Origin of the sequence: Pseudomonas sp. UME65 (assembly GCF_014170225.1) — a bacterium.
Taxonomy (GTDB): Bacteria; Pseudomonadota; Gammaproteobacteria; order Pseudomonadales; family Pseudomonadaceae; genus Aquipseudomonas; species Aquipseudomonas protegens.
On sequence record NZ_LZZQ01000005.1, the window covers coordinates 1 to 57,671 of the forward strand.

At 67.6% G+C, this 57,671-nt stretch carries 41 protein-coding genes and 1 pseudogene (1 of these 42 running past the window's edge); 15 read left to right on the top strand and 27 right to left on the bottom strand.

Going from position 1 to position 57,671, the window contains the following annotated elements; all coding sequences use genetic code 11:
• Positions 1-201 precede the first annotated feature (201 nt).
• Positions 202-1,260, top strand: a complete 1,059-nt coding sequence (locus A9971_RS03720; protein ID WP_183001425.1) for an aromatic ring-hydroxylating dioxygenase subunit alpha — start codon at positions 202-204, stop codon at positions 1,258-1,260.
• Between the two features lie 55 nt (positions 1,261-1,315).
• The gene (locus tag A9971_RS03725; RefSeq protein ID WP_183001426.1) at positions 1,316-2,266 is read left to right on the top strand and encodes a PDR/VanB family oxidoreductase; all 951 of its coding nucleotides are present in this window, start codon (positions 1,316-1,318) and stop codon (positions 2,264-2,266) included.
• A 4-nt stretch (positions 2,267-2,270) separates the two neighbouring features.
• Here the strand turns inward: A9971_RS03725 and A9971_RS03730 are convergent, their stop codons facing one another.
• From A9971_RS03730 to mdlC, 6 genes are all read right to left on the bottom strand, one after another.
• Positions 2,271-2,984 carry a GntR family transcriptional regulator gene (locus A9971_RS03730; protein WP_123430605.1) on the bottom strand — a complete coding sequence of 238 codons (714 nt, stop codon included), beginning with the start codon at positions 2,982-2,984 and terminating at the stop codon, positions 2,271-2,273.
• A gap of 267 nt (positions 2,985-3,251) precedes the next feature.
• Positions 3,252-4,490: an OprD family porin gene (locus A9971_RS03735; RefSeq protein WP_370059509.1), complete on the bottom strand. Its 1,239-nt coding sequence runs from the start codon at positions 4,488-4,490 to the stop codon at positions 3,252-3,254.
• A 138-nt stretch (positions 4,491-4,628) separates the two neighbouring features.
• A complete protein-coding gene (locus tag A9971_RS03740; RefSeq protein ID WP_183001427.1) occupies positions 4,629-6,104 on the bottom strand; it encodes an aldehyde dehydrogenase family protein in 1,476 nt (491 codons plus the stop codon).
• Positions 6,105-6,242: 138 nt separating this feature from the next.
• Positions 6,243-7,166, bottom strand: a complete 924-nt coding sequence (locus tag A9971_RS03745; RefSeq protein ID WP_053152266.1) for a ketopantoate reductase family protein — start codon at positions 7,164-7,166, stop codon at positions 6,243-6,245.
• Positions 7,167-7,209: 43 nt separating this feature from the next.
• Positions 7,210-8,601, bottom strand: coding sequence for an MFS transporter (locus tag A9971_RS03750; protein WP_183001428.1), 1,392 nt, complete (start codon positions 8,599-8,601; stop codon positions 7,210-7,212).
• 81 nt (positions 8,602-8,682) lie between these two features.
• Positions 8,683-10,269, bottom strand: coding sequence for a benzoylformate decarboxylase (gene mdlC / locus A9971_RS03755; RefSeq protein ID WP_015635942.1), 1,587 nt, complete (start codon positions 10,267-10,269; stop codon positions 8,683-8,685).
• Positions 10,270-10,384: 115 nt separating this feature from the next.
• On the opposite strand from mdlC, the gene A9971_RS03760 reads away from it, so the two are divergent.
• Positions 10,385-11,281: a LysR family transcriptional regulator gene (locus A9971_RS03760; RefSeq protein ID WP_011061759.1), complete on the top strand. Its 897-nt coding sequence runs from the start codon at positions 10,385-10,387 to the stop codon at positions 11,279-11,281.
• A 53-nt stretch (positions 11,282-11,334) separates the two neighbouring features.
• Here the strand turns inward: A9971_RS03760 and A9971_RS03765 are convergent.
• From A9971_RS03765 to A9971_RS03795, 7 genes and pseudogenes are all read right to left on the bottom strand, one after another.
• Positions 11,335-12,640 (bottom strand): annotated as a pseudogene (locus tag A9971_RS03765) (MFS transporter); the annotation flags it as partial.
• Positions 12,637-12,915 (bottom strand): hypothetical protein, encoded by a 279-nt coding sequence (locus A9971_RS03770; protein ID WP_134532605.1) that lies wholly within the window; start codon positions 12,913-12,915, stop codon positions 12,637-12,639. The pseudogene A9971_RS03765 and the gene A9971_RS03770, both read right to left, overlap by 4 nt.
• Positions 12,916-13,074: 159 nt before the next feature.
• Positions 13,075-14,829 (bottom strand): acyl-CoA dehydrogenase, encoded by a 1,755-nt coding sequence (locus tag A9971_RS03775; RefSeq protein ID WP_183001430.1) that lies wholly within the window; start codon positions 14,827-14,829, stop codon positions 13,075-13,077.
• A gap of 59 nt (positions 14,830-14,888) precedes the next feature.
• Positions 14,889-16,130, bottom strand: a complete 1,242-nt coding sequence (locus A9971_RS03780) for a thiolase family protein (RefSeq protein ID WP_015635945.1) — start codon at positions 16,128-16,130, stop codon at positions 14,889-14,891.
• Positions 16,127-18,010, bottom strand: coding sequence for a feruloyl-CoA synthase (locus tag A9971_RS03785; RefSeq protein WP_183001431.1), 1,884 nt, complete (start codon positions 18,008-18,010; stop codon positions 16,127-16,129). Before A9971_RS03785 ends, A9971_RS03780 begins: the two co-directional genes overlap by 4 nt.
• A gap of 147 nt (positions 18,011-18,157) precedes the next feature.
• Positions 18,158-19,606 (bottom strand): aldehyde dehydrogenase, encoded by a 1,449-nt coding sequence (locus tag A9971_RS03790; RefSeq protein ID WP_077934345.1) that lies wholly within the window; start codon positions 19,604-19,606, stop codon positions 18,158-18,160.
• Between the two features lie 105 nt (positions 19,607-19,711).
• Positions 19,712-20,542, bottom strand: a complete 831-nt coding sequence (locus A9971_RS03795; protein ID WP_015635948.1) for a p-hydroxycinnamoyl CoA hydratase/lyase — start codon at positions 20,540-20,542, stop codon at positions 19,712-19,714.
• 207 nt (positions 20,543-20,749) lie between these two features.
• Between A9971_RS03795 and A9971_RS03800 the strand changes: the two genes are divergently transcribed.
• Complete coding sequence (locus A9971_RS03800; protein ID WP_015635949.1) at positions 20,750-21,238, top strand: MarR family winged helix-turn-helix transcriptional regulator; 489 nt, start codon at positions 20,750-20,752, stop codon at positions 21,236-21,238.
• Positions 21,239-21,292: 54 nt separating this feature from the next.
• Here the strand turns inward: A9971_RS03800 and A9971_RS03805 are convergent, their stop codons facing one another.
• Entirely contained in the window at positions 21,293-22,615 is a 1,323-nt protein-coding gene (locus A9971_RS03805) for an OprD family porin (protein ID WP_183001432.1), read from the bottom strand.
• 332 nt (positions 22,616-22,947) lie between these two features.
• Between A9971_RS03805 and mhpT the strand changes: the two genes are divergently transcribed.
• Positions 22,948-24,159: a 3-(3-hydroxy-phenyl)propionate transporter MhpT gene (gene mhpT, locus A9971_RS03810; RefSeq protein WP_053159126.1), complete on the top strand. Its 1,212-nt coding sequence runs from the start codon at positions 22,948-22,950 to the stop codon at positions 24,157-24,159.
• A gap of 82 nt (positions 24,160-24,241) precedes the next feature.
• Here mhpT and A9971_RS03815 read toward each other — a convergent pair whose 3' ends face one another.
• Positions 24,242-25,249: an NAD(P)-dependent alcohol dehydrogenase gene (locus A9971_RS03815; protein WP_077934347.1), complete on the bottom strand. Its 1,008-nt coding sequence runs from the start codon at positions 25,247-25,249 to the stop codon at positions 24,242-24,244.
• Between the two features lie 216 nt (positions 25,250-25,465).
• Positions 25,466-26,437 carry a bifunctional helix-turn-helix transcriptional regulator/GNAT family N-acetyltransferase gene (locus A9971_RS03820; RefSeq protein WP_183001433.1) on the bottom strand — a complete coding sequence of 324 codons (972 nt, stop codon included), beginning with the start codon at positions 26,435-26,437 and terminating at the stop codon, positions 25,466-25,468.
• Positions 26,438-26,618: 181 nt separating this feature from the next.
• Between A9971_RS03820 and A9971_RS03825 the strand changes: the two genes are divergently transcribed.
• The 4 genes from A9971_RS03825 (at position 26,619) to A9971_RS03840 (ending at position 31,753) form a co-directional block, all read left to right on the top strand.
• Positions 26,619-27,128 carry a sigma-70 family RNA polymerase sigma factor gene (locus A9971_RS03825; protein ID WP_011061763.1) on the top strand — a complete coding sequence of 170 codons (510 nt, stop codon included), beginning with the start codon at positions 26,619-26,621 and terminating at the stop codon, positions 27,126-27,128.
• Positions 27,125-28,108, top strand: a complete 984-nt coding sequence (locus A9971_RS03830; protein ID WP_183001434.1) for a DUF4880 domain-containing protein — start codon at positions 27,125-27,127, stop codon at positions 28,106-28,108. The genes A9971_RS03825 and A9971_RS03830 overlap by 4 nt, the downstream gene beginning before the upstream one ends.
• A 116-nt stretch (positions 28,109-28,224) precedes the next feature.
• A complete protein-coding gene (locus tag A9971_RS03835) occupies positions 28,225-30,645 on the top strand; it encodes a TonB-dependent siderophore receptor (protein WP_183001435.1) in 2,421 nt (806 codons plus the stop codon).
• Positions 30,646-30,811: 166 nt separating this feature from the next.
• Complete coding sequence (locus A9971_RS03840) at positions 30,812-31,753, top strand: alpha/beta hydrolase (RefSeq protein ID WP_072441482.1); 942 nt, start codon at positions 30,812-30,814, stop codon at positions 31,751-31,753.
• Between the two features lie 76 nt (positions 31,754-31,829).
• Here the strand turns inward: A9971_RS03840 and A9971_RS03845 are convergent, their stop codons facing one another.
• The 11 genes from A9971_RS03845 to A9971_RS03895 all read right to left on the bottom strand — a co-directional run bounded on the left by A9971_RS03845 (position 31,830) and on the right by A9971_RS03895 (position 50,720).
• A complete protein-coding gene (locus A9971_RS03845) occupies positions 31,830-32,300 on the bottom strand; it encodes an Imm30 family immunity protein (protein WP_183001436.1) in 471 nt (156 codons plus the stop codon).
• Positions 32,301-32,656: 356 nt separating this feature from the next.
• On the bottom strand, positions 32,657-34,081 hold the full coding sequence (locus A9971_RS03850) for an isochorismate synthase (protein ID WP_072441479.1): 1,425 nt from the start codon (positions 34,079-34,081) through the stop codon (positions 32,657-32,659).
• A complete protein-coding gene (locus tag A9971_RS03855; protein ID WP_026020138.1) occupies positions 34,074-34,397 on the bottom strand; it encodes an isochorismate lyase in 324 nt (107 codons plus the stop codon). The genes A9971_RS03850 and A9971_RS03855 overlap by 8 nt, the downstream gene beginning before the upstream one ends.
• A gap of 23 nt (positions 34,398-34,420) precedes the next feature.
• Complete coding sequence (locus tag A9971_RS03860; protein WP_183001437.1) at positions 34,421-35,200, bottom strand: thioesterase II family protein; 780 nt, start codon at positions 35,198-35,200, stop codon at positions 34,421-34,423.
• Complete coding sequence (locus A9971_RS03865; RefSeq protein ID WP_259652362.1) at positions 35,197-36,312, bottom strand: saccharopine dehydrogenase NADP-binding domain-containing protein; 1,116 nt, start codon at positions 36,310-36,312, stop codon at positions 35,197-35,199. The genes A9971_RS03860 and A9971_RS03865 overlap by 4 nt, the downstream gene beginning before the upstream one ends.
• Positions 36,309-41,732, bottom strand: coding sequence for a non-ribosomal peptide synthetase (locus A9971_RS03870; protein ID WP_183001438.1), 5,424 nt, complete (start codon positions 41,730-41,732; stop codon positions 36,309-36,311). Before A9971_RS03870 ends, A9971_RS03865 begins: the two co-directional genes overlap by 4 nt.
• Positions 41,729-45,199 carry a non-ribosomal peptide synthetase gene (locus tag A9971_RS03875; protein WP_123430597.1) on the bottom strand — a complete coding sequence of 1,157 codons (3,471 nt, stop codon included), beginning with the start codon at positions 45,197-45,199 and terminating at the stop codon, positions 41,729-41,731. Before A9971_RS03875 ends, A9971_RS03870 begins: the two co-directional genes overlap by 4 nt.
• A complete protein-coding gene (locus A9971_RS03880) occupies positions 45,189-46,955 on the bottom strand; it encodes an ABC transporter ATP-binding protein (protein ID WP_183001439.1) in 1,767 nt (588 codons plus the stop codon). The genes A9971_RS03875 and A9971_RS03880 overlap by 11 nt, the downstream gene beginning before the upstream one ends.
• Positions 46,952-48,697, bottom strand: a complete 1,746-nt coding sequence (locus A9971_RS03885; protein ID WP_183001440.1) for an ABC transporter ATP-binding protein — start codon at positions 48,695-48,697, stop codon at positions 46,952-46,954. The genes A9971_RS03880 and A9971_RS03885 overlap by 4 nt, the downstream gene beginning before the upstream one ends.
• Positions 48,690-50,357, bottom strand: a complete 1,668-nt coding sequence (locus A9971_RS03890) for a (2,3-dihydroxybenzoyl)adenylate synthase (RefSeq protein WP_183001441.1) — start codon at positions 50,355-50,357, stop codon at positions 48,690-48,692. The genes A9971_RS03885 and A9971_RS03890 overlap by 8 nt, the downstream gene beginning before the upstream one ends.
• An 81-nt stretch (positions 50,358-50,438) precedes the next feature.
• The gene (locus A9971_RS03895; protein ID WP_183001442.1) at positions 50,439-50,720 is read right to left on the bottom strand and encodes a hypothetical protein; all 282 of its coding nucleotides are present in this window, start codon (positions 50,718-50,720) and stop codon (positions 50,439-50,441) included.
• A 12-nt stretch (positions 50,721-50,732) separates the two neighbouring features.
• On the opposite strand from A9971_RS03895, the gene A9971_RS03900 reads away from it, so the two are divergent.
• From A9971_RS03900 to A9971_RS03925, 6 genes are all read left to right on the top strand, one after another.
• Positions 50,733-51,635 carry an AraC family transcriptional regulator gene (locus A9971_RS03900; protein WP_011061777.1) on the top strand — a complete coding sequence of 301 codons (903 nt, stop codon included), beginning with the start codon at positions 50,733-50,735 and terminating at the stop codon, positions 51,633-51,635.
• A 177-nt stretch (positions 51,636-51,812) separates the two neighbouring features.
• Entirely contained in the window at positions 51,813-54,044 is a 2,232-nt protein-coding gene (locus tag A9971_RS03905) for a TonB-dependent siderophore receptor (protein ID WP_183001443.1), read from the top strand.
• 16 nt (positions 54,045-54,060) lie between these two features.
• Entirely contained in the window at positions 54,061-54,933 is an 873-nt protein-coding gene (locus A9971_RS03910) for a PepSY-associated TM helix domain-containing protein (protein WP_233447068.1), read from the top strand.
• Positions 54,920-56,053, top strand: a complete 1,134-nt coding sequence (locus tag A9971_RS03915) for an ABC transporter substrate-binding protein (RefSeq protein WP_183001444.1) — start codon at positions 54,920-54,922, stop codon at positions 56,051-56,053. The genes A9971_RS03910 and A9971_RS03915 overlap by 14 nt, the downstream gene beginning before the upstream one ends.
• Positions 56,050-57,117 carry an iron ABC transporter permease gene (locus A9971_RS03920; RefSeq protein WP_011061781.1) on the top strand — a complete coding sequence of 356 codons (1,068 nt, stop codon included), beginning with the start codon at positions 56,050-56,052 and terminating at the stop codon, positions 57,115-57,117. The genes A9971_RS03915 and A9971_RS03920 overlap by 4 nt, the downstream gene beginning before the upstream one ends.
• A gap of 8 nt (positions 57,118-57,125) precedes the next feature.
• On the top strand, positions 57,126-57,671 hold the 5' portion of the coding sequence (locus tag A9971_RS03925) for an ABC transporter ATP-binding protein (protein ID WP_227454026.1). It continues 273 nt past the right edge of the window; the window shows 546 of its 819 coding nt (coding positions 1-546); the start codon lies at positions 57,126-57,128; the stop codon falls past the right edge of the window.

A 57,671-nucleotide genomic window follows, 5' to 3' on the forward strand; every position in this document is an offset into this window, starting at 1 on the left:
CCCCGCAACTGCCCACCGGCCCTTCGGCGCGCCGCGCCTTGACGCGCGAACAATGGATCCATAACCCCCCTTCACTGGATCCAAAATCCCTATGACAACCGATTATCGAACACTAAATCAGCATATTTGTTTGACACCCCCAGAGCGCCAACCATTTAATGGATCCATTAAATAAAAACAACAAACGCCTGGAGAGACGTCATGTACCCCAAGAATGCCTGGTACGTTGCCTGCACCCCCGATGAATTGCAGGGCAAGCCCCTGGGCCGGCAGATCTGCGGCGAACACATGGTGTTCTACCGCGCCCATGAAGGTCGGGTAGCCGCCGTCGAGGATTTCTGCCCCCATCGCGGCGCGCCGCTGTCCCTGGGCTATGTCGAGAACGGCAACCTGGTATGCGGTTATCACGGCCTGGTGATGGGCTGCGACGGCAAGACCGTGGAAATGCCCGGCCAGCGGGTGCGCGGCTTCCCCTGCAACAAGACCTTCGCCGCGGTGGAGCGCTACGGTTTCATCTGGGTCTGGCCCGGCGACCAGGCCCTGGCCGACCCGGCGCTGATCCATCACCTGGAATGGGCCGACAACGATCAATGGGCCTATGGCGGCGGGTTGTTCCACATCCAGTGCGACTACCGGCTGATGATCGACAACCTGATGGACCTGACCCACGAAACCTACGTGCATGCCTCCAGCATCGGCCAGAAGGAAATCGACGAGGCGCCACCGCAGACCACAGTAGACGGCGATCAGGTGGTCACCGCCCGGCACATGCACAACGTCATGCCGCCGCCCTTCTGGCGCATGGCCCTGCGCGGCAACCAGCTGGCCGACGACGTGCCGGTGGACCGCTGGCAGATCTGCCGCTTCAGCCCGCCCAGCCATGTGCTGATCGAAGTCGGCGTGGCCCATGCCGGCCACGGTGGCTACGACGCCCCTGCGCAGTACAAGGCGTCGAGCATCGTGGTGGATTTCATCACCCCCGAAAGCGACACCTCGATCTGGTACTTCTGGGGCATGGCGCGCAACTTCAACCCCCAGGACCAGGCGCTCACCGAGAGCATCCGCGAAGGCCAGGGCAAGATCTTCAGCGAGGACCTGGAGATGCTTGAGCGCCAGCAGCAGAACCTTCTCGCCCAGCCCCAGCGCAACCTGCTCAAGCTCAATATCGACGCCGGCGGCGTGCAGTCGCGCCGGATCCTGGAGCGGCTGATCGCCCAGGAGCGCGAGCCCCGGGAACCCTTGATCGCCACAAGCCGTTAACCCCCCGAACCCGACAGGCTGGCGGCCCGGATGCGGCCACTGGCGAGGACCGATGATGATCGACGTACTGGTGGCCGCGCGCCACGACGAAGCCCTGGACATCTGCAGCTTCGAACTGGCCGCGGCCGACGCAAGCCCCCTGCCCGCCTTCAGCGCCGGCGCCCATATCGACGTGCATCTGGCCAACGGCCTGGTGCGCCAATACTCCCTGTGCAACCACCCCGCAGAGCGCCACCGCTACCTGATCGGCGTGCTCAAGGACCCTGCCTCCCGCGGTGGCTCCAGCAGCCTGCACCAGCAACTGGAGGTGGGCACGCGCCTGCGCATCAGCGAGCCACGCAACCTCTTTGCCCTGGAGCACGCAGCACGGCGCAGCCTGCTGTTCGCCGGCGGCATCGGCATTACCCCGCTCCTCAGCATGGCCGAACAGCTGGCCCACAGCGGCGCGGATTTCCAGCTGCACTACTGCGCTCGTTCGGCCCAGCGCGCGGCCTTCGTCCAGCGCTTGCAGGCCTCGCCCTTTGCCGAGCGGGTGAGCCTGCATTTCGACGAACAACCGGACACCGCCCTGGATATCGCCCAGGCCCTGGCCGGGCCCCGGGACAACGTGCACCTGTATGTCTGCGGCCCCGGTGGCTTCATGCAACACGTGCTGGACAACGCCCGGGCCCAGGGCTGGAAGGAGCAATGCCTGCACCGCGAATATTTCAGCGCTGCGCCCATCGACCACAGCGCCGACGCCAGCTTCGCGGTGAAGCTGGCCAGCAGCGGCCAGGTCTTCCAGGTACCGGCCGATCGCAGCGTGGTCCAGGTGCTGCAGGACCAGGGCATCGAAGTGCCGATTTCCTGCGAGCAAGGGATCTGCGGCACCTGCCTGACCCGGGTGCTGGAAGGGGTACCGGAGCACCGCGACCTGTTCCTCACCGAGGACGAGCAGGCGCGCAACGATCAGTTCACGCCCTGCTGTTCCCGGGCCAGGAGCCCGCTGCTGGTGCTGGATCTGTAGAGCCTCACTGCGGGCGCAGGATCAGCCTCATGCGCTCGTCGGCCACGGCCGAGCCGAAGATCTCGGCATAGCGCAAGGTGGCGTTGGCATGCTCGCGCATCAGGGCCTCGGCCCGCGCACCCTGGCCATTGACCAGGGCATCGAATATCGAGTGATGCTGCATGTGGGCATAGTTGAAGCGCCGGTATTCCCGGGCCATGTCCTGGCGGTCTACTGCCAGGGCGGTGACCGAGGCGAACGGCAGGTGGTCGTTGCGCGCCAGGGCATCGGCGATCGCCGGGTTGCCGCTGCCCGCCACGATCACCTGGTGAAAACGCATGTTGAGGTCGTGATAGAGCTCCAGGTCCTCTTCGTTGACATAGCCCTTGTCGAACAGCGCATCGCCCTCGACCAGGCAGCGTTCGAGAATCGCCCGGCCCTCGGTCGACAGCCCGCGCTCGGCGGTCTGGCGCGCCGCCAGGCCTTCCAGCACCCCGCGCACCTCCACCGCCCCGGCGATGTCTTCGGCGCTCACCGAACGCACCTGAAACCCGCGACCGCCGAACCGCACCAGCAGGCCTTCCTGCTCCAGGGTGCGAAAGGCCATGCGCACCGGCATGCGTGACACCCCGAACAGCTCGGCGGTGGGCACCTCCATCAAGCGCTCGCCTGCCGCCAACTCGCCCGAGGCGATCATCTTGCGCAGCGCGACCAGCACCGTTTGACCGGGTTTGCTCATCCGGGCAGCTTCCTGAAAACGTGGGCGGCCATAGTAACGCAAGCCCCCCCGCAACACGCACCCCGAGATTGCCGTAGCCATACGAAGCAGCACGAAACAGCGGCTACCTTGTAGCCGCTGCCGAGCCTCGGCGAGGCTGCGCAAAGGTCCGCAGGACCTTGCCTGGCGATCTGCCGCCGGACCTCCAGCGCCCGTGGAATCGCTGCGTCTGCTGCGTCGGAATGCCGCCCAAGCCGTTCGCAGCCTGCGGCAGCGGCTACAGGGTTTTCAGAGCGACAGCGGGTAGCTGACAATCAGCCGGGTCTGGTCGAAGTCGCTGTTGAAACTGCGTCGGTTGGTGGCGTTGTTCAGCCGCAGGCTGAGGTTCTTCAAGGTGCCGCTCTGCAGGGTGTAGCCGATCTCGGTATCGCGCTCCCACTCATGGCCGTCATTGCCCACCTTGGTGGTGGCGCTGTCGCCACGACCGTAGCGCACCATGGCCAGCAGCCCGGGAATCCCCGAGGCGGCGAAGTCATAGTCATAACGCACCTGCCACGAACGCTCGCCGGCGTTGCTGAAGTTGCCGTTGAACATGTCGTTGCCCAGGGTCCGGCCGCTGCTGCCGTAGACCGACATCCAGGGGCTGTCGCCGCTGACTTTCTGCAACCCCAGGTACAGCGTGTGCCCGGCCCGGGAGGCGGAGAACAGGCCATAGGCGGTGTGGCTGTCGACCCGGCCGATACGCGCGCTGCCATCGTCGCGGTCGATGAAGTAGCCCAGGTTCGCCCCCAGGGTCCAGTCCCCTAGCGGTTGCTTGTGCAGCAGGTTGAAGTAGCTCTGGCGGTAGATGTCCTCCAGCTGCGAATGCCAGACCCCGAGCAAGGTGCGCTGCTGGTTGAAGCGGTATTCGGCACCGGCGTAGTTGAAGCCGTCGGACTTGACCCCGGGCGCGGCCCAGGCCGAAAGGTCCTGCATGTCCGAGGAGTTGCGCAGGCTGACGGCACGGTACTGCCCGGCCTGCAGCCCCAGGCCGCTGATCTCTCGGGAGACCAGCATGGCCCCGCGGAAGGTTTGCGGCAGCAAGCGGCCGTCGTCATAACGCAGCAGTGGAATGTCCGGCAGCAGCTCGCCGACCTTGAACTCGGTGGCGGAAATCCGCGCCTTGAGGGCCGCTCCGGCGCGACCGAAATTGTCCGCGGCGCGCCCGTCGTCGTGCACCGGCAGCAACTCCGAACCGCTAGTCTCGCGACTGCTGTCGAGCTTGAGGCCGAACAGGCCGATGGCGTCCAGGCCAAAGCCCACGGTGCCCGGGGTGTAGCCGGAGCTGAACTTGAGGATAAAGCCCTGGGCCCACTCCTCGACCTGGCCCTTGGGCGCGTCATGGTCACGAAAATCCCGGTTGAAGTAGTAGTTGCGCAGCAGCAGGTCGGTCTTGCTCCCCTCGAAAAAACCGCTGTCGTCGGCGGCCCAGGCGGGCACGCACAGGCCCACGGACAAGCAAGCCCCCACCAGGGAACGGCACTGCATCGGATGACGGGTGTTCATTATTATTGTTCTCCGCTTTTCATAGGCGCAGCCGTGCCCGACAGGCCGACAAGGGCCCACGCGCTCACGGATGCTCAAAAGCCCGGCCAGGGCGGCCGGGCGTTATTCAAAGGTGCCGGGTCAGAAGGGATACTGACGCGGCCGGTGCTGCAGGCTGATCCAGTGGTCCCGAGTGAATTCATCGATCGCCCAGTCGCCGTTGAAGCGCCCCAGGCCTGAGTTCTTCTCGCCACCGAAGGGCGCGTTGGCCTCGTCGTTCACCGGCACATCGTTGATGTGGGTCATGCCGGCGCGCACCTGCCGGGCGAAGTTCACCCCGCGCTCCAGGTTGCCGGTGAACACCGCACTGGCCAGGCCGAATTCGCTGTCGTTGGCCAGCTCCAGGGCATGGGCTTCGTCCCGGGCGCGCAGCAGCCCCACCAGCGGGCCGAAGATTTCATTGCGCGCCAGGTCCATGTCGGCACGCACTTCGCCGTACACATGGGGCGCCAGCAGGTTGCCGTTCTGCCTGCCCTCGTACAGTGGCTCGGCGCCCTGCTCGCGGGCCAGGGCGATCTTGTCCTGCAGGCCCTGCAACTGGCGGGCGTTGATCACCGGGCCAATCACTGTGTCCAGCGATTGCGGATCACCCACCTTGAGCTGCTTGACCCGGGCCACGAAGCGCTGGGCGAAGGCGTCATAGAGGCGCTCGTCGACGATGATGCGGTTGATCGCCATGCAGATCTGCCCCTGGTGCAGGAACTTGCCGAACACCGCGGCGTTCACCGCCTGTTCCAGGTCGGCATCGTCCAGTACCACGAACGGGCTGTTGCCCCCCAATTCAAGCGCCACGTGCTTGAGGTGCTCGCCGCCACTGGCGATGCGGCCGATGCCGCGCCCCACCGGGGTCGAGCCGGTGAAGGTGATCAGCGCCGGCACCGGGTGCTCGACAAAGGCATCGCCGATCTCGCTACCGGCCCCCACCACCACGCTGAACACCCCGGCGGGCAGGCCCGCTTCCTCGAAGATCCTGGCCAGCAGCAGGCCGCCGCACACCGGCGTATCGCTGGCCGGCTTGACCACCACCGCGTTGCCCAGGGCCAGGGCCGGGGCGATGGAGCGCTGGGTCAGGTGCAGCGGGAAGTTCCACGGGCTGATCACTCCGACCACCCCCAGGGCGCTGCGGTACACCCGGCTTTCCTTGCCCGGCACATCGGATTCGACAATCCGCCCGTGGACCCGCGCCGGGAAGGACGCCGCCTCCAGGGTGATGGCCCGCGCCGCGCCCCACTCGGCCAGGGCCTTGATCCGCGTGCTGCCGGATTCGCGAATGATCCAGTCGACAATTTCCTCCTGGCGCCGGTCAAAGATCGCCACCGCCTGGTGCAGCACCGCCGCGCGCTGGGACGGGCCCAGGGCCGCCCATTGCGGCTGCACCTGGGCGGCCTTGGCGTAGGCCGCGTCCAGGTCGCTGCGGTTGGCCTGGGCCAGTTCCAGCAGCTGTGCACCGTCGAATGGATTGCTCACCACCAGGGTCTTGCCGGAGGCGCCGGCGCGCCACTGTCCGGCGATGGGTTGCAGGTGCAGATCGCGATAGACCGCGTTGGAATCACTCATGGAAAATCTCCTCATGGAACAGCATTCATAAACCGATGTGTCACACAAAAGCCGGCGTATGCAGGAGCTGGCTTGCCAGCGAAGGCGCCCGCCAGCGCCACACAAGCCCCAAGGCCCTCTTCGCCGGCAAGCCGGCTCCTACGAGGCGGCGCGTTTTTCGATCAGGCGCAGCAGGCCCAGCAGGGTTTCGGTGTGGGGCACAGGCACCCCCGCCTGCCGCGCCCGTTCCAGCACCTGGCCATTGATGGAGCCGATCTCCGTGGGCCGCCCTGCCAGCACGTCCTGCAACATCGAAGGCTTGTGGGTGCGGTGATGGGCAATGGCGAACGCCACACTGTCCAGGCAGCCCTGGGCATCCAGCTCTATTCCCTGGGACCTGGCCACCGCCACCACCTCCAGCACAATGGACCGGGCCAGGGCCACGCCTTCCGGCGCTGCGTCCAGCTGGCCCACGGTGCAGCCGGTGGCGGCGCACAGGCTGTTCAAGGCGGCGTTGAAGGCCACCTTCTCCCAGATAGAGGTCCAGACCTGCGGGTCCACCGCACAGTTCAGCCCGGCAGCGTCCAGCACCGCCGCCACCTCCTGGCTGGCGTTGCGCTCGCGGCTATCGAGGGCCAGCACCCGCACCATGCCCTGGCCGTGGGAATGCACCTGCCCCGGCCCGACCATGTCGGCGGGCCAGTTGGTCATGCCGATCAGCACCTGCTGCGGGGCCACATGCCGGGACAGCGCCTCGGCATTGCCCAGGCCGTTCTGCAGGGTCAGTACGAGGGTGTGGCCGGCGATATGCCCGGCGACACTGCGCAAGGCACTGTCGGTGTGCAGGGTCTTGGTGAAGACCAGCAACAGGTCGGGGTGCCCCGTGGCCTGCTCCGGACGGCAGGCGTGCAGGCCGGTAATGCGCCGCTCGCCGCTGTCGGTGGCCAGCAGCAGGCCGTCGCTGCGGATCGCCGCAAGGTGCCCGTCGTTGATGTCCAGCAGGGTTACCTGCTGGCCGCTTTGCGCCAGCAGGCCGCCAAACAGCGAACCCATGGCGCCCGCGCCAAGAATGGTGATATTCATCGAACCTCCTGTTTGAGTGGCCGGTTCACGCACCGGGCCGCGTTCATGACTGGCCCGGCAGACGCCGGGGAATGTGCCGGCCCACGATCAGCAGCGCCAGCAGCGCCATGACCATCACCGAACCCAGCAGCGTGAGGTAGCCGTTGGCGCCGCCCTGGGTAATCACCAGGGCTCCGGCGAAGGCACTGAGAATCGCCCCCAGGCGCCCGAAGGCCAGGGCCGATGCGGTGCCGGTGGCGCGCACACTGGTGGGGTAGATAAAGGCGCACAGGGCAAACATGGTGGACTGCACGGCGTTGACGAACAGGCCGTGCACGCCGAAGCCGAAGATCAGCAGCCCGGTGTCCTGGTGGATGTCCACCACCTGCAACAAGAAGGCGCTGGCCGCGCCGCCGGCGCAGCAGATCAGCAGCGGCCAGAACGAACCCCAGCGAGTGATGGCCACCGCGCACACCAGTGCCCCGATCACCCCGCCCAGGTTGTAGGCGGTCAGCCCGGAACCGGCCACCGACAGCTCCAGGCCTTCGGACAGCAGCATGGTGGGCAGCCAGCTGAAGGCGCTGTAGACCGCGGTCAGGCACATGAAGAACGCGACCCAGAGGGCCAGGGTGTCACGCCCGTAGCCCAGGGCGAACAAGGCGCGGAAACCACCCTGCTTCTCGCTCTTCTGTTCCAGGGCATCGGTGTAGACCACCCCCGCCGCCATCGGCCGGCCCATGCGCCCGAGCAAGGTGCCCAGCTCGTTCCAGCGCTGGGGCCGGCGCGCCAGAAAGCGCGGCGACTCCGGCAGCGTCACCAGCAAGGCAAAGCCCAGGACGATGGGCAGGCTGCCGCCGATGAAAAACAGGGTGCGCCAGCCGTACAGCGGCAACACATGGGAGGCGAACAACCCCGCCAGCATCCCGCCCAGGGGCACGCAGACAATGGTGGCCGTCACCGCCAGGGTACGCCGCCGCGCCGGGGTGAACTCGGCCGTCACCGTGGTGGCGCTGGGCAGCGCACCACCGATGCCCAGCCCGGCGATAAAACGCAGGGCCGCCACCGCCAGCGCATTGGGCGCCAGGCCAATGGCGCAAGTGGCCGCACCGAACACGAAGACACTGGCAATGATCGCCATGCGCCGGCCGAACCGGTCGGCAAACAGACCGGCACAGGCACTGCCGATGCCCATGCCGATCAGCCCGGCCGCCACCGCCGGAGCGAACGCCTCGCGGGTGATGCCCCACTCCTTGATCATCAGCGGAATGGCAAAGCCGATCAGTTGGCCGTCGAAGCCGTCCATGACGATAGACAGCGCCGCCAGCAACACCACCAGCTTCTGCATGCCGGTGAAGGGGCCATGGTCGAGCAAGGTGCCGATGTCGGCGTGGGTGGAACCGGAACGCGCCGGCTGGGGCGCGTCATCTATCACAGCAGTGACCGAAGTCGTGTTCATAACCACCTCTTTTTATTCTTCTGGTGAGTCCGCAGGTTGCGGTTGGCAAGGCCGGGCTCGCGCCCGGCGACAAGGCAGCCCTCAGGGTTCGATGGTCAGGGTCGGCACCTCGATCAGTACCGGGCGGTCGCCCGCCAGGGCTTCACTCAGGGCCTGGGCGAACGCCTCGCGGGTGTTGGCCTGCACCGAGTGCACGCCATAGCCGCGGCCGATGGCGCAGAAGTCCAGGCCGGGCACGTCCAGGCCCGGGGCGTCGCTGACCTGCAGCACACCGGCGAACCAGCGCAGGGCGCCATAGGTGCCGTTCTTGAGGATGATGAACACCACCGGGATCTGGTACTGGGCGGCCGTCCACAGCGCGGTGATACCGTAGTTGGCCGAGCCGTCGCCAATGACCCCGATCACCCGCCGCTCCGGCCGGGCCAGTTGCACCCCCACCGCCGCTGGCAGGCCGAAGCCCAGGCCACCGGCGGCCGGGAAGTAGTAGCTGCCGGGTTCGCGCATTTCCACCCGCTGCCAGAAGGCGCCTACGGTGGAGGTGGACTCCTTGACGTAGATTGCGTCCTTGGGCGCCAGCTCATCGATCACGTCGAACACGGTTTCCGGGCGCAGCAGGCCGCCCAGCTCCTCGACCGGAGCAGCCGGCGGCAAGGCCTGGGGCTGCGGCCGGTCGCAATCCGGCAGCGCCCAGACCAGGGCCTGCAGGGTCTCGGCGATGTCCCCCACCAGCGCATCGCCCATGGGCGCACGCGCCGCTTCGCCGGGGTCGCAGGTGATGTGCAGCAGCTCGGTGCCCGCGGGCAGGTAGTCCCCCGGGGCGAACTGGTGGTAGCGGAATACCGGGGCCCCCACCACCAGGATCAGGTCATGGTCCGCCAGGCAGCGGCTGATGCCGGCAATGGCTGCCGGCAGCACCCCGCGAAAGCTCGGGTGACGGGTGGGAAACGGGCAGCGCGAAGCGGACGGCGCGACCCAGGCCGGCATGCGCAGTTTCTCCGCCAGTTGCACGGCCAGGTGGTTGCTCTGGCTGCCATCCACATCCGGCCCCAGCACCAGCACCGGGTTGCGCGCTGCCGCCAGGCGCTGCACCAGCGAACGCAATTGCGCCGCCGAGGGCAGCCCGGCAGTGGCCACCTGGCGCCGGGCCAGATGCTCGACCCCGGCCGGCGCCGGGCGGGCCCAGTCGTCGTAGGGAATGGACAGGTACACCGGGCCCTTGGGCGCCTGGTTGGCCATGTGGATCGCCTGGCTCAGGGCCCGCGGCACGTCCTCGGCGCAGGCCGGCTCGGCGCTCCACTTGACCAGGGGCTTGGGCAGCTGCGGTGCATCGACGTTGGCCAGCATCGCCTCGACGCCGATCATCGAGCGCACCTGCTGGCCGGCGGTGATCACCAGCGGGCTGTGGGAGTACCAGGCATTGGTCAGGGCGCCCATGCCATTGCCGGTGCCGGCCGCGGCGTGCAGGTTGACGAAGGCCGGCTGGCCGCTGGCCAGGGCGAAGCCGTCGGCCATGCCCACCACCGCGCCTTCATGCAGGCCGAGGATGTAGCGGAAGTCTTCGGGGAAGCCCTTGAGAAAGGGCAGCTCGTTGGAACCCGGGTTGCCGAACACGGTGGTCAGGCCTTGTTGCCGCAGGATGTCGTAGGAGGCGCTATGGACGGTTTTCATATGGACCTTTGCCGCTGTTTTTTAGAATTTGAGTTACTCTTGCAGCCGCCACGAAATTGATCAAATCGATACTATCTCTATTAAAAATAAGACCCGTCTATATCCATGAGGCAGCATGAGCCACATCGATCTGAACCTGATCCGCACCTTCGTCACCCTCTACGAAGCCCGCAGCGTGACCCTGGCCGCCGAGCGCCTGTTCGTCACCCAGCCCTCGGTCAGCTACGGCCTGGCGCGGCTGCGCGAGCTGTTCGACGACGGCCTGTTCAGCCGCACCCGGGACGGCATCCAGCCCAGCCAGTTGGCCGATGAGCTGTACCCGGCCTTTCGCGAATCCCTGACGCGGATCGAGAACACCGTGCACAGCACCCGGCGCTTCGACCCGGCGACCACCGAACGGCGCTTTCGCATCGCCCTCTCCGACCTTGGCGAAATGGGCTTCCTGCCGCTGATCCTGGCGCGCCTGAACCAGCAGGCCCCCGAGGCCGAAGTCGAAGTCCTGCCGCTGCAGGTGGACCAGGCCGGCGAGTGGCTCAGCAGCGCCAAGGTCGACGCGCTGATCTGCCGCAAACCCTTGACCGGCACCCGCAGCCAGGTGCTGATCCGCGAGCGCTACGTGTGCCTGCTCAGCGACCGTCATCCGCGCATCGGCACCCAGCTGAGCCTGGAGCAGTTCCTCGCCGAGCGGCACATCGCCGTGACCCGCACCACCGGCCACGGCAGCGTCGAGGACGTGCTCAAGCAGATGGGCGCCCGGCGCCGCATCAGCCTGCACGTGCCGCACTTCTCGGTGCTGCCCAAAGTGCTGCCCGGCACCGACCTGCTGACCGTGCTGCCAGCGCAGATCGCCCGCCTGTTCACCCTCGAAGGCGGCCTGCGGCAACTGGAACTGCCGTTTTCCGTGGGGGAGTTCGAAGTCTCGCTGCACTGGCACCCCAACAGCGACAGCTCCGCCGCCCTGAGCTGGTTCCGCCAGGCCGTGGCCGCGGCGATCATCGACGGCCAGTCTTGAAACAGCGCCCGCCGCCTTATCCGGTTCCGCGGGCTAAGCCAGGGCCGCTTGCGCCTGCGGCGGCGCCGGGCGCAGCAACAACAGGCAACCCGCCGCCAGCACGAAGACCACGGCAAACACTGCGTACAGGTGCAGCGGCTGCCAGCCGGCATCCAGCAACACCCCGGCCACCGTGGGCGAGACAATCGCGCCAATGCGCCCGATGCCGATCCCCCAGCCGACCCCGGTGGCCCGTACCGAAGCGTCGTAGACCACTGGTGACAGGGCGTAGAGCCCGGCCACGCAGCCGTTGGCGAACAGCCCGATCAGCAGCCCCAGGCCCAGGGCCGCGGCAATCGAGGAGGCCGAGCCGACGAACAGCACCAGCAGCCCGGCGGTCACCAGCATGAACAGCGACAGCACCCGGGTCAGCGGCCAGCGCGAGGACAAGCCGCCAACCAGCGCCGCGCCGAAGATCCCGCCGACACTCAGCAGCACCCCGCCGGTGATCCCCTGCTGCGCCGAGAGCCCGGCGGCCACCAGCAGTTTCGGGGTCCAGCTCATGACGAAGTAGAAACCGAACATCACCAGGAAAAACAGCAGCCAGATCAGCAGCGTGGTGCGCCGCATCGGCCCGGCGAACAGTTGGCCAAAACCGCTGCCGGCGCCCTGCTCGCGTACCGCTGCCGCGGGCATTTGCAGCAGTTGCGGATGGCCCAGGCGCCCGGCCAGGCGATTGATTCGCGCCAGGGCATCGGCCGGCCGCCGGGCCAGGAGAAAGTCCAGGGATTCGGGGAGCCAGAGCAGCACCAGGGGGATCACCAGCAAGGTGACGATGCCGCCGAACAGGAACACCGAGCGCCAGCCCCAATAAGTCAACAGCCACACCGCCAGCAGCCCGCCCAGGGTCGCGCCCAGGGCATAGCCGGTGGATTGCAGGCTGACCGCCAGGCCGCGCCAGCGGCGGCTGGAATACTCGGCGGCGATCACGTTGCTGCTGGCCAGGATGCCGCCGATGCCCAGGCCGGTCAGGCCGCGCAACAGCGCCAGTTGCAAAGGGCTCTGGCTGCCGGCCGAAAGCAGCATGCCGACACCCGACAGCAGCAGGCAGAACAGGATCAGCGGCCGGCGCCCGAAGCGGTCGGCCCAGGGCGCGATAAACAGCGAACCGGCGGCCATGCCGAACAGACCGGCACTGAGCAGCAGACCGATCTGCGCCCCGTTGAGTTGCCACTCGGCGGACACCGAAGCGGCGGTGAAGGCCATCACCAGTACATCGAAGCCGTCGATCATGTTGAGGACAATGCAGATACCGATCGCCAGGCACTGGAAGGAGCCCATCGGGCCTTGGTCGACCCGTTGCTTGAGATCGAGGTTCATGGGCGCACCTGCCATTCGGCCAGGACCCGAAGCGCAACACCCAAAGAACCTGTGCACACAGACAGCCAGCGCGCGCCAGCCAGGCGGCTGCACACCGTCGATAAGACATTCATGACGAAACCCTTATTGTTGTTTTTATTGCCGACGGTCAGGAGGGCTCCTGCCATCGCCAGGTCGCCAATAAAGCGCTTAATGGATCCAATAACAAGAGACGAACGGGCTGAAACGGCTGAGCAAAAGATCCCAGACCAACCAGGGTCGGGGTTAATTTCCATAGGGATCAAATGCTTAGATGCCCGACAAGGCACCGGGATTAGCGGGCGATTATCGACCATCACCGTTCAGGCAGGCGACGAGCCCCACTACGAGGCTCACTGCTAAGCAAGCCTGTGGCGTGGTTCGCTTCGATATTGGATCCAATAGCCTGCATCGCCTCAGATAAAGGCCAGCGCCGCCCGGGCGCCGCGCACCGCCGTCATCCGCTGTTCGACCTGGGGCAACAGGTAGCTGAAAAAGAACCCCGCCGTCTCAAGCTTCGCCCCACGCAGCGGATCGCCCTCGGGCAAACTGTGCGAGACCCGCGCCGCCCGAGCCCAGGCCAGCGCCAGCAGGCTCAGGCCACACAACGCCAGAAAATCCCCGGCCGCGCGATACGGGTACTCGGCATCCTCCAGCGCCCACTGCTGCACCTGGGCAACCAGTGCCTGCAACGCCTCGGCCAGATCCGCCAACGACCGGGCGAACCCAACGCACTCGGGCACCTGGGCGCCGTGCCCGGCCTCATCGCGCAATTGCTCAAGCAACAGCGCGAAGCCCTGCCCGCCATCCCCCAGCACCTTGCGCAACAGCAGATCGTTGGCCTGAATCTCGTTGCTGCCTTCGTAGATCATGGCGATGCGGCTATCGCGCAGGGTCTGCTCGATGGCGAACTCGGCGACGTAGCCGTAGCCGCCGAAGACCTGCAAGGCGTTGCTGGCCTGACGAAAGCCCTGCTCGGTAAAGAACGCCTTGATGATCGGCGTCAGCAGTTGCGCCAGCTGATCGGCCTGGCGCCGGACCTGGGGTTCAGGGTGATGCTCGGCCTGGTCCAGCAGGTGCGCGGCCCAGTAGCCGATGGCCCGCAGGCCTTCGCTGGTGGCGCGCAATTCCAGCAGCACGCGGCGCATGGCCGGGTGGTAGCGAATCGGGTCGGCGGCCTGGGCGGCGACACCGGCGGGGCGCAATGGCGCACGCATCTGTTGGCGTTCGCCAGCGTAGTCACGGGCGTTCTGCCACGCCGCTTCGACATGCCCCAGGCCTTGCAGGCCCACGTGCAGGCGCGCCGAATTCATCATCACGAACATCGCTGCCAGGCCGCGATGGGCCTCGCCCACTAGCCAGCCCTGGGCCGCCTCGAACACCAGGGAACAGGTGGCGCTGCCCTTGATCCCCATCTTGTGTTCGATGCCGTCGCAGCGCACGCCGTTGCCCCGGCCCTGCTGCAAGCGCTTGGGCACCAGGAACAGCGAGATTCCCCGGCTGCCCTCCGGCGCGCCCGGCAGCCGGGCCAGCACCAGATGCAGGATGTTGTCGGTGAGGTCATGCTCGCCGCCGGAAATGAACAGCTTGCTGCCGCTGAGGCGATAGCTGCCATCGGCCTGGGGCTCGGCACGACAGCGCAACAGGCCGACATCACTGCCGGCCTGGGGCTCGGTCAGGCACATGGTGGGCAGGCTCGCGCCGCTGATGATCTCGGGCAGGTAGCGCTCCTGGAGCCAGGGCGCGCCGTGGGTCTTGAGGCACAAGTAGGCGCCGTGGGCGATGCCGGTGTACATGGCCCAGGCGTGGTTGCTGGCATAGAGCATCTCTTGCAGCGCCGCGTCCAGCAGCTGCGGCAGGCCCTGGCCACCCAAAGCTTCGGCGCAGGCCAGGGCCGGCCAGCCGCCCTCGACATAGGCCCGATAGGCCTCGGCAAAACCCTGTGGGGTGCTGACCTGCCCGTCCGCCCACTGGCAACCCTGGCGATCGCCGCTGGCATTCAGCGGCGCCAGTACGTCCTGGCTGAAACGCGCGGCCTGCTCCAGCACCTGCAGCGCCAGGGGCAGGTCCAGCGCCTCGAACGCCGGGCTGCGACGCCACGCTTCGGGGGCCTCCAGCCAGTGCTCAAGGACAAATTGCATATCGCGCAGCGGCGCCTGGTAGCTCCACATGGGGACACCTCATCGAGTAGAAATAGAGTGGCCCGCCAGGGGCGGCGGGCCGGTCGGACTCAGCCGCGCCAGGCCGGGTTTTCGATCAACAGCGCCATGCCCTGGCCACCTCCCACGCAGGCGGCGGCGATCCCGTAGCGCAGGTTGTGCTCGCGCAGTTGCCGGGCTAGGGTCAGCACCAGGCGCAGGCCGCTGGCGGCCAGGGGATGACCCAGGGCCAGGGAGCCGCCCTGGACATTCAGGCGATCACTGTCCAGTTCCAACTCCCGGGCTACGGCCAGCACCTGGGCCGCCTGGGCCTCGTTGACTTCAAGGCGGCCAATCTGCGTCAGACTCAAGCCGCTGCGCTGCAGGAGCAGGCGGATCGCCGGGGCCGGACCGATACCCATGAGCTCCGGCGCCACCCCGACCACCGCACTGGCCCGCAACAGCGCCAGGGGCCTGTCCCTGCAAGCCGACGCCCGACCAACCAGGGCCGCCGCCGCGCCATCGACCACCGCGCAGCTGTTGCCGGCGGTCTGCACCCCGCCTTCGTGAATCGTCCGCAATCGCGCCAGGGCAGAAAGCTCACTGGGGCGCGGATGGCTGTCCTGGCTGACTGTCTCGACTCCACGCGGCAGGCAAATGCCGCGCGGTCGATAACCGTCGAGCTCGAAGGTCTGCTGGCTCACGGCGACGATTTCCGGCGCGAACCAGCCCGCCTGCTGGGCCGCCAGGGCCCGCTGATGGCTGGCGCAGGCATAGCCGTCCACGGCTTCGCGGGTCAGGCCGTAACGCCGGGCCAGGTTGTCGGCGGTGGCGATCATGTCCAGCCCCGGCGCCGGGTCGTACAGTGCCTCCCATAAAAAGTCCTTGAACTGCACCGCCGCCCCCAGGCGGAAGCCGCCGCGATGGGTGTAGGCGGCAATCGGGTTGCGCGACATCGATTCACTGGCCACGCACAACGCCAGTTGCACCTCGCCCCGCACCTGCTCGGCTGCCTGGCGCAGCAGCTCGAAACCGGTGGCGCAGATGCGCTGCACCCCCAGGGCCGGCACCGCTTGCCCGACACCGCTGTACAGGCCGATGTGCCGAGGCAGCAGGTAGGCGTCGAAACTGGCCTGGGCCATGGAACCGGCCAGCACGCTGTCCACCGCCCGGGCATCGATGCCGGCGCGCAGCAGTACCTCGCGCCCGACCTTGATCCCCAGATCGATCGGCGAGATCTCGGCCAGGTCCCCGCCAAGGTCGACCCAGGGCGTGCGCAACGCCTCAAGGATCGCCACATCGGCAAACCCGCTGTACTGCCCGGCGCCGTTCATGGCTTGGGCTCGGCGCGCAGGATCGACGGCTCGCGGCCGCGATACAGGTCCTCGACCTGTTCGGCGCGCCACTGCAACACCGCGCGCTGGTTGATCGAGCCCTTGTCGGTGATTTCCCCGCGGTCGATGGACGCCGGCTCTACCTGCAGGGCGATCCACTCCAGGCGGCTGGCATTGCCGCTGGCCTCGCGATTCAGGCGCTGCAACCAGTCGCCGAACCACTGGCGCACCGGCGCGCTGGCCAGCACCTGGGCGTCGCTGGCCTCGGCGGCCAGCCCCGCCAGCCGCCGGCATTCATACAGCCGTGGGAACACCAGGGCGCCCAGGCACTCGCGGTCCGGTGCGGCCACCACCAGGTCCTGGACATAAGGCGAGCCTTCGAGCACCGCGCGATTGCGCAGCGGGCCAACGCTGACAAACACCCCGGACGACAACTTGAAATCCTCGGCGATGCGCCCGTCGAACATCAGCCCCATCTGCGGGTCGTGGGGGTCGGCGAGCTTGAGCGCATCCCCCGAGCAGTAGAAGCCCAGGGCATCGAACACCTCGGCGGTCTGCTGCGCCGCGCGCCAGTAGCCGGGCATGATGTGCGGCCCGCGAAAACGCCCTTCGAGCTTGCCGTCCACCGGCACCAGGCGCACCTCGCAACCCGGCGCCGGCAGGCCGATGTAACCGGCCATCGACAGCGGCCCGGTGGTGAAGGTGCAAGACGGCGCGGCCTCGGTCATGCCGAGCCCGGCCATCATGCGGATACGTTCGCCGCAATGCTGCTCGGCGACCCGGTCCAGGCGGTCCCAAACACTTTGCGAAAGCCCGGCGGCGGCGAAGAAGAACAGGCTCATGCGCTTGAAAAAACACTCGCGCAGCTCGGCATCCTGCTCCAGGGCATTGACCAGCTCCTCCCAGCCCTTGGGCACGGTCAGGTAGGCGGTGGGCGAAATCTCCTTGAGGTTACGCAAGGTTTCGGCAAAGCCCTGGGCCGTGGGCTTGCCATCGTCCAGATAAAAACTGCCGCCGTTGTAGAGCACGATGCCGACGTTATGGCTGCCACCGAAGGTGTGGTTCCAGGGCAGCCAGTCCACCAGCACCGGCGGCTCTTCACCGAACACCGGGAAGGTCTGCAACAGCATCTGCTGGTTGGCGCAGAGCATGCGCTGGGTGGTGATCACCGCCTTGGGCAGCTTGGTCGAGCCCGAGGTGAAGAGAAACTTGGCGATGCTGTCCGGGCCGGTGGCGGCAAAGGCCGCATCGGCCTCGGCAGCACCGGGCTCGGCCAGCAGGCTGGCGAAGCTCGCCTGGCGTCGCCCCGGCACCTGGCCGCGCACGCAGATCAGCGGCGTCTCGGGTGGCAGCACCGCGTCGATGGCCCGCTGGTAGGCGCCAGCATCGCTGACAAACACCAGCCCCGGCTGCAACAGGTCGCAGACGTGGCGCAGCTTGGCAAAGTCCTGGGACAGCAGCGAATAGGCCGGCGACACCGGACAATAGGGAATCCCGGCGTACATCGCGCCCAGGGCCAGTTGCAGGTGTTCGATGTCATTGCCCGAGAGCAGCGCCAGCGGCTTGTCGGCCGACAAACCGTAGCCGAGCAGGCCCTGGGCGATGGCGCGCACGCTGTCGAGCATCTGCCCATAGCTGACCCGGCGCCAGTCGCCGCCGTCCTCGCGGGCGGCGATGAAGGTCTGCTCGGGACGCACCCGGGCCCAGTGCAACAGACGATCGAGCAAGCGCTGCGGCAAGGGCGCCAGAGGTTCCAGGGAACGCATATGCAACACGCCCTGCTCTTCACTGACGGCAACCGCCGGCCGGCCAATGGACACCTGACGGTAACGCGGCGGCTCGGCCACGGGTGGGGATGGCGCTCTGAATTGGCAACTCACGTACATGTCCTCCATCAAGGCACGCCTGCGCCGCGCACGCAGGGCGACGGCTGGCAAGCGTGGCAGCCGGTGGCTGCGGCCTTGTTATTGTTATGCCTGGCCTGCACACGGGCCGCGTGCTCAAGGCACCGCGCCCGTGGCGACGGATCAGATCGGGTAGTGCCGCGGGCCGTTCTGCAAGGTGACCCAGCGCAATTGGGTGAAGTGTTCGATCGAGGCCTTGGCGCCAAAACTGCCGTAGCCGCTGGACTTGACGCCGCCAAACGGCATCTGCGCCTCGTCATGCACGGTGGGCCCGTTGATATGGCAGATACCCGACTCGACCCGTTGCGCCAGGGCCAGGGCCCGCCCGGTGTCGCGGCTGAAAATCGCCGCCGACAGGCCGAACTCGGAATCGTTGGCCAAGCGCAACAGTTCTTCATCACCGCTGCCGCGCAATACCACCGCCACCGGGCCGAAGGACTCCTCGCGGTACAGGCGCATGGCGTCGGTGACGCCGTCGAGCAGGGTCGGCTGCAGAATGCTGCCGTCCAGTTGCCCGCCGACCACCCGCCGCGCGCCCTGCTCCAGGGCATCGTCGATCAGCGCCCGGATGCGCGTGCCAGCGCTGGCATCCACCAGCGAACCGAGCACCGAGTCCGCGGCCGCCGGGTCGCCGGCACGCAGGCTCTCGACCTTGGCCGCCAGCTTGGCGACGAAGGCATCGGCCACCTTGGCATCGACGATCAGGCGCTCGGTGGACATGCAGATCTGCCCCTGGTTGAAGTAGGCGCCAAACGCCGCGGCCGCGACAGCCGCATCCAGGTCGGCGTCGTCCAGCACCAGCAGCGGCGCCTTGCCGCCCAGCTCCAGCAGGGCCGGCTTGAGGTGGCGCGCCGCAAGCTCGCCGACAATCCGCCCGACATGGGTCGAACCGGTGAAGTTGACCCGGCGCACCGCCGGGTTGGCGATCAGGCGCTCGACAATCGCCGCGGCATCGGCCGGGGCATTGCTGATGACGTTGACCACGCCATCGCCCAGGCCGGCGTCCTGCAGCACCTGGCCGATCAGGCGATGAGCCGCCGGGCTCAGTTCGGACGCCTTGAGCACCACGCTGTTGCCGCAGGCCAGGGGCATGGCGATGGCCCGGGTGGCGAGAATCACCGGGGCGTTCCATGGCGCGATGCCCAGCACCACGCCGCAGGGTTGGCGCAGGGCCATGGCGAAACTGCCGGGGACATCCGAAGGGATGACTTCACCGGTGATCTGGGTGGTCATCGATGCCGCTTCACGCAGCATGTTGGCCGCCAGGCGCACGTTGAAGCCGTACCAGTTGGCCATGGCCCCGGTCTCGCCAGCGGCGGCAATGAATTCGCCGCTGCGGGCCTGCAATTGCTCGGCGGCCCTGAGCAGACGGCTGCGGCGTTCGTTGGGGGCCAGGGCCGCCCAGGCGGGGAATGCGGCCTGGGCCGCGGCCACGGCGGCGTCGGCATCGTCCAGGGTCGCGGCGGCCACGCGCGAAACCACAGCGCCGGTCACCGGGTTGCGGCGTTCGAAGGTTCGACCGTCGCCGGCGGGGCGCGACTGGCCACCAATCAGCAGGGGCACGTCCAGCATGGTGATTCCTCTTGTTGTCTTTGTCGGGAATACAGCGCAGCGGTGCAACAGTAATACCAGGGGCATGGCGAACAGCGGGATGCGCCCGCCGTTCGCCGGCCGGGCTCAGCGTTTATACGCCTGCAGGCCGGGCTTGATGCTCTTGTCGTCGAGGAACTGCTTCATGCCCTGCTCGCGGCCGCCTTCGGTGTCCAAAAGGCGCGACTGATCGAGCTTGGCGTACAGGTAGTCTTCGTTCTGCTCCCAGGTCAGCTCGCGGCAACGCTTGAAGCCATGCTTGGCGGCACGCAGCACCACCGGGTTTTTCTCCAGCAGGTTGCGCGCCAGCTCGATCGTGACTTCACGCAGTTGCGCCAGGGGCACGCTGTCGTTGACCAGGCCCATTTCTGCAGCTTTCTGCCCGCCGAAAGTCTTGCCGGTCATGATGTAGTACAGCGACTGGCGGTGACCGACGGTGTCGGCCATGGCCTTGCTCACCAGGTTACCCGGCGGGATGCCCCAGTTGATTTCCGAGAGGCCGAAGGTCGCCTCGTCGGCGCAGATCGCCAGATCGCACGCCACCAGCGGGCTGAAGCCGCCGCCGAAGCACCAGCCGTTGACCATGGCGATGGTCGGCTTGGCGTACATGCGCAGCAGTTTCCACTGCCACTGGGAGGCTTCGCGGCGGATTTTTTCCTGAAGGATCTCCGGCCCGGCATCCACCTCGCGGAAGTATTCCTTGAGGTCCATGCCGGCGGTCCAGGCCTCGCCGGCGCCGGTCAGCACCAGCACGCCGGCGGCCGGGTCCTGCTCCAGGGTTTCCAGCACGTCGATCATTTCCCGGTTCAGGGTCGGGCTCATGGCGTTGCGTTTTTCCGGGCGATTGAGAATGACCCAGGCAATGCCTTCTTCGATTTCGACCTTGACCGTTGTCCAGCGACCTTCGTAGTTGCTCATGGCGATGCTCTCTTGTTCTGGTTTGAAGATGGGTCGAAATTAAACCGCAGAATTAGTTATGTCAATTAACTATTAATATGATTAACCATTTTCCTTCGCCCTGGAAAAATCCTTCTGCAACGCCTGCAAACACAGGCAAACGTAGCTATCAGCGGCTGACCCCGGCAAACTGGATAGCCTTGTTAACCGACCCAGGATGTTTTTGTCATGGCCAAGCCCGCTCCCCTCGCCGACCCGCGCGAGGCCCCACCCGCCAACGCCGAGGTACAGGCGCCGCTGGATTCGGCACTGGACGAACTGATTGGCTACGCCATGCGTCGCGCCCAACTCAAGCTGTTCCAGAACCTGATCGGCCGGCTCTCGGCCCACGACCTGCGCCCCGCGCAGTTCTCGGCCCTGGCGATCATCGACAGCAACCCGGGGCTGATGCAGGCCGACCTGGCTCGCGCCCTGGCCATCGAGCCGCCGCAAGTGGTGCCCCTGCTCAATAAACTGGAAAGCCGCGCGCTGGCGGTGCGGGTGCGCTGCAAGCCGGACAAGCGCTCTTACGGGATTTTTCTGAGCAAGACCGGCGAAACCCTGCTCAAGGAGCTCAAGCAGATCGCCGCGCAAAGCGACGTCGACGCCACCTCGGCCTTGAGCGCCGGGGAGCGCGAAGAGCTGCTGCGCCTGCTGAAGAAGGTGTACCAGGACTGAACCCAAGGTGCCGGCACAGGGCCGGCACGCTGACGCAGCAAGGCGCTTGCGGGCCTACCAGATCGGCAAGGTGTAGAGCACCAGGAAGCGGGTCTGGTTTTCATCGCGGAACGCTGCGCCCGCCGGGAAATCATTGCGATAGATCGACTTGCGCGCCACCAGCCCGAGGTTCTTCAACGGGCCGCTCTGCAGCACGTACCCCAACTCCATTTGAAACTCGCGCTCCTTGCGCTCACTGGCATTGAACGCCGACAGCTCGATATTGCCGCCACGCACGTAACGCAGCCGACTCTTGAGCCCGGGCACACCGGCGGCGGCAAAGTCATAGTCGTAGATGGCTTGCCAGGTGCGCTCCTTGGCATTGAGAAAGTCCGAACTCATGGTCAGCTCGCTCATGCCCATCAACTCGGTGCCGGAGATGTAGGGCGTGGCCGTGTCGCCGCTGGAATGCATGTAGCCCAGGCTCACCCGGTGCCCGCCGAACTTGTAGCCAAACAGCGCCGAGAGGTTGCGGTTGTCGACCCGGCCGGCCTTGGCACTGCCGTCTTCCCGGCTGAAAAAACTGCGCAGGTCGCTGCTCAGCACGCCATCGCCCAGGGGCAGGTTGTGCAGCAGGGCCAGAGTGTCCTGCTGGTAGAGGTCGGCCACCTGCGCGTGATAGGCGCGCAGGCTGAGGTCCTTGTTGACCTGGTAGTCGCCCCCCAGGTACGCCAGGTGCGAGGTGCTGGCCGTGGCATTGAAACGCCGGTTGGGCGAGGCAATGGTCATGGCCTGGTAGTCAGTGGAGTCGCGCTTGTTGATGCGGTCGATGTAGCCGGTGTTGAGGGTCAGGCCGTCGATATCCCTGGAACTCAGGGTGGTGCCACGAAAGGTCTGCGGCAGCAGGCGCGACGGGCTGGCAAAGGCAAACGGCAGGAAGATCGAGACATCGCCGGTCTTCACCGTGGTCTGGGCAAAGCGCAGTTTGGCGGTGGGCGCCAGCCGCGAGTATTCATCGGCGGCGCGCTTGTCGCTGGCCGACACCGGCAGCAGTTCGGTGCCGCTGCGGTCCGGCGAGGAATCGAGCTTGACCCCCAGCAGCCCGCGCACATCCAGGCCGAAACCGACGCTGCCCTCGGTGAACCCCGACTCCATGTTCATGATGAAACCCTGCGCCCATTCCCGCGCGGCGGTCTTCGCCCCATCGTCCTTGTAGTCGCGATCCAGGTAGTAATTGCGCAGGGTCAGGGTGCCGTGGCTGTCGTCGATAAAACCCGCCGCCCAGAGTGGGCCAGGCAACAGGCTCAAGCCCAGCAAGGCCAGAGCCAGCCGCGTGGGGCGACTGGGCACACAGGAAGCTGACGCCGCAGCAACGGCGTTGGTGGGGATATTTGGCATGTCCGATGTCCATTTTTTGTTGTTGTTTTAGGTGTCGAGCGAGGGCCTGGCAGCCGACGTCGCGGACAGAGAATGGAAACAGCCCAAGCCTTACGTCAATCACAAACGACCGATAATCGAACATTAATATTATTATCTATTTTTTAAAAAAATCCTCAGTGTCAGTTTATCTATCTGATTTAAATCACATTATTTGCATTTATTGTCCGAAATTAAGGCGCTATTCATTTTTTAGTTATCTTTGTTATCTTAATCACCAGCCACCAGCGCCGGCGCATTCAGGCTCGGCGTCCGGCTGGTCACCACAACAAAAACAACAATGAGGTTTGCCCATGGACAGTCCATCGCGTCGTTCGACGCTGACCATCGCTTTGTGTTTTATCGTTGCGCTGATCGAGGGGTTCGATCTGCAAGCGGCCGGCACCGCCGCTGCCGGATTGCGCCAGAGCTTCGCCCTGGACCCGAAGATGATGGGCTGGGTGTTCAGCGTCGGGATCATCGGCCTGCTGCCCGGGGCGTTCTTCGGCGGCTGGGTCGCCGACCGTATCGGGCGCAAGAAGATCCTGGTCGGCGCGGTGCTGCTGTTCGGCCTGTTCTCGCTATGCACGGCCTACGTCGAGAGTTATTCGAGCCTGCTGCTGGTGCGCTTCATGACCGGCCTCGGCCTGGGCGCGGCGCTGCCCAACCTGATCGCCCTCTGCGCCGAAGCGGTGAGTGAACGTCGCCGGGGGACGGCCATCAGCGTCATGTACTGCGGCGTGCCCCTGGGCGGCGCGCTGGCAGCGGTGGTGGCGATGTTCTCCAGCGAACATTGGCAGACCACTTTTATCATCGGCGGCCTGGTACCACTGCTGGTGGTGCCGCTGATGGCCTGGCTGCTGCCGGAATCCAGCGCCTTTCGCCAACACACTACCAGTGCCGGCACCCGCCGTGCCTCCACGACCCAGGCGCTGTTCGGCGAAGGTCGCGGGCGCACCACACTGGCCTTGTGGCTGAGTTATTTCTTCACCCTGACCGTGATGTACATGCTGCTCAACTGGCTGCCGTCACTGCTGCTCGAGCAAGGCTTTAGCAAACCCCAGGCGGGGCTGGTGCAGATGCTGTTCAACATAGGCGGCGCCCTTGGCTCGCTGCTCGGCGGCCTGCTGCTGGATCGCTGCAACGGGATCAAGGTGGTGCTGTTCGTGTACGCCGGGTTGCTGGCGGCGCTGGCCGGGGTCGGGCTGTCCGTGGGCATTGTTCCCATGACCGTGGCCGGTTTTGCTGCCGGGCTGTTCGTGATGGCCGCACAATTGGTGCTCTATGCCCTGGCGCCGCCCGCCTACCCGACCGCGGTGCGTGCCACCGGCGTCGGCGCTGCCGTGGCCATCGGCCGCCTGGGCTCGGTGGCCGGGCCCCTGGCCGCCGGGCAGATCCTCGCCGCCGGCGCCGGCACTGCGGGCGTGCTGCTGGCCACGTCCCCAGGGCTGGTCATCGCTGCGCTGTCGATCCTCACTGTCATCGCCCGGGCCAACGCCACGCCTGAGCTCAAGCCGGCGCATTGAGCCGAGGCGGCAATGCGGGCCAACGCCACACCTGGGCTGCGGCAACCCCGAGTCCAACCCGGGTGTCGCCGCGATCAACGCCTCAGAACGTCAGGCAGATTTTCCCCAGGTGCGCGCCCGAGGCTTCATGGGCGAAGGCCTTGGCGATCTCGGCCAGGGGGAAGGTGCTGTCGATGATCGGCTTGATGCCGGTGGCTTCCAGGCCCCGGACCATTTCGATCTGCTGCTGGCGGCTGCCGACGATCAGCCCCTGCAGGCGCTGTTGCCTGGCCATCAGCGCCGCCGTCGGCACCGGTCCGGCCCAGCCGGTGAGCACGCCGATCAGGGCGATGTGCCCGCCAATGCGGCACGCGTTGATCGACTGCGGCAAGGTGCCCGGGCCACCGACTTCCACCACGTGATCGACGCCGCGACCGCCGGTGAGCTTGAGCACTTCAGCACCCCACTCGGGGTGGGTGCGATAGTTGAGGGTATGGTCGGCCCCCAGCTCGCGCACCTTGGCCAGCTTGGCGTCCGAGGAGGAGGTGGCGATCACCGTGGCGCCCATGGCCTTGGCCAGTTGCAGGGCGAAGATCGACACCCCGCCGGTGCCCAGCACCAGCACGGTTTCCCCGGCCTTGAGCGCGCCGTCCACCACCAGTGCGCGCCAGGCAGTCAGGCCGGCGGTGGTCAGGGTCGCCGCCTCGGCATGGCTGTAGCCCTTGGGCGCATGGGTGAACCAGTGGCTGGGCTGGATCACCACTTCACGGGCGTAACCGTCGACGCCATCGCCCGGAGTGGTGCTGAAATCGGCGATCGCCGGGCCGCCATCGTGCCAATGGGGAAAGAAGCAGGACACCACCGCATCGCCCACCTCGAACTCGCTGACGCCCTCGCCCACCGCTTCCACGACCCCGGCGCCATCGGCCATGGGAATCCGCCCGTCGGCGGTAGGCAGCGCGCCGGTCACCACGGCGTAATCGTGGAAGTTCAAGGAACAGGCATGGATACGCACGCGGATCTGCCCGGCGCCGGGCTGGCCGGGGTCTGCCAGCTCCACGCGCTTCAGGTTGTCCAGGGATGCCGGCAGGCTGAGCTTGATGGCTTGCATGGGATGCTTCTCCACAGATCGATAATCATCAGGGGGCTAACCCTACCACCAGTACCGGCTATCTGTAGCCGCTGCACAAGGCTGCGAACGGCTTGGGCGGCATTCCGACGCAGCAGACGCAGGTTTTCAGGGCCGCCACAGGCTCGGCTCGGGACCGCCAGGCAAGGCCCTGCGGGCCTTTGCGCAGCTTCGCAGGCTCAGCAGCGGCTACAGCGCTCAGCGGATGGTGTCGCGCTGCGCCACCCTTGCTCGCACAAAACACTGCTCGGTCACTGGCGCGCCCCATTGCTCGCCCTCTTGCTCCTGCACCAGCACAAAGCCCTGTTCCTCATACAACGCGCGCGCCGCATCCAGGCCCTTGAAGGTCCACAGCCGGGTAGCGGCAAAACTCCACTGGTCACAAAAGCCCAGGGCCTCGACCAGCAGCCGCCGGCCCAGCCCCTGGCCGCGGGCGGCCTCATCGAGAATGAAGCAACGCAGGAGCGCCTCGCCGCCCTCGCCCTCCCCATCAATGGCGATGGAACCGACAATCCGTTCCCCCTGCAGCGCCACCCAGACTTCATTGCGCGGGTTGTGCAAACGCCCCATCAATTCGGCCATGTCCCGCGCCACCAGGCTTTCGAAAGGCTGGCCGAAACCCGCCAGATCCGCGTAGTAACGGGCGTGCATTTCGGCGATGCGGCCAATCACTCCGGGCCGGTAGCCACGGGCGATGGAGCAGCGCTCGGGCGGCTCGGGCACGTCTCCCAGCCGCACCGCACGCAATGCCCGGGCGTAGTCGGCGATGCCCGCACAGGCGCTGCGCTGCTGTGCCGGGCTCAGGTGGGCCAGGGCCGCGGCCACCTGGGCCTGGGCGAAACGGTCGATGCCGGCCAGGGTCTGGCGCCCCCGGGCGCTGAGCTGCAGCTTCTTGGAGCGGGCGTCCTGGTCATGGGCCTGCTCGCTGATCTCGCCGGCGTCCACCAGCTTGCGCACCAGGCGGCTGACGCTGGATTTCTCCAGGCCCAGCAGGGTCACCAGGTCACCGGCGGTCAGGGCATTGCCCTGGCCGATCTCCAGCAGTGCGTGCACCGCCGAGGGCGGGTAGTCGGTGGCGGCCAGGGTGGCCTGCATGAAGCCCAGCTCGCGGACCATCTGCCGGGAGGCCTGGCGCAGTGATGGGATAAGGGAAGCGGATGAACTCGGCATGGGCGTGACCTCGCAAGTGAGGCATTTAGTTGTACCTTGCAACCAATTAAACCGCAACCCTGCTCACTTTTCCGAGTGGCAGTCAGCCCTGGTGAACGGCAATAAAAACTCAAGCACTCACTAATGAGAAGCATTACCATAAACGCCCATTTCACCCACCTCGACCTCGGAACCCTTATCGATGGTGCCCAACCCTTCGCTACAGCACGCCGTGGGCGAGCTCTACCTCCAGCATCACAACTGGGTGGTGCAACTGCTGCGACGCAAGCTCGGCAACCAGGACCAGGCCATGGACCTGGCACAGGACACCTTTGTGCGCATCTTGCGCAGCGAGCGACTGCCGGTACTGCGCGAACCCCGGGCCTACCTCAACACCGTGGCCAGCCGCCTGTGCGGGCAGTATTTCCGGCGCCAGGCCCTGGAGCGCGCCTACCTGGAAACCCTGGCGCAGCTGGAGCCGCAGTACCAGCCCTCGCCGGAAACCCGGCTGCTGGTGCTTGAGGCCCTGGACGCCGTGGGCCAGGTGCTGGACGGCCTGGGCAGCCGGGTGCGCGAGGTGTTTCTGCTGTCCCAGCTCGAAGGCCTGACCTACCCGCAAATTGCCCAACGCCTGCAGCTCTCGGTCAACGTGGTGCAGAAAGCCATGCTCAAGGCCTACCGCCACTGCTACGCGGCGGTGTACCCGGGATGAACGCCTTCCAGCCAGTGGACGATCAGGGCGCCGTGGAGCAGCAGGTACTGGACCAGGCCCTGGAGTGGCTGGTGCTGCTGCAATCGGGCATCAGCCTCCCCGAGCAGCAGGCCGCCTGCCTGGCCTGGCGCCGGGCCGACCCGCAGCATGAGCTGGCCTGGCAGCGCCTGGCCGGCATCGGCCAGGACCTGCGCGACAGCACCCGCAGCCTGCCCGCGCCCCACGCCCGGCAACTACTGCAGGCTCGCAGCCACCCCGGGCGGCGCACCCTGCTCAAGGGCATCGTCGGCCTGGGCGTGGTGGCCGCCAGCAGCTGGAGCGTGCGCGAAGGGTTGCTGTTGCCGCAGCTGTTCAGCGACTACCACACCAGCACCGGCGAGCGCCGCCAGCTGCAACTGGCCGCTGGCGCCAGCCTGCAACTGGACACCCGCACCAGCCTCGACCAGAAGGCCAGCCCCCAGGGCCTGCAACTGCGGCTCAACAGCGGCCGCCTGTTGCTGACCCTGGGCAACGCCGCGCCCGTGCAGGTCACCACCACCGATGGGCACATCCAGCTCGCCCCGCGCTCGCAGTTGATCCTCAGCGTCGGCTTGCCGGGCATCAACGGCACCCGGGTACAACTGCTCGCCGGCAGCGGCTCGGTGAGCACCGCCCATGCCCCTGCGCTAAGCCTGGACCCGGGCCAGCAAGTGGATATCGCCCAACAGCGGATCAGCGCCCTGGCCGCCGTGCCCACCACGGCCAATGCCTGGACCCAGGGCCTGCTGATCGCCGAGCGTCGCCCCCTGGGCGAGGTGATCGCCGAACTCGACCGCTATCGCCCCGGCCTGCTGCGCTGCTCCGCCGAAGTCGCCGGGTTGCGGGTTTCCGGCTCGTTCTCCCTGGACCAGCCGGACGCCAGCCTCGATTTGCTGGCCAGGACCCTGCCGATTCGCATCCGGCGGGTAATGGGGTACTGGGCCTCCGTGGACGCTGCCTGATTGTTTTCCTGTTTTTTTCAGGGCGGCGGCAGTTTTTTCAATCTCGTGCATCAAGACCAGGGAAGAAGCTGGAAAACAGCTCAGCGCCATCCCTTCCCAACCCACGGATTTTCCTTATGCACATTCGCCTTACGCCCCTTGCCGCGACCTTGCGCCCGGTCATCATCGGCCTGTCCATCGCCAGCACCAGCCTGCCGCTGCTGGCCACGGAAGCCGGCGCCGCCGTGACCGACCACCAGCAGCGCGACTACGCCATCGCCCCGGGCAACCTGGACCAGGTGCTGGGCATCTTCGGCCAGCAATCGGCAAGCATGATCGCCATCGACGCCAACCTCAGCGCCGGTAAGCGCAGCACCGGCCTCAATGGCCGCTTCAGCGTGGCCGAAGGCCTGCAGCGCCTGCTCAAACCCCTGGGCCTGCAAGCCGTGGCCGAGGGCGCGGGCTATCGGGTAATACAGGCCGTCGGCGGTGAACGGGTCGAGCTGGGAGCAACCACGGTCACCACCAACCAGCTGGGCACCGTCACCGAAGGCAGCGGCTCCTACACGCCGGGCACCATCGCCACCGCCACCCGGCTAGTGCTGACACCGCGGGAAACCCCGCAGTCGATCTCGGTGGTGACCCGCCAGGCCATGGATGACTTTGGCCTCAACTCCATCGACGAGGTGATGCGCCATACCCCAGGCATCACCGTGGCCACCTACGACAGTGACCGCACCAGCTACTACTCCCGCGGTTTTGCCATTCAGAACTTCCAGTACGACGGGATTCCGATCCTGCAGGACGCACAGTACTCCTCGGGCCACACCCTCACCGACACGGTGATCTACGACCGCGTGGAAATACTCAAGGGTGCCACCGGCCTGCTCACCGGTGCCGGTGGCCCCGGCGGCACCATCAACATGGTGCGCAAGAAACCCACTGCCGAATTCGCCGGGCACATCGACCTGGGGGCCGGTTCCTGGGACAACTACCGTTCGCAGGTCGATGTCAGCGGCCCCCTGACCGACAGCGGCAATGTCCGCGGGCGGATGGTCGCCGCCTATCAGGACAAGAAATCCTTCCTTGACCACTACCAGCGCCAGACCAGCGTCTACTACGGCATCCTCGAGTTCGACCTGTCACCGGACACCCTGCTGACCGTCGGCGCCGACTATCAGGACAACGACCCCAAGGGTTCCAGCTGGTCGGGCAGCAGTTCGCTGTACGACTCCAAGGGCAACGCCATCAGCACCTCGCGCTCCTACAACAACGGCGCGAGCTGGAGCCGCTGGTCGCAATACACCCGCACCGTGTTCAGCACCCTGGAGCACAGCTTCGCCAACGGCTGGGTGGCCAAGGCCCAATACAACCACCAGATCAATGGCTACAACGCGCCCTTGGGTTCGCTGATGTCGCCCAATGCCGAGACCGGCATCGCCTCGCTGCTGACCCGCAAGTACACCGGCGAAACCGTCAGCGACAGCGGTGACCTCTACGCCACGGGCCCCTTCGACCTGCTGGGGCGCGAGCATCAGTTGGTGGTCGGTGCATCGATCTCCAACTCGCACTGGAAAGGCCGGGACTTCACCAGCGCCACCAATCACGACAATTTCTACGACTACTTCAACTGGGACGGGCACAGCCCCAAGCCCGATTGGGGCAGCATGACCAAGAAGAACGACGAGACCACCCGCCAGAGCGCCGGCTACATGACTGCGCGCTTTAGCCTCAACGATGATCTTTCGTTGCTGCTCGGCAGCCGGATCAACAACTACGAGGTCAGCGGTACCAGCCGGACCAAGGACACCGGCAAGGTCATTCCCTATGCTGGGGTGGTCTACGACCTCGACCAGAACTTCTCCGTCTATGCCAGCTACACCGAGATCTACCTGCCCCAGGACGACTACCGCGACCGCAACGACAAGGTGCTCAAGCCCGACGAAGGCACCAACTACGAGGTGGGCCTCAAGGGCGAGTTCTTCGACGGTCGCCTGAACTCCAGCCTGGCCTACTTCGAGGTGCATGAAGAAAACCGGCCAGTGGATGACCTGGCCTACAACGCCAACCCCACCACCCCCGGGCTGGACTATGCGTCCAAGGGCATCAAGTCCAAGGCCAAGGGTTATGAAGCGGAAGTCTCCGGAGAGCTCGCTCCCGGCTGGCAACTGCAGGCCGGTTACACCCACAAGATCATTCGCGACCAGAGCGGGGCCAAGGTCTCCACCTGGGAACCGGAAGATCAGGTCAACCTCTATACCAGCTACAAGCTGACCGGCAGCCTCGACAAGCTGACCCTGGGCAGCGGCGTGCGCTGGCAGGGCACTGGCTGGAAGATACTCAGCAACTACGGCAAGGGCACCGAGGAAAAATTCGCCCAGGACCCTTACTGGCTGGTGGACCTGATGGCCCGCTACCAGATCACCGAGAACGTCTCGGCCACCCTCAACGTCAACAACCTGTTCGACAAGAAGTACTTCACCAATATCGGCTTCTACAACTCGTCGTACTACGGCGACCCGCGGAATGTGATGCTCAGCACTCGCTGGAACTTCTAAAGCCCCACCGTCGTGGCCCGCCCCGGCAGCGGGTGGCCACGGCGCTTGCCGACCCTCTCTGTAGCATTTGCTAACCCTTGCCGCCGACCGTTGCGCCGAAATTCCTGCAGCCGTCGCGGCACATCTGTTAAAACGCGTTTTCGACTGTCCTGCGGTGAAGCCTTCCATGTCCCCAACCCTGCCCCAGCGCCTGCGCCGTCGCTGGTTTTCCCTGCTGTGCATGGCCGCGCTGGTGGTCGGCCTGCCGGTGAGCTGCGCGGTGCTCGAACACAAGGAACGCCAACTGGTGTTTCGCATCGAGCCCGGCACCGCTGGTTGGTATCGCGGCCTGCCGAGCACGGTGCAGGAATTCGAACTCAAGCCGAAAAGCTTCAAGGCCGGGCAGAACATCCACGCCTGGTGGTGGCCGGCACAACGCGCCGATGCCCCGGCGATCCTCTACCTGCACGGGGTCCGCTGGAACCTCACTGGCCAGCTGTTTCGCATCGAGCAGCTGCACGCCCTGGGTTACTCGGTGCTGGCCATCGACTACCGCGGCTTTGGCCAGAGCCACGGCGACCTGCCCTCGGAAAGCAGCGTGTATGAAGACGCGCGCATCGCCTGGGAGCGGCTCAAGGTCTTGCAGCCCGACGCCAGCAAGCGCCTGATCTACGGCCATTCCCTGGGTGGCGCGGTGGCCATCGACCTGGCCGCCGAACTGGGGCGCCAGGCCGCCAGCGCCAAGGCGCCGACCGCCGCTCGCGGGCTGATCGTCGAATCCACCTTCACTACCCTGGCCGACGCTGCCGCGGCGGTGACCAAGACCTCCCTGCCGGTGCGCTGGGTGATGTCGCAGAAGTTCGACTCCATCGACAAGATCCGCGAGATCGGCATGCCGCTGCTGGTGGTGCACGGCCTGAAGGACGACTACGTGCCGCCGCGCCTGAGCAAGGAATTGTTCCAGGCCGCCCTGGAGCCGAAGAAACTGCTGCTGGTGCCCGGCGGCACCCACAACAACAGCATGAGCCTGGCGGGCAAGGACTACGGCCAGGCCATCAACGCCCTGCTGCGTGCCAAACCCAGCCAAAAATTCGCCGGCCCGCCCCCCACCGCCGCCCCCACCAGCTGAAGCTGGCTTGTATAGGAGCTGGCTTGCCAGCGAATGGGCCCGCGGCACCTGCAAAAAACCTGTCCCTAGACGTCCCTCACGCAGCCGGCTGAGCCGCCACCATGACCACCACGGTCTTGGCCAGGAATGCCGGAGACTGCTGATTGATCGAATCGGCCAACTCCAGGGCCGCCGCCTTGACCGCAGGCGCCGCTTCGCGCAAGGCACGGACCATCTCCAGGCGCGCGGGCTCGCTGTTGAGCACCCGCATGAAAAGCGTCTGCGCCCACCTCGGGCTGTGTTCCTGCAAGCCGGGCAGCGCCGCCAGCAACGCCGGCACATACACAGCATCATCGAAATGCTCGGCGGCGTGAATCAGCGAAAACATCACCTCGTCATATTCGGCCTCATCGTCGAGCAACGACAACAGCGGGCCAATGCTGGCCGGGTCGGCCAACTGGGCCACCTCGGCGATGCAGGCGTCGATGCGCCGCACAAGGTTCTCGCCAGGGTCGTTGAAGGCGTTTTCGAGCTTTAGCAGGATGTCGGTCAACACGTCGAATTTCATGGGTACTCGCCAGGGAGCTCGAAGGGAGGGAGGCGCAACGATACGCCATCGACACCATCCGCGAAATCGGCATGCCGCTGCGGGTGGTCCATGGCCTGAAGGACGACTACGTACCGCCGCGCCTGAGCCTGGCGGGCAAGGGCTCCGGTCAGGCCATCAACGCCCTGGTGCATTCCTTCGCCATGAACCGCGCCAACTGGCCGCTGCGCGGCTCGCCGGCAAGCCGGCTCCTACGGGTGCACACCCGCTCATCCGTAGGAGCTGGCTTGCCAGTGAAGAGGCCCGCAAGAGCGTCGCATTCCTTCGCCACGAACCGCGCCAACTGGCCGCTGCGCGGTTCGCCGGCAAGCCGGCTCCTACAGGGAGAGGCCGAGCTTTTCGTAGGTGGCGGCCGGTTGCGGGCGCAGGGCTTCGCCGATGGTGCGCAACTTCAGGCAGGTTTCCTGGTATTCGCTCGCAGGGTCCGACTCGCCGACGATGCCGCAGCCGGCAAACAGGTGCGCCTGGTTGCCGCGAATCAAGGCCGAGCGCAGGGCCACGGCAAACTCGCCATCGCCCTCGGCGTTCAGCCAGCCCACCGGGGCGGCGTACCAGCCACGGTCCAGTTGCTCATGCTCGCGGATATAGCCCAGGGCCTTGCCCCGAGGCAGGCCGCCCACCGCCGGGGTCGGGTGCAGGGCATCCACCACTTGCAGCAGATCGACCTGGGGCCGCAACCGCCCCAGCACCGGGGTCAGCAGGTGCTGGACGTGGGCCAGGCGGTGCAATTGCGGCTGCGGGGGAATCTCCAGCATCGCGCAGTAGGGCTGCAGGGCTTCGCGCAGGGTCTGCACCACCAGGGCGTGTTCATGGCGGTCCTTGGCGCTGTCCATCAGGGCCTGGCCCAGTTCCGCGTCCTGCTGCTCATGCTGGCCGCGCGCGCAGGTGCCGGCCAGGGCCACGGTGTTGAGGGTGCCGCGGGCCAGGCGCACCAAGCGTTCCGGCGTGGCACCGAGAAAGCAGCTGTCGCCACGGCTGAAGGCGAACAGGAAGGCCTGGGGATAGGCCGCCCTGAGGTTTTCCAGCAGCGGCCCGCAAGGAATGCTGCGGCTCGCCCGCAGGCAGACTTCCCGGGCCAGTACTACCTTGCTCAGCTCGCCGCCCTGGATCCGCGCGATGGCTCGGGCCACGCAGTCCTGCCAGCGGTCGGCTGCCTGGGTGTCGTCCTCGGCCTGGGTGCCAACGGGCATCTGTGCCAAGGGGGCGTGGGTATAGCGCGCCTGCAACAGGGCCCACTCCGCCTCCAGGGCACCGGCGCACTGGGCCACGTCGGCGCCGGGCTCGATCCACAGGCTGAACAGCCAGTGCTGCTGCTCGCCTTCGCGCAGCAGCAGGATCCGCGGCAGCACCAGGGACGTGGCGGCGAACGACTGCCACTGGGCACTGCGCGGGCCCTGGGGGTCGAAGGCAAAGCCGCCGCACAGGTAGGCCCGCTTGGGCCCGACCTGATGGGCCTGCAGCAGCAACTGGCGCCAGGCCTGGGTACTGGCGGCAAAACGCTCGGCGGCCGGCGGGCTGATTTCTTCGGTGCAGCCGAACCCGGCCAGGGCCAGGGCGCCCTGGTCGCTGGACCAGAACAGGCTCTGGCCGAACACCTGGCGGTTGGCGGCAAACAGCCGCAGCGGCTCCAGGCGCTCGGCGGCCAGGCTGTACACCACCAGCACCGCCCGCCCCCTGCGTCGGGCCAGGGATTCGCCCTTGCGCAGGGCCCGGGTCAAGCCGGACAGGCAGGATTCACTCATCTTGGGCTCCTTGATCCAGCCCGTGCTGACGGCGCCAGTGGCGCACTTGCTGGGCAATGTTCCAGTGGATGATCTGGGCAAACAGCGGCACCACGAACATCGGGTCCAGGCTCGCCTGCTCGGCCCATTGCCGACGTTGCGGGAGCATCGCCGCAACCCGCTCCGGGGCGGCAATGCTGTCCTCGGTCGGCTTGAACTGCGCCGCCGCCTTGACGTAGGCCAGGCGCCGGCCCAGGGCCTGGATGATCTGCTGGTCCATGGCGTCGATACCGCAGCGGACGTCGTCCAGGCCGCTGCACTGCTCGGGTGTCTTCATGTCGGGGTCTACCAAGGGAAAATTCATGGGGTCGAGGGCCAGCACTGCCACGGCTGCTCGCCATGGCCGGCCAGCAGCCGGGTCAGGTGGCGCAACAGTTCGGCCTGTTGCTCGCGCAGGTAGAAGTGCCCGCCGGGGAAGGCCTGGAAGTCGGTGACCTGGGCGCTGACCTCGGCCCAGGCGTAGGCTTCGTCCTGGTCCACCTCGGTGTCCCGGGCCCCCAGGCACACGCTCAGGGGCAGGTCCAGGGCGCGGCCGGGCGCACCGCGGTAGCACTCGATCAGCCGGTAGTCGTTGCGCAACGCCGGCAGGTACAGGTCGCGCAGCGCCGGGTCATCCAGGGGCGACGACGCACCGTCCGACAGGCGTCGCACATCCGCCAGCAGCTCCTCGTCCGGGCCCAGGTGCAGTTCGCCGCTGCGCTGGCGATGGGGCGCGGGGTGCGCGGACACGATCAACCGTTGTGGCGCCGAGCCCTGCTGCTGCATGCGCGCCGCCACCTCATAGGCCAGGGCCGCGCCCATGCTGTGGCCGAACAGCACCAGGGGCCGGTCCACCAGGTCCGACAGGGCCCGGGTGATAGTGCCCGCCATCCACTCCAGGCTGCCGGGCCAGCTTTCGCTCAGGCGCTCTTCGCGCCCCGGGTACTGCACGCTGACCAGCTCGACATCCGCCGGCAACTGGCCACGCCAGTCGTTGAAATAGCTCGCGCTGCCACCGGCATGGGGCAGGCACACCAGGCGGCAGCGCGGCGGTTGCGGCTGCGGATAACGACGCAGCCAGGCACTGGGAACCTTTCTCACAGCACGCCCTCCTCTGGCTCGGCCAGCGCCACAGCGGCGAAGTCGGGCAGGTGCACCCGGGTATCCGGCAGCCAGCGCAGCAGTTGTTCCAGGCAGGCCGTCGCGTCCAGCACCTGGGCGGCGTAGTGCAGCCCCTCAGGCAGATGCGCCCACTGCAGTGCACAGAAGGCTGCGACGCTGCCGGTCAGGCGCGAGCCGTCGCTGGCCCGCAGCCAGGCGCTGGCCTGCTGCTGGCGGCCCTCGCGCAGGCCGTCGATTTCCACCGCCAGCAGTTGATAGGGCCGGCGCCCGGCCACATCCAGGGCGCTGGCCTGCACCAGCGCAGCGATGTTCTGCGCGCTGCTCCGCGCCTCTGGCGCCGAGCCCTGGATACGTTGCAGGGCCGCCGCCAGTTGTCCGCCCTCGAACAGGTTGAAACCCTGACCGTGGCGCACCGGTACATCACCGAACAGGCGCTGCTGCTCGGTGCTCAGGTACGGATAGGCCTGCACCCCGGCCGGTGGCAGCCAGTCGCGTTGCAATGCCTGTTCGGCACTTGCCGTGCTGCGCACCACCTGCCCTTCGCACCAGCCGCACTGGGCCTGGCCGAAGCCGTTGCCCAGGCTCAGCAGGAAATCCTCGGCAGCCGTGGCGGACAAGCACCCCAGCCCACCGGCATAGCAGCGCAAGGCATCGACCCGCTGGAAGGACTGCGCCAGCAGTTGCGGAAACAGCCCCGAGAGCCCCGGCAGCATGCCCGCCGACAACAGCACCCGGTGCCCCGCCGGCAGCTGTCCCACCAGCCGCTCATGGAGTGGATCGTCGCCCCCCACATCCAGGTAGTCGGCGCCTGCGGCCAGGGCGGCCCGGGCCACCCGATCGAGAATCCGGTAGCTGGGCCCGGCGCAGTTGATCACCAGCGAACAACCAGCGCAGAAGTCCGCCAGGCTCTGTGGCTCCCACAGGTCCAGGGCGCGCACCTCGGCGCGCGCCCCCAACTGCTGGTTCAGTTGCTCGGCCTGCCGCGGATCGCGTCCACCCAGGCGCAGTGCCACCTTGCCGGCCAGCAACTGCGCGACCTGACGGCCGACGCTGCCGTAAGCGCCGACCAGCCCCATCACCCCTGCCCTCATGCCGCCACCTCGGTAGGTGCATCGAAGGCCTGGGCCACGGCTTGCACCTGGGGCTGCTGCATGCAACTGAAATGATCCCCGGGCACATCCACTACCCGCAGCTCACCCAGGCACAGGGCCTGCCAGTAGGCGCTCATGTCACGGTGCATGCCGGGCAGCACCTGCACCTCGCCGCTCTGGCGAATGAACAGCATGTCGCCCTGGTACGGCGTGGCCTCGTGCAGGGCTACCGCGGCCAGGCTGTGGCGCAATACCTGCAACTGCTCGCGCAGCCAGTGCAGGTCGCTCAGTTGCGAACCGGCGTGGCGCATGGCCTCGGCAATGGCCTGCAGGCGCTGCTCCGGGGTCTTGTGTGCCAGACGCCGCAGGCAGGCCAGGGCCGGGGCGCACTGGGCATCCTCGCTCAAGGCCAGCAGCGAACCCTGGGGCACACGCCCCGGAGTCTGCGCCAGCACCCGTGCGATGGTGCGTTCCATGGCCTGTTCATCCTCGGGGTAACCCAGGGCCAGCGGATCGGCCTGCATCACCCGGGCGAACACGTACTCGGCCAAGAGGTCGTCCTCAATCATGAACGGCACCCGGTAGCTGCTGATCACGCTCAGTTGCAGCACCTCGATGGAGCGCGCCGCCAGGCACGCCGCCAGCTCGGTGGCCAGCAGCCCGCCCAGGCAGTAGCCGACGATGCTCACCTGGCGCCGGCCTTCGGCCTGCAGAGTGTCGGCATAACGCTCGGCCAACTGGCGGATCGCCGTGGCCGGCTCCAGGGCCAGGTAGGCCGGCACATCGTTGAGCACCAGCCCTTCCAGGGGCGCTTCTTCCCCCAGGGCGGCAAACAGCGCGCGGTACGGCGCCAGGGTGCCGCTGCCGTCGTGGACGAAGATCCGCGTCGGGCCCTGGGCCTTGTCGCTGATGCGCACCAGCGGCGAATCGCCCTCCACGCCCTGGCCTCGCAGGTAATCGGCCAGGGCCGCCACCGTGGGCTGGTTGATCAACTGGCGCAGCAGGTCACTCCAGGGCAACTGCCGGGCCTGGGGCAAGGCTTCACGCAGGCGGCCCACCACCTGGGCCACCAGCAGCGAGTCGCCGCCAAGCTCGAAGAAGCCCTGGTCACGGCCCACCGCCGGCACCCGTAACAGGGTCTGCCAGACTTCGGCAATGCTGCGTTCCAGCTCATCCACGGGCGCCGCGCCGCTGCTGGCCTGCTGCTCGGGGCCGGCCACGCCGATCCGCGCCAGGGCCTGGCGGTCGACCTTGCCGTTGGCGGTCAGGGGCATTTCATCGAGGATCTGCCAGTGGCTCGGGATCATGTACTCCGGCAGGTGCCGGGCCAGATGGGCCCGCATCTGCTCGGGCTCCAGGGCCTGGCGCTCGCTCTTGAAGCGGGTGATGAACAGGTGCTGGCCGATCTGCGACATGGCGTCATCGGCCCCGGGCAGGCACAGCGGGGTCTCGCCTCCGGCCTCCAGCAGCAACTGCTGCCACTGCTCGCGGCGGATGAAGGTGGTGTCCAGTTCGGCCCGGAAATCCTCGAAGGCGGTGAGGCCCTCCTTGAACTCCATGGACGCCATGATCTGGTAGGTGTCGCGAGTGGCCTCGATGAAGATCAGCCAGCCGCCCGGGGCCAGCATCTCCCGCAGACGCGCCAGCACCCGGCTGGCGTGCCGCGAGTTGTGCAGCACGTTGGCGCAGAGGATCACGTCCAGGGAGTTGGCGGCCACGCCCTGGGCCCAATGGTCCTGGTTGAGGTCGAACAGCCCGTAGCTGACCCAGGGGTAAGCGGCGAAATGTTCCCGGGCCTCGTTGAGGAAGAACTGCGACAGGTCGGTGAACTGGTAGTCCACCGCCAGCCCGTCCAGGGCCGGGATCAGGTCGGCGCTGGTGCCGCCGACCCCGGCGCCGATTTCCAGCAGGCGCAGGCGCTGGCCGGCCGGACGCTGGCGGATGATCTCCTGCACCGCGGCGCACACCGCCTGGTTCAGGTACTGGCTGATCAGGTTCTTGCGGTAGGCGCCTTCGGCGGTGTCGGTGCGGCCCTGGGGAAACAGCAGGTGCAGCGGGTCCAGTTGGTCGCTCATCAGCGCCGACAGTTGCTCCTGGCTTTCGCGCAGGTAGCGCAGGACTTCGCCGCCCCAGCCCACGGACGGTTCCAGGGCATCGATGCGCTGCCATTGCTGGCGGTATTCCTCGGCCGATACCTGCAGGCCCGAGTAACGACCCGTGTGCAGGTCCCGGTGCACCAGGCCTTCCCGGGCCAGGGCCTGCAGCCAACGGCGGATCAAGCGCTGGTTGCGCGGCGCCACCTCGCAAGCCGCGACAATCTCGTCCAGGGCATGGCTCTGCCCGGCGCTCTCGAACAAGCCGGGGCGTTGCAGGGCCAGGCCCATGGACAGCAGTGCGGCGCGCTCGACACAGGCCGACATCTCGCTCACCAGGGCATCGCTCAAGCCGCCGCGCACGGCTTCGGCCGCCGCCTGGGTGCGCGCCTGCAACTGCGCCGGCCAGGCGATCGGCGTGTCCCGCAGGCTGGCCCGCAGGCAGGCTTGCAAGTGCCGCTCGAAGGCACCCTCGCCCGCTGCCACCACCACCGCGGACTCCACATGGGGATGGCTGAGCAGCGCGCTTTCCACCTCCGCCAGTTCAATGCGGTGGCCACGGACCTTGACCTGGAAATCTTCGCGGCCGAGGAACTCGATCAGGCCGTCGTCCAGATAGCGCCCCAGGTCGCCGGTGCGGTACAGGCGCTCGCCGCTGCGCGGATGGTCGACAAAGCGCTCGGCGGTTTTCTCGGCATCCCCCAGGTAACCCAGGGCCAGACCGCTACCGGCGATGTACAGCTCGCCGGCCACCCCTTGCGGGCGATCCCGGCCCTGCTCGTCGAGCACCATGAAGCGCTGATTGGCCAGGGGCATGCCGTAGGGAATGCTGCGCCACTGGGGGTTGACCTGGGTAATCGGATAGTAGATCGACCAGATCGCCGCTTCGGTGGCGCCGCCGAGGCTGATCAGCCGCAGCCCGGGCAGTAGCTGGGCGGCCTCCGCCGGCAGGTTCAGGGGGATCCAGTCTCCAGACAGCAGCGCCAGGCGCAGGGAACCGGGGGCCATGGATGGCACGGCCTGCAGGTAGTGGGTGAGCATCTGCAATTGCGCCGGCACCGAGTTCCACAAGGTCACCCCGTGTTCCCGGACGCACTCGGCCCAATGCGAAGGGTCGGCGCGGCGTTGCGGGTCCGGCAGCACCAGGGCGCCGCCCACGGCCAGCAGGCCGAAGATGTCGTACACCGACAGATCGAAGCCAAGGCTGGCCAGGGCCAGTACCCGGTCTTGGGCCTCGATGGCAAAGCGCTGGTTGATGTCGACGATGGTATTGAGGGCCGCCTGATGGTTGATCATCACGCCCTTGGGCACCCCGGTGGAGCCCGAGGTGTAGATCACGTAGGCCAGTTGCTGCGGGTCGCTGTCCAGGCTCGGCAACGCCCGTTGTGCCGCCCGCGGGCCCTGGTCCACCGCGATCACCTGGGTCACCCGCGCCGGCCAGCACAGGCTGTCGCTCAGCCAGGACTGGCTGAGCACCCGGGCGACCTCGGCGTTGTCCAGGATCAACTGGCGCCGGGCCTCGGGCTGGTTGGTGTCCAGGGGCAGGTAGGCGGCCCCGGCCCGCAGGATGCCGAGCACCGCGATCACCTGTTCCAGGCCCTTGTCCATGCACACCGCGACCCGCTCTCCAGGCTGGCAGCCGGCGTCGAGCAAGGCTTCGGCCACGGCTTCGGCGCGCCCGGCCAGTTCGCCGTAGCTCAGTTGCGCGGCGCCCTGGATCAGCGCCACACGCTCGGGTGCAGCCGCGGCCTGGCGCCAGAACGGCTCATGCAGCAGGCCGGAGGGCAAAGGCGCGGCAGTCTGGTTCACCAGCTCGCGCTGCAGGCGCTGGGCCGCCGGCAACTCCAGGCAGTCATCCAGGGTCCAGGCCGAGGGCTCCCGGGCCAGGCGCTTGAGCAGGCGTTCGAAGGTGTCGAACAGCGCATCCAGCAGGGTCTCGCTGAACACCCCTTCGCGGATGTCCCAGTTGATCGCCAAGCCGTCGTCACGCTCGCTGACCTGGCAGTCGATCAGCACCTGGGGTGTCTGGCTGATGCCGAACACCAGCTCGGCACCGGGCATGAAGGCCCCGCCGCCGCTCTCGCCGCCGGCCCCCAGGGTGCTGGTGAAGGCGTAGGGCATCAGCGCCGCGTCCTGGCCCTTGCGCCGCGCCAGCTCGCGCAGCACTTCGATGCCCGAACACAGGCGATGGTCCATGTCCTGCCACAGGCGCTCCTGCAGCTGCTGGCTGCGCTGGCCGAAGCTGCCACCTTGCAGGGTCTGCACTTCCAGCAGTTCCACCGAGCTGAAGTCCCCCACCAGGCGATCCACCTGGGGGTGCAGGGACAGGCGATTGAGCAGGGTCAGGCTCAGGCAGAAGTGCCCGCGCCGGCTCCAGCGGCCCAGGGTTTCGGCATAGGCCGAGAGGATTGCCGCCGACACACCGACCCCGGCCGCCGCCGCGTTCAGGCGCAAGGCATTGCAGTCCCGGGCCTCCAGGCCCATGGCCCGGCGCTGGAAGCGCGGCCCGCTGGGCGGCCCCAGCAATGGCAGTTCCGGCGCACCCGGCAGGCTGTCGACCCGCGCCCACCAGTAGTCGCGATCACGCTGGTAGCGCGGCTGCTCGCGCAGGCGGCGCTCACCCAGCACATAGTCGCGAAAGCTGATCTGCGTCGGCGCCGGCAGGCTCTCGCCGCGGTACAGCTGCTGCAGTTCGGCCAGCAGCATGCGCACGCTCTGGTAGTCGCACACCAAGAGGTCCACTGACAGGTGCAAGCGCGAGGTGTCGCGGCCCTGGCTCACGCACAGCTCGATCAGCGGCCATTGCTGGGGCGGTGCACGGCGCAGTTCCATGCGCTCGCGCAAGGCCTGCAAGGCGCTGCCGTCGTCCCGGCTCAGGTCGTGGCGGGCGATGGAGTAATGCGGCACCTGGGGCAGGATGCGCTGGTAGCCCTCCTCCAGGACCACGGCCCGCAGCATCTCGTGACGCGCGATCAACTGGTTCCAGGCCTGCTCCAGGCGCACCGGGTCCAGGTCCTTCTGGGCGAACTCCAGGTAGCCGTGGCAGGCCACGCCGCCGTAGCTGAAAGCCGTGGTGCGGCCCAGCAGGTAGGCGGCCTGCACGTCGGTCAGCGGGAAGGGTTCTTCCCGGGCCGAATGGTCGGCCTCCAGGGTCGGCATCTGCGCCGCTTGCAGCTGTTGCAGCAGCGCCTCCTTGTGTTCGCGCAGCTGTTGCAGGCGCGCCTCGTCCATGACCCCGGCCGGGGCCCGATAGCGCAAGCGACCCTGTTCTTCCCAGAGCTCCACACCCAGTTGTTGCAGATCCTGTTGCAGTTGCTGCAGCGTCATAACACGCCCTCCACCATTGCGTTCTGATTGACGGGCCGCTGTTCCCGGCGCGAGGCAAGCAACTGCCCCTGCAGGGCCACGGTGGCCGCGTTGAAAAAATCCTTGAGCGACAGTTCCAGCTGGAACTGCCGGGCGATGCGTTCGATCAACCGGGCCGCCAGCAGGCTGTTGCCGCCCAGGGCAAAAAAGCCCTGGTGCCGGCCCACCTGCGGCACCTCCAGCAGCTCCTGCCAGAGCGCGGCCACGGCCTCTTCCCATTCCCCTTGCGGCGGCTCGGCACTCTGCGGCTGGATGCCCCGGCGCTGCTCCTGCAGCAGCCACAGCAAAGCCGCGCGATCGACCTTGCCGTTAGTGCTCAGGGGCAGTTCCGGCAGGCTCAGCCAGAGGTCCGGAAGCATGTGTTCGGGCAGCCATTGCCCCAGCCACTGGCGCAGGGCCTGGGGCTCGGGCAGCGGCTCCCGGGCCAGCAGCACCGCCGCCAGCTGGGCTTCGCTGCCGGGCAGCACCAGGCTCAGCGCGCGGTCGATGGCCGGGTGGCGCTCCAGGGCCACATCGATTTCTGCCAGCTCGATGCGAAAGCCGCGGACCTTGACCTGATGGTCCAGGCGCCCGAGAAACTCCAGGCTGGCGTCGGCCCAGTAGCGGCCCTGGTCGCCGGTGCGATACCAGCGCCGGCCCTCGTGCTCGACAAAGCGCTGGGCGCTGAGGGTCGGCAGGCCGCGATAGCCGGCGGCCACCCCGGCACCGCCGATCCACAGCTCGCCGGGCACCCAGTCCGGGCAGTCCCGGCCCTGGCTGTCCACCACCCGGAAGCACTGGTTGTCCAGGGGCCGCCCGTAGGGGATCGAACGCCAGTGCCCGGGCACCTGCGCCACGTCCTGGTAGTTGGACCAGATCGCCGCCTCGGTGGCGCCGCCCAGGGCCACGAACGGCACGCGGTGGCCCGCCGCCCGCTCCAGGCGCCGTGGCAGGTCGAGGCCGACCCAGTCACCGGAGACCATAGCCAGGCGCAAGGCTCCCAGGCCGCCGTCGTCGCGCACTTGCAGGGTCAGCATGTCCAGCAGCGCCGGCACCGAGTTCCACACACTCACCCGCTGCTCGCGGATCAGCCGCAGCCATTCCCGGGGCTCCTTGCGCAGCCCGTCCGCCGGCAGCACCAGGGCGCCGCCGACACTCAGCAGGCCGAACAGGTCGTACACCGACAGGTCGAAATCCAGGGCCGAGACCCCCAGCACCCGATCCTCGGCGCTCACCTGGTAGCGCCGGTTGATGGCGGTGACGGTGTTCATCGCCGCCCAATGGGACAGTTCCACGCCCTTGGGTTCGCCGGTGGTGCCCGAGGTGAAGATCACGTAGGCCAGGGCATCCGCCGCCATCTCCAGGGGTTGCCCCAGCGCCGGTGCGACCAGCGCCTGGGCCAGGGTCACCACCCGCAGTTCGGCGAGCCAGATACCGCCCTCGCGGTGGGCCTGATCGGTGATCACCACCCGCGCCCCGGCGCGCTGGTAGATCATGTCGCGGCGCGCCGGCGGCTGCTCGATGCCCACCGGCACATAGACCGCCCCGGCGGCAAGGGTCCCCAGCACCGCGACCACCTGGTCGCGGCCCTTGGGCAAGGTGATCGCCACCGCGTCACCCGGCTGCACGCCCCACTCGCCCAAGGCCCCGGCCAGTTGCAGGGCCTGCCGGGCGAGCTCGGCGTAGCTCAGGCTGCCCTGCTCGCAGATCAGCGCCACGGCCTCGGGGTTCAGGCGCGCCTGCTGGAAAAAGCCCTGGTGCAACAGCTGCGCCGGGGTCGCGTGTGCGGTGGCATTGACCTGCTGGCGGCGCTGCTGTTGCGCCGCCGGCAGCGGCAAGGGCGCCACCTGCTGCCAGTCGTTGGCGCACAGCCACAACAGCAAGGCGCGGTAGGCGTCGAACATCTCGTCCAGCAGGCCTTCGGGGAACAGCGCGTCCACCGCGTCCCAGTTCAGCAGCAGGCCGTCGGCCAGCGGGTAGCTCTGGTGGTCGAGCCAGACCTGGGGCGTCTGCGACAGCGCCCAGCCCGGTTCGCCCAGTTGCTCGCGGCAGGTGGCGTCGACAAAGGCCGGGCCCAGGTTGCAGGCGAACACCACCGGCGCGCCCTGGCCACCGCCCTGGCGCAGCCGCGCCCGCTCGCGCAGCACCTCGACCCCGGGCCAGGCGCTGTTGGCGATGTCGCGGTGCAATTGAGCCTGCAACGCCAGGGCCTGCTGGCTGAAGGGCGCGGGCTGGCGCTGGTCGACCTCCAGCAGCACCAGGTTGGAAAAGTCCGCCAGCAGATGAGGCACGCACGGGTGCAGTTCCTGGCGATTGAACAGCGGCACGTTGAGCAGGAAATGCTGGCTGGCGCTCCAGCGCCCCAGCACCTGGGCATAGGCGCAGGCCAGCACGCTGGCCAGGGTCAGCCCGTGCTGCCGGGCGCGCTGCTCCAGGGCCTGCAACTGCCCCTGGTCCAGACGCATGGCCAGGCGGCGAAAACGCGCAGTGCCGGCGTTCTGCGGTTCCTGGGCCAGGGGCAGTTGCGGGCCGTCCGGCAGCTCTTCCAGGCGCTCCAGCCAATACTCCCGGGCCGCCGCCAGCAGTGGCACGCGCGCCGCCTGTTCGGCCCGCAGGTAGTCGGCGAAGTTCCAGTCCAGGGTCGGCAGGCTGTGCTCCTGGCCGGCATGGATCAGCGCCAGGTCGCGCAGCAGGATGCCAATGCTGAGCACGTCAGCCACCAGCAGGTCGATGTTCAGGTGCAGGCGGCTACGACCTTCGGGCAGCAGGCTCAACTGCACATCGAATACCTGCCCGCGGCTGACCTCCAGGCACCGGTGCGAGAGGTTTTCGCGGATCTGTTCCAGGGCCTCGGCAGCCCCGACGCAGGAAGCCTGGCGCAGGTCGTGGACGGTCAGCCCGGGCCAGGGGCTCTGGGGCAGGATGCGCTGGCAGGTGTCGCTGATAAAGCACGCCCGCAGCATCGGATGGCGCTGGCACAGGCGGCGCAGGGCCTGCTCCAGGCGCTGGGGCTCCAGGCCATGGCCGTCCAGTTCCTGGTACAGGTGGCAGCCGACGCCGCCCAGGGGCATGCCCGGATCGCGGCCGAACCAGTAGGCCTGTTGCAGTGGGGTCAGGGCGAAATCGCTGTTGGCAGGAGCGCTGGCCACAGCCTGCAGGCGCGGCGCCGCGAGGCCACGACGAGCCTCGATCAGCGCCCACCAGGCGTCCAGGGTCGGTTGCTGGATCAGTTCGGCGAAGCTCAGGGCCACGCCTTCGGCGGCCAGCAGCGCCGGCAGGCGCATGATGCTCACCGAGTCGAGCCCCTGCTCGATCAGGGAGGCCTGGGGTTCAAGATCCTCGGCGCTGTAGCCGAGCAGCCGGGCAATGCCTTCGCAGAGTCCTTGGGGTGAATGACTCAGGCTGGCGTGCGCTGGATGAGCGCGTGCCAGTGCTGGGTTATCGGTCATGGTGGACGTTCCTTTGGGGTACGGAAGGGGGTTGGCGCAGGCGCCAGCGGTTGATCGCCTCGCGCTCGTGGAACAGCTCGCGATAACGGCCCGGGGCCGCCATCAGTTGGGCGTGGGTACCGCGCTGGGCCAGGTGGCCCTGCTCCAGCAGGAGAATCTGTCCGGCGCTGGGGGCCAGGGTCGGTTTGTGAGTCACCAGCAGCACCGTGTGCTTGCGCGCCAGTTGCAGCAGGCAACGGTTGACCCGGGCCTCGCTGATGGCATCGAGGGCCGCGGTGGGTTCGTCCAGCAGGATCAGGCTGGCGTCCTTGAGCAGCACCCGGGCCAGGGCCAGGCACTGGCGCTCGCCCCCGGAGAGGCTGACGCCGCCCTCGCCGACCCGGGTCTGCCAGCCCTGGGGCAGGCGCTGGGCCACAAGGTCCAGGCCGGTGGCGCGGGCGGCGTCCATCAGTTGGCTGTCGCTGGCCTCGGGGCCGCCCAGGCGCAGGTTGTCCAGCAGGCTCGCAGCCAGCGGCGGACAGTCCTGGAACATCAGGGCGATGGAACGATCGCGCTGCGCGGCGGACAGTTGGCGCAGGTCGACACCACCCAACAAAATGGCGCCGCTATCGACATCGCTGAACCGCGCCAGCAGGCGCAGCAGGCTCGATTTGCCGGAGCCGGAGGCGCCCACCAGCAGGTTCAGCGAGGCCGGCGCCAGCTCGAAGCTGATGCCCTGCAGGATCACCTGCTCCTGGCGCACCAGCCCCAGGTCGCGCACCTGCACCTGATGCCCCCGGGGTTCCTCGGGCAGGCTCGGCTCCGGCAGCGCCGGCAGGCGCAACAAGTGGCGCAAACGGTTCAGGCCATGGCGGGTCTGGCGCAAGGTCGTGCCGAGGTTGACCAGGGTGCCCATGGGCTCCACCAGGCAGGTGGCGAGCACCGCCAGCGCCAGGTACTGGGCCACTCCCAGGTTGCCACCGAGCACTGCATACAGGCCGCACAGCAGCATCGCGGTGTAGCCGGCCTGGAGCACCACCGCCAGCCCCAGGGCCGCCGGAAAGGTCCGCCAGTGGGCCCGACGCTGGGCCCGGCGCTGTTGCTGCAAGGCCTCGGTGAGCAGGCTGAAGCCTTCGCCGGTGCGGCCACTGGCACGCAGCAGCGGCTGCTGGCGCAGGAACTCCAGGACCCGCGCCGCCGCCTCGTTGGCCGCCGCCTCACTGCGGCTTTCGGCCTGGCCGCCCCAGCGCACGCCCCAGTGGTAGAACACCAGCAGCAGGGGCACGCTGGCCAGGGCCGCCAGGGCCATGGTGCGGTCATAGAAGAACAGCGCCACAAGCAGCGCCAGGGGCGTCAGCAAGGCGTTGGCCATGGGCTGCAACAGGTGCGCCGGGGTGCTCATGATCTGCAGTACGGTGTGGGTCACCAGCCGATTGAGCTCGGCGCCGCGGCGCTCGACGAACCACTCCAGGGGCAGGCGCACCAGTTGTTCGCCGATGCGCAGGTTCAACGACTGGGCCGCCGCGGCGCCCGCGCGGTAGCCCGCCAGTTGCGCATGCCGGCGCAACCCCAGGCACAGCAGCGCGAAACCGGCAAAGGCCCCGGCCCATCGCCACGGCGCCTGCCCGGCAGCGGCATCGAACAGGCTGGCAAAGGCCATGGGCAACAGGGCCAGCGCCGCGCCCTGGGCCAGGGCACTGGTGGCCATGGCCAGCAAGGCCCGGCGCAGCAGGCTGGCTTCGGCCGGCTGCAAACTGCGTAACAGTGCGCCAATCATGCCTGCTCCCCCGCCGTTTCCACGGCGCAGAACTGCTGCGCCGCCCACAGCCCGGCATACACCCCCTGCTGCTCCAGCAGGGCCTGGTGCCGGCCGCATTCCACCAGTCGCCCGGCCTGCAGCACGGCAATCTGGTCGGCATCCTGGATACTGCTCAGGCGATGGGCGATCACCAGCACCGTGCGCCCCGCCGCCAGCCGCGACAACGCCTGCTGGATCGCCGCTTCGGACTCCGGGTCGCTGGCGGCGGTGGCTTCGTCCAGCACCAGGATCGGTGCCTGGCTGAGCATCGCCCGGGCAATGCCCAGGCGCTGCACTTCACCACCGGAGAGCTGCACGCCACTGCCCAGCTGGGTGTGATAACCCTGGGGCAAGGCGGCGATACGACTGTGGATCTGCGCCGCCCGGGCCGCCTCCTCGACCTCCGCCAGCGTGGCCTCGGGACGCCCCAGGCGCAGGTTGTCCAGAACGCTGCTGCGCAGCAGGCGCACGTCCTGGAAGACAAAGGCCACCTGGCGATAGAGAGTCGCGCTGTCCATGTCCCGCAGGTCGACGCCGCCGATGCGGATGGCCCCGGCGCTGACGTCGGCAAAGCGCGCCAGCAAGGTGGCCAGGGTCGACTTGCCAGCGCCCGAATCCCCCACCAGGGCGGTCAGGGTCCCCGGTTGCAGGCACAGGTCGATGCCGTGCAGCACCTGGGTGCCGTCGGGGTAGCTGAAAGCCACTTCATCAAAGATCACCTGATGCCCCTCGGGCTCCCGGGAAAATGCCGGCTGCGCCTGCACCGGGGTACTCAGCACGGTGCTGATGCGCTGCGCCGCCGCCCGGCCCTGGACCAGGGAATCGGCGCCATGCCCCAATGCCGCCACCGGCGCCGCCAGGGCCGGGCCAAGCAGGGCGAACGGCAACAGTTGCACCGGGTGCAGCCAGCCGGCCGCCGTCAGCGCCACCCCGGCCACCAGCACCAGGGCCAGCACCAGCAAGGGCGACAGCAGCACCTCGACACTCGCCCCCAGGCCCGCCCAGCGCTCCACCCACTGGGAGAAAAAACGCCCGAAACCCTGCACCGCGCTGACGAAATCCGCCTGCACCCGCTCGGCACGGCCGAACGACTTGACCATGGCGATGCTCTGCACAAAGTTCAGGGTCGCGGTGGACAGGTCGCCCAGGGCCGCCCCCAGGCGCTGGCGCTCGGCCTGATAGGCCGGGGTGCGCATGACCCGCAAGCGCCACAGCGCCAGCAATGGCGGCAGCAGCACCACCAGGGTCATGGGCAGGCTCACCGTGAGCAGGTAGACCAGGCTAGCCAGGGGCACCACCAGCGCCGCCACCAGGTTGTTGGGCAGGTGCGCCACCAACTGGTGCAGGGCGCCGACATCATCCAGCAAGGCCCGTTCGGCGGTCTCCCGCTGCTGGCCGAACCAGGCCAGGGGCACCCGTGCCAGGTGCGCGGCGATGCGCTGGCGCAGTTGGCGTTGCAGGTCGCTGTCGGCCAGGTGGGTGATCTGCAATGCCGCCGCCAGCCCCAGCAGGCGCAGGAGCAAAGCGGCGGCGCCGGCCAGCAGCCAGAACTGCGCACGCTGCGCATCCAGCTCGCCGGTCAGCAGCAGCGGCGCCAGTTCGGCCACGGCAATGAACGGCAACAGCCCCACCAGCGCCGCCAGGGCCTGCAGCAGCATGGCCGCCAGCAGGCGCCCGCGCACCGGGTGCAACAGGTCGCAAAGTCCTTGTCGTTCAGCCACGGGCGCCACTTCCCTCCAGGGGTTCGGCCTGGGCGCCGAAGTACAGGGCCTGGATCGCCTCGCGCAGGTGCTTGCGGCTGACCTTGCCGACCCCGGTCTGGGGGAAGGCCGGGATGAACTCGAAGCGGTCCGGCAGCTTGAACGCCGCCAGGCCCTGGGCCCTTAGGTGACGCAGCAGTTCCGGGGCCCGGGGCGCGGTGCCGCGGGGGATGACGAAGGCGCAGGTGCGTTCGCCCAGGAAGGCATCAGGCATCGCCACCAGGGCGATGTCGGCCACCGACGGGTGGCTGAGCAGCAGGTTTTCCACTTCTTCGGCAGCGATCTTTTCGCCCCCGCGGTTGATCAGGTCCTTGTCGCGCCCTTCCACCATCAGGTAGCCGTCGGCAGTGAGCATGACCCGGTCGCCGGTGCGGTAGAAACCATCGGCCGTGAAGGCCTGGGCGTTGTGCTCGGGGTAACGGTAGTAACCGCGGATGGTGTAGGGGCCGCGGGTCAGCAACTGCCCCACCTGCCCCACCGGCACCGGCTGGTCGTGCTCGTCCACCACACGAATTTCGTCCGCCGGCGACAGCGGCCGGCCCTGGGTGTGCAGCACCCGCTGTGGCGGGTCCTCGGGGTCGGTGTAGCAGATCAGCCCCTCGGCCATGCCGAACACCTGCTGCAGGCGGCAGCCGAGCACCGGTTCGATGCGCCTTGCGGCCTCGTAGCTGAGCTTGGCGCCGCCCACTTGCAGCAGTTGCAACGGCACCAGGCCACGCCCGCGGGCCTGGGCCGCTTCCAGCCAGACCAGGGCCAGGGGCGGCACCAGCGCGGTGTGGGTCACCCCCTGGCGCTCGATCAGTTCGAAGCAGACTTCCGGGCTCGGCGAGGGGCTCAGCACCACCCGCCCGCCCACCGAAAAGGTGCCGATGAACCCTGGGCAGCACATGGGAAAGTTGTGCGCCATGGGCAGCGCCACCAGGTACACGCTGGCCTCGGACAGGCCGCAGCGCTCGGCACTGGCCCGCAGGTTGTAGAGGTATTCGTGGTGCCGGCGCGGGATCAGCTTGGGCACCCCGGTGGAGCCGCCGGAGAGCTGGAAACAGGCCACCGCGTCGGCGCTGGGGGACGGGAAGGTGCGCGCAGGCGCAGGCTCATACAGGCTGTGCAAGGCCGTGAATTCCTCGGCCTCGCCGGCGACTACCACCCACTCCAGCTGCGGGTTGCGGTCCTTGAGGTCGCGGGCCATGGCCCGATAGTCGAAGCTGGCGTCCCGGTCGGCACAGAAGTAGGCCCGGGCCCGAGCGAACTCGCAGAAGCGGCCGATTTCCAGGTGCCGGTGGGCCGGCAGCGCGAAGATCGGCCGCACCCCGAGGCGGTAAAGGGCAAAGCAGACTTCGACGAAGGCCGCACTGTTGGGCAGTTGCAGCACCACGTTGTCGCCGGCCCGCAGACCCAGCCGGTACAGGCCGGCGGCCAGTTGGTCGACCCGCAGGTCCAGTTGCCGGTAGCTCAGGTGCTGCTCGCCCTCGGTCAGCGCTTCACGCTCGGCAAAGGCCTGGGCGGCGCTGCGCAGCAGGTCGCCAAAGGTTTCGTCGCGCCAGTAGCCGGCCTGGCGGTAGCGCCGGGCGAAGTCTTCGGGCCAAGAGGGGCAATCCTTGAGGTCATCGAAAGTGGACATGCTGTCTCCTGATGTTTTTTACGCAAAAAGCGGCCCCGGACCTGAGAGATCAGGCCCCTGGAATGAGCTGGGAATCCGCCGTCAGGGTTGGCGGGAATGAAGAGTCGCCGGCGGTCCTGCGGCGCTGTCGAGCAAGGGGTCTTCCATGGGAGGCTGCCGCGCCTGGAAATGAGAGTGATTATTAATAAGCAATTTGCCGGACCCGGCAATCGGCAGGACATTCGTTTGCGCGGCTTTTTCTTTTGATTGCGCGGCGCACCCCGGAAAGAGCCCGGCAGGACGGAGCTCGAAGGCTAAAGGATAATCATTCTTAATTACAGAAAGGTAATTTCCTGCTAGCGTATGGCCTCTTTTCAGGTCCACAGGGAGTTCGCCATGCTCAGCCCCAACGCTGCGCCGCAGCCTGTCAAAAGGGATTCCACCCTGCACTTTCCCAACCCGCAGCACACCGGGTCGGCCGCTGTAGTCCCGGAGGTCACCCTCTCCACCGGGACCGTGCTGATGGACAGCCAGATGTGGATGCAGGAGCCGCTCTGGGAAGGCCTGAAAATCATCCTGGTGCTCAGCGGCCAGCTCAATTGCCGGGTCGAAGGCCAGCCCGAAGTGGAGATCCGCGGGCCGACCCTGTGCGCCGTGGCCAACCAGGGCGAGCACTGCGGCGACCACCTGTTCGCCAGCGGCGTGCCGGTGCGCTACACCACGGTGCAGCTGGACTTCCCCTCGATCCGCAATGTCGGCCTGGAACCCGAGCGCCTGCTCGATCAGCGCGGCGGCGGCCCGATGCTGTTCTGCCAGCCGGCGAGCAAACCGCTGCTGGCCCTGGCGCAACAGATCTTTACCTGCCCGCTGCAGGGCCCGACCCGCTCCTTCTACCTGGGTGGCAAGGCCCTGGAACTCACCGCCCTGGGGGTCGAGGGGATTCTCGCCCAGGCCGAATCCAGGCCACTGCAGGACAGCCCATGCAGCTCGGCGGACATCGAGCGCATCCATGCCGCCCGTGACCTGCTGCTCAACTCATTGCAGGATTCGCCTTCGCTGTCGGAGCTGTCGCGCCAGGTGGGCCTGAACCCGCGCAAGCTCACCGCCGGTTTCCGTCAGGTGTTCGGCACCAGCGTCTATGCCTACCTGCAGGAGCAGCGCCTGGGCGAGGCCTATCGCTTGCTGGCCAGTGGCGAGACCAATGTCTCCAGCGCGGCCTATCGGGTCGGCTACAGCCCGGCGCACTTCTCCACGGCCTTTCGCAAGCGCTTCGGGGTCTCGCCCAAGTCCTTGCGTTGAGCCCGCTCCTGCTCGAGCCTGCTCCATCCAAAGCTGCGCCTGGTGATCCGGGCGCCCTCCCCGCGCCGTACCGCAAACGAAAGAAATGGTCGCTCAAGCCAAAGTTTTAGCCCGCAACCCAAGCTCACAAATGAGATACGTTTGCATTCTCATTTAATCCCCATCACGGAGTGAAGCATGGGTAGCCGCGTTGCGCACCGAAACACCTCAGGTTGTCCCGTCAATTGTGTGGTCTCGCGTCCGGCTCTGGGCCGCAACCCGCTGGCGTGCCTGATCCACGGCCTGGCCCTGGGCCTCTCGCTGACCCAGGCCGGCGCCGCGCTGGCCGCCGATGGCGATACCGACCAGGATCACGCCCTGACCCTGGACACCAGCGTGATCAGCGCCACCCAGCCCGACTCCGCCACCGGGCCGCAGGCCGGTTACGTGGCCAAGCGCAGCCTCAGCGGAACCAAGACCGATGCCAGCCTGAGCGAAATTCCCCAGTCGATTTCCGTGATCACCCGCGACCAGATGGATGCCCAGCAGGTGCAATCGGTGAACGAGGCGCTGCGCTACACCGCCGGGGTCCAGGCCAATACCACCGCCGCCAGCCAGCGCTTCGACACCCTCTCGATCCGCGGTTTCGACGTCACCACCGGCATGCTCCGCGATGGCCTCAAGGGCAATACCGCCCAGGCCTGGCCCAAGGTCGAAGCCTATGGCCTGGAGCGCATCGATGTGCTCAAGGGCCCGGCCTCGGTGCTGTTCGGGCAGAACTCGCCGGGGGGCGTGGTCAACCAGATCAGCAAGCGCCCGCTGGACAAGCCCTTCCATGAAGTGCAGATCCAGGGGGGCAGCTTCGACCGAGCCCAGGGCCAGTTCGACTTCAGCGGGCCGCTGGATGATGAAGGGCAATTCCTCTATCGCCTGGTGGGCCTGGAGCGCGACAGCGGCACCCAGTTCGATCACATCAAGGACGACAAACAGTACTTCGCGCCCTCCTTCACCTGGAAGCCCAACGACGACACCAGCCTGACCCTCCTGGCCGACTACACCCAGGACAGGTTCGGCGCGCCGCGGGTGTTCCTGCCGGCCCGGGGCACCCTGCTCGGCAACCCCAATGGCAAGGTCAAGCACAATGTATTCCTCGATGAACCGGGGCTGGACAACGACCGCACCCAGTACTCCCTGGGCTACCTGCTGGAGCACCGCCTGAATGACGTCTGGAGCCTCAATTCCAGCGCCCGCTACGGCCACGTCAACCTGCTGACCAACACCGCCAGCGGCATGTCCCTGGCCTCGGACCTGCGCACCCTGAACCGCGCGGCCTATCGCTTTCGCATCGTCGGCGACACCTACTCCCTGGACAACAATGCCCAGGCCCGCTGGAACCTGGGCAGCACGCAAATGGTGTCGCTTTTGGGGATCGACTACCGGCGCACCCGCGAGGACTACTACCTGCGCGGCGGCTCGGCTTCGCCCATCGACATCTATAACCCGGTGCACGGCGGCGTGTTCGACCCCAGCACCCCCTTCACCAACACCGTGCAGCGCGCCGATCAGGTCGGGGTCTACGCCCAGCAGCAGTTCACCTTCGATGAGCATTGGGTGCTCACCGTCGGCGGACGCCAGGACCGCTCCAGCGCCCGAACCGATAACCGCATGAACGACAGCGGCAGCAAGCAGGACGACGAAAAGTTCACCTACCGCACCGGGCTGGTGTACCTGGCGGACAACGGCCTGGCGCCCTACATCAGCTACGCCACCTCGTTCGATCCGGTGCTGGGCACCAACTTCTACGGCACGCCGTACAAGCCCACCAGCGCCAAGCAATCGGAAGTGGGGGTCAAGTACCAGCCGCCGGGCATCGACAGCTACATCACCCTGTCGCTGTTCGACCTGACCCAGGAAAACGTCCTGACCACCGACCCGGCCGAACGCCTGAACAAGATCCAGACCGGCGAGATCAACGTGCGCGGCATCGAGCTCGAAGGCAAGGCCAGCCTGGCCCGGGGCCTGGACCTGCTGGCGGCGCTGACCTACAACGACGCCGAGGTGAGCAAGAGCAACAACCCGCTGGAGAAGGGCAAACGCCCCACCGACACCCCGGAAAAAATGGCCTCGCTGTGGGCCGACTACACCTTGCCCGAAGGCCCCCTCAGCGGCCTGGGCTTTGGCGCCGGGGTGCGTTACATCGGCTCCACCGAGGCCGACGCCGCCAACACCCAGCGCGTGCCCTCCTACACCTTGCTGGACGCGGCGGTGCACTACGACTTCGACAAGCTGATCCCGGCGGCCAAGGGCCTGCGCCTGGCGGTGAATGCCACCAACCTCACCGACAAGCACTATTACGAAGGCTGCTCGCTGACCAATTGCAGCGCCGGTTATGACCGCAGTGTCATCGCCAGCCTGCGCTATCGCTGGTAAGCCGCCGATGCTGTCCATGCGTAATATCTGGCTCAGGCTGCACCGCTGGCTGGCCCTGTGCCTGGGGCTGTTCCTCGCGCTGCTGGGCCTCAGTGGTTCGCTGCTGGAGCTCAAGGGGCCGATCCTGCGCTGGGAGGTCGGTGCGCAAATGCTGCAACTGGCCCCTGGCGAGCATGGCACGCTGCTGCAACAGGACGCCTGGATCAGGGCCGCCTCCGACGCCTACCCGCAACTGCACAAGGTCTTCGGCGCAGCCCCACCGCGCCAGGGCTTTCTCGAATCGGACAATGTGATCGTCTTCGGGGCCCTCAAGGAGCGTCCCGGCACCGGCATCGCCATGATCGATCCTTATAGCGGCGAACCCCGGGGCTTCTTCGTCTTCGAGGACCTGTGGCTGGCCAAGCTGGTGGCGCTGCACCGCAGCCTGCTGCTGCCGCCAGCCTGGGGTTCGAACCTGGTGCTGCTCTGTGGCCTGGCGCTGCTGGGCTCCCTGGGCAGTGGCCTGTACCTGTGGTGGCCGGGCCGGCGCAGTTGGTGGAAGGCCGCCAGCCTGCGTCCCGGCAGCCGGGGCAACCGGCGCCTGCGGGAATGGCACAACGTGGCGGCGGCCTGGCTGTGCCTGCCGCTGCTGCTGATTGCCGGCAGCGGTGCCTGGCTGGCACGCCCGGACCTCTTCACCTGGCCCGGCGCCCAGCCGATGGCGATCAAGCCGCTGTTTTCCGCCGCCCATGGCCACTTGCTGCTGGGCACCCCCGGCGCCTGGCTGGCTTTTCTCTGCGGTATTTCGTTACCCCTTCTGTACCTCACCGGCCTGCTGCTGTGGTGGCGCAAGCGCGCTGCCCGCCGGGCCGTCCAATCGTTCAAGGAAACTAGCCATGACACACCGTGATTTCTTGCGCCGCGCCCAGCGCGGGCTCTTGCTCGCCCTGCTGCCCCTGGGCCTGTTATGGGCTGCCACGGCCAGCGCCGCGACCCTCACCGATCTGGCCGGACGCCAGGTCCAGGTGCCGGAGAAGGTCGAGCACATCCTCCTGGGTGAAGGCCGGATGATCTATTCCCTGTCGCTGCTCGAAGGCCAGAACCCGTTCGCCCGTCTCGCCGGTTGGCAAGGGGACTTTCGCGGCCTCGACGTGCAGGGCTACGAGGCCTATCACAAGGTCTTCCCCCAGGCCGACAAGGTGCCGCTGGTGGGCGGCACCTCGGCCGAGACCTTCAGCGTCGAAAAGGCCCTGGCGGTGCACCCGGACCTGGCGATCATGGCCCTGAGCGGCGGCCATGGGCCGAGCCCCGACAGCGAGGCGGTGAAACAGCTGGAGGCCGCCGGGGTGGCGGTGATCTTCGTCGACTTCAGCGACCATCCCCTGAGCAACACCGTGCCCAGCATGCGCCTGCTGGGCCAGGCCCTGGGCCGTGAGCAGCGGGCCGAGGAATTCATTGCCTTCTATCAACAGTCCCTGGCCAAGGTCACCCAGACCCTGGCCAAGGCCGGTACCGTCAAGCAGCCGAAGATCTTCATCGACATGCTCGCCGGGCTGCAGGACTGCTGCGGCTCGCCAGGCACCGGCAACTTCGGCGAGATGATCAAGCTGGCGGGCGGGCGCAACATTGCCGACGGGCGCATACCCGGGCCCATTGGTGTGCTCAACGTGGAGTACATTCTCTCCAGCGACCCGGACGTTTACGTGGCCACCGGGGTCTTTGCCGCCGGCCAGGGCGGCGTGACCCTGGGTTACTCCGCCACCCTGCAACAGGCTCGGGACAGCCTGCGCCAGGCCGCCCAGCGCCCACCGCTGAACGAGTTGCGGGCGGTGCGCGAGGGCAATGTGCACGGCTTGTGGCACATTTTCTACGACTCGCCGGAGCACCTGATCGCGGTCCAGGCCCTGGCCAAGTGGCTGCACCCTGAACTGTTCAAGGACCTGGACCCGGACCAGACCCGCCGCGAGCTGTACCAGCGCTTCATGCCGATTCCCGCCAGCGGCGTGTTCGCCACGAGCCTGAAACCATGACCCAGGCTGCCACCGACGTGGCGGACAACCTTGCCGCCGGCCATTACCAGCGACGCCACGGGCGCCGAGTGCTGCTGTTGGGCGGGCTGGCCCTGGCCCTGCTGCTGTCCCTGGCCCTGGACATCACCACCGGGCCTTCGGGGATGAGCCTGTCGCGCCTGCTGCAGGTGCTCTGGGACCCGGGCTCGATGCCCCGGGTGGAAGCGGTGATCGTGTGGAACGTGCGCCTGCCCTACGCCCTGATGGCGGTGCTGGTGGGGGCTGCCCTGGCCCTGGCCGGGGCGGAGATGCAGACCGTGCTCGATAACCCCCTGGCCAGCCCCTTCACCCTCGGCGTGTCCGCGGCCGCAGCCTTTGGCGCAGCCCTGGCCATCGTCCTCGGCCTGGGCCTTCCCGGGGTGCCGGCGCAGTACCTGATCTCGGCCAACGCCTTCCTCTTCGCCCTGGCCTCGGTGGCCCTGCTGTACCTGCTGGCACGCTGGCGCGGCTTCGGCGTGGAAAGCCTGGTGCTGTTCGGCATCGCCCTGGTGTTCGCCTTCAACGCCCTGGTGGCGCTGCTGCAATTCGTCGCCACCCAGGACAGCCTGCAGCAACTGGTGTTCTGGACCCTGGGCAGCCTGGCCCGGGCCTCCTGGGAAAAGCTCGCGGTACTGGCCCTGGCGCTGTTGCTGTGCCTGCCCTTCTCCCTGCGCCAGAGCTGGGCCCTGACCGCCCTGACCCTGGGCGAGGAACGGGCCCGCAGCTTCGGCATCGACGTTGGCCGCCTGCGCCTGCTGTCACTGTTGCGCATCAGCCTGCTGTCGGCCCTGGCGGTGTCCTTTGTCGGCACCATCGGCTTTATCGGCCTGATCGCCCCGCACATCGCCCGCCTGCTGGTGGGCGAAGACCATCGGCTGTTCCTGCCGGCCAGCGTGCTCAGCGGCGGGCTGATCCTGTCCATGGCCTCCATCGCCAGCAAGGCGCTGATCCCCGGGGTGCTGATTCCGGTGGGTATCGTCACCGCCCTGGTGGGCATTCCCTTCTTCATGGCCATCGTCATGCGCAACCGTCGAGGTGTCCTGTGAAGCCGCTTGTGTCCTCCAACGCCGGCCTGTGCACCGCCGGCCTGAACATGCACTACGGCAACCGCCAGGTGCTGTGCGACGTGGCCCTGCCGCCCCTGGCCGGGGGCAGCGTGACCGCGCTGATCGGCCCCAACGCGGCGGGCAAGTCGACCCTGCTGCGGGGCATCGCCGGGTTGCACAAGACCTCGGGCCAGGTACTGCTGGACGGCGTCGACCTCAACCGCCTGCCCCAGGTGGAACGGGCGCAGCACATCGTCTACCTGCCCCAGAGCCTGCCGGAACGTACCCGCCTGTGCGCCTTCGAAGCAGTGCTCAGCGCTGCCATGGCCGGGCATCGCACTGGCGGTTTCGCCCCTGGCCGGCCCAGCGCGGCGGTGTTGCACGGGGTCGAACAAGTGCTGCAGGACCTGGACCTCACCGCCCTGGCCGACCGCCCGATCGACGCCCTCTCCGGTGGCCAGCGCCAACTGGTGGGCCTTGCCCAGGCCCTGGTGCGCCAGCCCCGGGTGCTGCTGCTGGACGAACCCACCAGCGCCCTGGACCTGTACCACCAG

Bases quoted from the DNA above. Each gene is read 5' to 3' on its own strand.
- A9971_RS03850 (WP_072441479.1), bottom strand. From the start codon at position 34,081: ATGAGTGAATCCTGCCTGTCCGGCTTGACCCGGGCCCTGCGCAAGGGC.
- A9971_RS03770 (WP_134532605.1), bottom strand. From the start codon at position 12,915: ATGGAAATTAACCCCGACCCTGGTTGGTCTGGGATCTTTTGCTCAGCC.
- A9971_RS03745 (WP_053152266.1), bottom strand. From the start codon at position 7,166: ATGAATATCACCATTCTTGGCGCGGGCGCCATGGGTTCGCTGTTTGGC.
- A9971_RS03795 (WP_015635948.1), bottom strand. From the start codon at position 20,542: ATGAGCAACTACGAAGGTCGCTGGACAACGGTCAAGGTCGAAATCGAA.
- A9971_RS03900 (WP_011061777.1), top strand. From the start codon at position 50,733: ATGCTCAGCCCCAACGCTGCGCCGCAGCCTGTCAAAAGGGATTCCACC.
- mhpT (WP_053159126.1), top strand. From the start codon at position 22,948: ATGGACAGTCCATCGCGTCGTTCGACGCTGACCATCGCTTTGTGTTTT.
- A9971_RS03880 (WP_183001439.1), bottom strand. From the start codon at position 46,955: ATGATTGGCGCACTGTTACGCAGTTTGCAGCCGGCCGAAGCCAGCCTG.
- A9971_RS03830 (WP_183001434.1), top strand. From the start codon at position 27,125: ATGAACGCCTTCCAGCCAGTGGACGATCAGGGCGCCGTGGAGCAGCAG.
- A9971_RS03905 (WP_183001443.1), top strand. From the start codon at position 51,813: ATGGGTAGCCGCGTTGCGCACCGAAACACCTCAGGTTGTCCCGTCAAT.
- mdlC (WP_015635942.1), bottom strand. From the start codon at position 10,269: ATGAAAACCGTCCATAGCGCCTCCTACGACATCCTGCGGCAACAAGGC.
- A9971_RS03790 (WP_077934345.1), bottom strand. From the start codon at position 19,606: ATGCTGGACGTGCCCCTGCTGATTGGTGGCCAGTCGCGCCCCGCCGGC.
- A9971_RS03870 (WP_183001438.1), bottom strand. From the start codon at position 41,732: ATGACGCTGCAGCAACTGCAACAGGATCTGCAACAACTGGGTGTGGAG.
- A9971_RS03890 (WP_183001441.1), bottom strand. From the start codon at position 50,357: ATGTCCACTTTCGATGACCTCAAGGATTGCCCCTCTTGGCCCGAAGAC.
- A9971_RS03730 (WP_123430605.1), bottom strand. From the start codon at position 2,984: ATGAGCAAACCCGGTCAAACGGTGCTGGTCGCGCTGCGCAAGATGATC.
- A9971_RS03760 (WP_011061759.1), top strand. From the start codon at position 10,385: ATGAGCCACATCGATCTGAACCTGATCCGCACCTTCGTCACCCTCTAC.
- A9971_RS03840 (WP_072441482.1), top strand. From the start codon at position 30,812: ATGTCCCCAACCCTGCCCCAGCGCCTGCGCCGTCGCTGGTTTTCCCTG.
- A9971_RS03845 (WP_183001436.1), bottom strand. From the start codon at position 32,300: ATGAAATTCGACGTGTTGACCGACATCCTGCTAAAGCTCGAAAACGCC.
- A9971_RS03780 (WP_015635945.1), bottom strand. From the start codon at position 16,130: ATGAACGGCGCCGGGCAGTACAGCGGGTTTGCCGATGTGGCGATCCTT.
- A9971_RS03775 (WP_183001430.1), bottom strand. From the start codon at position 14,829: ATGTGGAGCTACCAGGCGCCGCTGCGCGATATGCAATTTGTCCTTGAG.
- A9971_RS03740 (WP_183001427.1), bottom strand. From the start codon at position 6,104: ATGAGTGATTCCAACGCGGTCTATCGCGATCTGCACCTGCAACCCATC.
- A9971_RS03910 (WP_233447068.1), top strand. From the start codon at position 54,061: ATGCGTAATATCTGGCTCAGGCTGCACCGCTGGCTGGCCCTGTGCCTG.
- A9971_RS03735 (WP_370059509.1), bottom strand. From the start codon at position 4,490: ATGCAGTGCCGTTCCCTGGTGGGGGCTTGCTTGTCCGTGGGCCTGTGC.
- A9971_RS03820 (WP_183001433.1), bottom strand. From the start codon at position 26,437: ATGCCGAGTTCATCCGCTTCCCTTATCCCATCACTGCGCCAGGCCTCC.
- A9971_RS03865 (WP_259652362.1), bottom strand. From the start codon at position 36,312: ATGAGGGCAGGGGTGATGGGGCTGGTCGGCGCTTACGGCAGCGTCGGC.
- A9971_RS03920 (WP_011061781.1), top strand. From the start codon at position 56,050: ATGACCCAGGCTGCCACCGACGTGGCGGACAACCTTGCCGCCGGCCAT.
- A9971_RS03835 (WP_183001435.1), top strand. From the start codon at position 28,225: ATGCACATTCGCCTTACGCCCCTTGCCGCGACCTTGCGCCCGGTCATC.
- A9971_RS03720 (WP_183001425.1), top strand. From the start codon at position 202: ATGTACCCCAAGAATGCCTGGTACGTTGCCTGCACCCCCGATGAATTG.
- A9971_RS03855 (WP_026020138.1), bottom strand. From the start codon at position 34,397: ATGAAGACACCCGAGCAGTGCAGCGGCCTGGACGACGTCCGCTGCGGT.
- A9971_RS03875 (WP_123430597.1), bottom strand. From the start codon at position 45,199: ATGACCGATAACCCAGCACTGGCACGCGCTCATCCAGCGCACGCCAGC.
- A9971_RS03915 (WP_183001444.1), top strand. From the start codon at position 54,920: ATGACACACCGTGATTTCTTGCGCCGCGCCCAGCGCGGGCTCTTGCTC.
- A9971_RS03805 (WP_183001432.1), bottom strand. From the start codon at position 22,615: ATGCCAAATATCCCCACCAACGCCGTTGCTGCGGCGTCAGCTTCCTGT.
- A9971_RS03725 (WP_183001426.1), top strand. From the start codon at position 1,316: ATGATCGACGTACTGGTGGCCGCGCGCCACGACGAAGCCCTGGACATC.
- A9971_RS03800 (WP_015635949.1), top strand. From the start codon at position 20,750: ATGGCCAAGCCCGCTCCCCTCGCCGACCCGCGCGAGGCCCCACCCGCC.
- A9971_RS03750 (WP_183001428.1), bottom strand. From the start codon at position 8,601: ATGAACACGACTTCGGTCACTGCTGTGATAGATGACGCGCCCCAGCCG.
- A9971_RS03815 (WP_077934347.1), bottom strand. From the start codon at position 25,249: ATGCAAGCCATCAAGCTCAGCCTGCCGGCATCCCTGGACAACCTGAAG.
- A9971_RS03825 (WP_011061763.1), top strand. From the start codon at position 26,619: ATGGTGCCCAACCCTTCGCTACAGCACGCCGTGGGCGAGCTCTACCTC.